The sequence below is a fragment of the Rahnella sp. 1L-D-7-B-C2 genome (assembly GCF_057290995.1).
In genome coordinates, this window is the sequence record NZ_JBXAVQ010000005.1 from 1 (window position 1) to 57,542 (window position 57,542).

At 52.5% G+C, this 57,542-nt stretch carries 54 protein-coding genes and 1 tRNA gene (1 of these 55 running past the window's edge); 45 read left to right on the top strand and 10 right to left on the bottom strand.

Features of this window, described 5'->3' with window-relative positions; all coding sequences use genetic code 11:
- Positions 1–64: 64 nt before the first annotated feature.
- Together AC0Z7K_RS10240 and AC0Z7K_RS10245 are read right to left on the bottom strand one after the other, a co-directional pair.
- Complete coding sequence (locus tag AC0Z7K_RS10240) at positions 65–1,282, bottom strand: hypothetical protein (RefSeq protein ID WP_485614264.1); 1,218 nt, start codon at positions 1,280–1,282, stop codon at positions 65–67.
- A gap of 501 nt (positions 1,283–1,783) precedes the next feature.
- The gene (locus tag AC0Z7K_RS10245; protein WP_485614266.1) at positions 1,784–2,227 is read right to left on the bottom strand and encodes a hypothetical protein; all 444 of its coding nucleotides are present in this window, start codon (positions 2,225–2,227) and stop codon (positions 1,784–1,786) included.
- Between the two features lie 714 nt (positions 2,228–2,941).
- Between AC0Z7K_RS10245 and AC0Z7K_RS10250 the strand changes: the two genes are divergently transcribed.
- The 10 genes from AC0Z7K_RS10250 to AC0Z7K_RS10295 all read left to right on the top strand — a co-directional run bounded on the left by AC0Z7K_RS10250 (position 2,942) and on the right by AC0Z7K_RS10295 (position 12,600).
- Complete coding sequence (locus tag AC0Z7K_RS10250; RefSeq protein WP_485614268.1) at positions 2,942–3,160, top strand: AlpA family phage regulatory protein; 219 nt, start codon at positions 2,942–2,944, stop codon at positions 3,158–3,160.
- 5 nt (positions 3,161–3,165) lie between these two features.
- A complete protein-coding gene (locus AC0Z7K_RS10255; RefSeq protein WP_485614269.1) occupies positions 3,166–4,020 on the top strand; it encodes a hypothetical protein in 855 nt (284 codons plus the stop codon).
- A 17-nt stretch (positions 4,021–4,037) separates the two neighbouring features.
- Positions 4,038–5,039: a P2 family phage major capsid protein gene (locus AC0Z7K_RS10260; protein ID WP_485614272.1), complete on the top strand. Its 1,002-nt coding sequence runs from the start codon at positions 4,038–4,040 to the stop codon at positions 5,037–5,039.
- 9 nt (positions 5,040–5,048) lie between these two features.
- The gene (locus tag AC0Z7K_RS10265) at positions 5,049–5,570 is read left to right on the top strand and encodes a GPO family capsid scaffolding protein (protein ID WP_485614274.1); all 522 of its coding nucleotides are present in this window, start codon (positions 5,049–5,051) and stop codon (positions 5,568–5,570) included.
- A gap of 69 nt (positions 5,571–5,639) precedes the next feature.
- Positions 5,640–6,488 (top strand): ash family protein, encoded by an 849-nt coding sequence (locus tag AC0Z7K_RS10270; protein WP_485614276.1) that lies wholly within the window; start codon positions 5,640–5,642, stop codon positions 6,486–6,488.
- Positions 6,475–6,888 (top strand): hypothetical protein, encoded by a 414-nt coding sequence (locus AC0Z7K_RS10275; RefSeq protein WP_485614277.1) that lies wholly within the window; start codon positions 6,475–6,477, stop codon positions 6,886–6,888. The genes AC0Z7K_RS10270 and AC0Z7K_RS10275 overlap by 14 nt, the downstream gene beginning before the upstream one ends.
- Complete coding sequence (locus tag AC0Z7K_RS10280; protein WP_485614278.1) at positions 6,885–9,569, top strand: DUF927 domain-containing protein; 2,685 nt, start codon at positions 6,885–6,887, stop codon at positions 9,567–9,569. Before AC0Z7K_RS10275 ends, AC0Z7K_RS10280 begins: the two co-directional genes overlap by 4 nt.
- 299 nt (positions 9,570–9,868) lie before the next feature.
- Positions 9,869–10,207, top strand: coding sequence for an ogr/Delta-like zinc finger family protein (locus AC0Z7K_RS10285; protein ID WP_379671736.1), 339 nt, complete (start codon positions 9,869–9,871; stop codon positions 10,205–10,207).
- 532 nt (positions 10,208–10,739) lie between these two features.
- A complete protein-coding gene (locus tag AC0Z7K_RS10290; protein ID WP_485614281.1) occupies positions 10,740–11,783 on the top strand; it encodes a DGQHR domain-containing protein in 1,044 nt (347 codons plus the stop codon).
- Entirely contained in the window at positions 11,773–12,600 is an 828-nt protein-coding gene (locus tag AC0Z7K_RS10295) for a hypothetical protein (RefSeq protein WP_485614283.1), read from the top strand. The genes AC0Z7K_RS10290 and AC0Z7K_RS10295 overlap by 11 nt, the downstream gene beginning before the upstream one ends.
- Here the strand turns inward: AC0Z7K_RS10295 and AC0Z7K_RS10300 are convergent.
- From AC0Z7K_RS10300 to AC0Z7K_RS10310, 3 genes are all read right to left on the bottom strand, one after another.
- On the bottom strand, positions 12,595–13,770 hold the full coding sequence (locus AC0Z7K_RS10300; protein ID WP_485614284.1) for a tyrosine-type recombinase/integrase: 1,176 nt from the start codon (positions 13,768–13,770) through the stop codon (positions 12,595–12,597). The two genes, AC0Z7K_RS10295 and AC0Z7K_RS10300, sit on opposite strands and share 6 nt — an antisense overlap.
- 160 nt (positions 13,771–13,930) lie before the next feature.
- Positions 13,931–14,005: transfer RNA gene (locus AC0Z7K_RS10305), tRNA-Arg, on the bottom strand.
- A 110-nt stretch (positions 14,006–14,115) separates the two neighbouring features.
- The gene (locus AC0Z7K_RS10310; RefSeq protein WP_413529246.1) at positions 14,116–15,033 is read right to left on the bottom strand and encodes a formate/nitrite transporter family protein; all 918 of its coding nucleotides are present in this window, start codon (positions 15,031–15,033) and stop codon (positions 14,116–14,118) included.
- A gap of 248 nt (positions 15,034–15,281) precedes the next feature.
- Between AC0Z7K_RS10310 and ccmA the strand changes: the two genes are divergently transcribed.
- The 10 genes from ccmA to mlaA all read left to right on the top strand — a co-directional run bounded on the left by ccmA (position 15,282) and on the right by mlaA (position 23,332).
- Positions 15,282–15,938: a cytochrome c biogenesis heme-transporting ATPase CcmA gene (ccmA, locus tag AC0Z7K_RS10315; RefSeq protein WP_485614286.1), complete on the top strand. Its 657-nt coding sequence runs from the start codon at positions 15,282–15,284 to the stop codon at positions 15,936–15,938.
- 21 nt (positions 15,939–15,959) lie between these two features.
- The gene (ccmB, locus tag AC0Z7K_RS10320) at positions 15,960–16,619 is read left to right on the top strand and encodes a heme exporter protein CcmB (RefSeq protein ID WP_159281978.1); all 660 of its coding nucleotides are present in this window, start codon (positions 15,960–15,962) and stop codon (positions 16,617–16,619) included.
- Between the two features lie 216 nt (positions 16,620–16,835).
- Positions 16,836–17,573, top strand: coding sequence for a heme ABC transporter permease (locus AC0Z7K_RS10325; RefSeq protein WP_413529248.1), 738 nt, complete (start codon positions 16,836–16,838; stop codon positions 17,571–17,573).
- Positions 17,570–17,830 carry a heme exporter protein CcmD gene (ccmD, locus tag AC0Z7K_RS10330; RefSeq protein WP_485614289.1) on the top strand — a complete coding sequence of 87 codons (261 nt, stop codon included), beginning with the start codon at positions 17,570–17,572 and terminating at the stop codon, positions 17,828–17,830. Before AC0Z7K_RS10325 ends, ccmD begins: the two co-directional genes overlap by 4 nt.
- Positions 17,827–18,321, top strand: a complete 495-nt coding sequence (gene ccmE / locus AC0Z7K_RS10335; protein WP_112166794.1) for a cytochrome c maturation protein CcmE — start codon at positions 17,827–17,829, stop codon at positions 18,319–18,321. Before ccmD ends, ccmE begins: the two co-directional genes overlap by 4 nt.
- On the top strand, positions 18,318–20,288 hold the full coding sequence (locus tag AC0Z7K_RS10340) for a heme lyase CcmF/NrfE family subunit (RefSeq protein WP_485614291.1): 1,971 nt from the start codon (positions 18,318–18,320) through the stop codon (positions 20,286–20,288). The genes ccmE and AC0Z7K_RS10340 overlap by 4 nt, the downstream gene beginning before the upstream one ends.
- Complete coding sequence (locus AC0Z7K_RS10345) at positions 20,285–20,836, top strand: DsbE family thiol:disulfide interchange protein (protein WP_112166799.1); 552 nt, start codon at positions 20,285–20,287, stop codon at positions 20,834–20,836. Before AC0Z7K_RS10340 ends, AC0Z7K_RS10345 begins: the two co-directional genes overlap by 4 nt.
- Positions 20,833–21,318 (top strand): cytochrome c-type biogenesis protein, encoded by a 486-nt coding sequence (locus AC0Z7K_RS10350; RefSeq protein WP_413529252.1) that lies wholly within the window; start codon positions 20,833–20,835, stop codon positions 21,316–21,318. Before AC0Z7K_RS10345 ends, AC0Z7K_RS10350 begins: the two co-directional genes overlap by 4 nt.
- Positions 21,315–22,529 (top strand): c-type cytochrome biogenesis protein CcmI, encoded by a 1,215-nt coding sequence (gene ccmI, locus AC0Z7K_RS10355; RefSeq protein ID WP_485614294.1) that lies wholly within the window; start codon positions 21,315–21,317, stop codon positions 22,527–22,529. Before AC0Z7K_RS10350 ends, ccmI begins: the two co-directional genes overlap by 4 nt.
- Positions 22,530–22,564: 35 nt before the next feature.
- Positions 22,565–23,332, top strand: a complete 768-nt coding sequence (mlaA, locus tag AC0Z7K_RS10360) for a phospholipid-binding lipoprotein MlaA (protein ID WP_413529254.1) — start codon at positions 22,565–22,567, stop codon at positions 23,330–23,332.
- An 88-nt stretch (positions 23,333–23,420) separates the two neighbouring features.
- On the opposite strand, the gene fadL is transcribed toward mlaA, so the two are convergent.
- Entirely contained in the window at positions 23,421–24,698 is a 1,278-nt protein-coding gene (gene fadL, locus AC0Z7K_RS10365; RefSeq protein ID WP_413529255.1) for a long-chain fatty acid transporter FadL, read from the bottom strand.
- Positions 24,699–25,115: 417 nt separating this feature from the next.
- Here fadL and AC0Z7K_RS10370 point away from each other — a divergent pair, with 417 nt between their 5' ends.
- From AC0Z7K_RS10370 to sixA, 4 genes are all read left to right on the top strand, one after another.
- Complete coding sequence (locus AC0Z7K_RS10370) at positions 25,116–25,448, top strand: YfcZ/YiiS family protein (protein WP_485614297.1); 333 nt, start codon at positions 25,116–25,118, stop codon at positions 25,446–25,448.
- A gap of 212 nt (positions 25,449–25,660) precedes the next feature.
- The gene (fadI, locus tag AC0Z7K_RS10375; RefSeq protein WP_485614298.1) at positions 25,661–26,974 is read left to right on the top strand and encodes an acetyl-CoA C-acyltransferase FadI; all 1,314 of its coding nucleotides are present in this window, start codon (positions 25,661–25,663) and stop codon (positions 26,972–26,974) included.
- Positions 26,971–29,154, top strand: a complete 2,184-nt coding sequence (fadJ, locus tag AC0Z7K_RS10380; RefSeq protein ID WP_485614300.1) for a fatty acid oxidation complex subunit alpha FadJ — start codon at positions 26,971–26,973, stop codon at positions 29,152–29,154. Before fadI ends, fadJ begins: the two co-directional genes overlap by 4 nt.
- Positions 29,155–29,558: 404 nt before the next feature.
- Positions 29,559–30,047: a phosphohistidine phosphatase SixA gene (gene sixA, locus AC0Z7K_RS10385; protein ID WP_112166814.1), complete on the top strand. Its 489-nt coding sequence runs from the start codon at positions 29,559–29,561 to the stop codon at positions 30,045–30,047.
- Positions 30,048–30,137: 90 nt separating this feature from the next.
- On the opposite strand, the gene smrB is transcribed toward sixA, so the two are convergent.
- Positions 30,138–30,677: an endonuclease SmrB gene (smrB, locus tag AC0Z7K_RS10390; RefSeq protein ID WP_485614301.1), complete on the bottom strand. Its 540-nt coding sequence runs from the start codon at positions 30,675–30,677 to the stop codon at positions 30,138–30,140.
- A 203-nt stretch (positions 30,678–30,880) separates the two neighbouring features.
- Between smrB and prmB the strand changes: the two genes are divergently transcribed.
- From prmB to AC0Z7K_RS10420, 6 genes are all read left to right on the top strand, one after another.
- Entirely contained in the window at positions 30,881–31,813 is a 933-nt protein-coding gene (gene prmB, locus AC0Z7K_RS10395; protein ID WP_112166818.1) for a 50S ribosomal protein L3 N(5)-glutamine methyltransferase, read from the top strand.
- A gap of 71 nt (positions 31,814–31,884) precedes the next feature.
- Entirely contained in the window at positions 31,885–32,970 is a 1,086-nt protein-coding gene (gene aroC, locus AC0Z7K_RS10400) for a chorismate synthase (RefSeq protein WP_112166820.1), read from the top strand.
- Positions 32,971–33,055: 85 nt separating this feature from the next.
- A complete protein-coding gene (mepA, locus tag AC0Z7K_RS10405) occupies positions 33,056–33,826 on the top strand; it encodes a penicillin-insensitive murein endopeptidase (RefSeq protein ID WP_413529529.1) in 771 nt (256 codons plus the stop codon).
- A 55-nt stretch (positions 33,827–33,881) separates the two neighbouring features.
- Entirely contained in the window at positions 33,882–34,682 is an 801-nt protein-coding gene (locus AC0Z7K_RS10410) for a sulfite exporter TauE/SafE family protein (protein ID WP_413529260.1), read from the top strand.
- A 112-nt stretch (positions 34,683–34,794) separates the two neighbouring features.
- On the top strand, positions 34,795–35,352 hold the full coding sequence (locus AC0Z7K_RS10415) for an elongation factor P hydroxylase (RefSeq protein ID WP_413529261.1): 558 nt from the start codon (positions 34,795–34,797) through the stop codon (positions 35,350–35,352).
- A gap of 25 nt (positions 35,353–35,377) precedes the next feature.
- On the top strand, positions 35,378–35,656 hold the full coding sequence (locus AC0Z7K_RS10420; protein ID WP_213052162.1) for a YfcL family protein: 279 nt from the start codon (positions 35,378–35,380) through the stop codon (positions 35,654–35,656).
- Positions 35,657–35,727: 71 nt separating this feature from the next.
- Here AC0Z7K_RS10420 and mnmC read toward each other — a convergent pair whose 3' ends face one another.
- The gene (gene mnmC, locus AC0Z7K_RS10425) at positions 35,728–37,758 is read right to left on the bottom strand and encodes a bifunctional tRNA (5-methylaminomethyl-2-thiouridine)(34)-methyltransferase MnmC2/FAD-dependent 5-carboxymethylaminomethyl-2-thiouridine(34) oxidoreductase MnmC1 (RefSeq protein WP_485614305.1); all 2,031 of its coding nucleotides are present in this window, start codon (positions 37,756–37,758) and stop codon (positions 35,728–35,730) included.
- A 172-nt stretch (positions 37,759–37,930) separates the two neighbouring features.
- On the opposite strand from mnmC, the gene fabB reads away from it, so the two are divergent.
- The 7 genes from fabB (at position 37,931) to AC0Z7K_RS10460 (ending at position 47,136) form a co-directional block, all read left to right on the top strand.
- On the top strand, positions 37,931–39,151 hold the full coding sequence (gene fabB, locus AC0Z7K_RS10430; protein ID WP_413529263.1) for a beta-ketoacyl-ACP synthase I: 1,221 nt from the start codon (positions 37,931–37,933) through the stop codon (positions 39,149–39,151).
- Positions 39,152–39,282: 131 nt separating this feature from the next.
- Complete coding sequence (locus AC0Z7K_RS10435) at positions 39,283–39,759, top strand: DUF2946 domain-containing protein (RefSeq protein ID WP_485614307.1); 477 nt, start codon at positions 39,283–39,285, stop codon at positions 39,757–39,759.
- A gap of 96 nt (positions 39,760–39,855) precedes the next feature.
- The gene (locus tag AC0Z7K_RS10440; protein ID WP_485614309.1) at positions 39,856–41,313 is read left to right on the top strand and encodes a PepSY-associated TM helix domain-containing protein; all 1,458 of its coding nucleotides are present in this window, start codon (positions 39,856–39,858) and stop codon (positions 41,311–41,313) included.
- Between the two features lie 283 nt (positions 41,314–41,596).
- Positions 41,597–42,934 carry an arginine/agmatine antiporter gene (adiC, locus tag AC0Z7K_RS10445; RefSeq protein WP_485614310.1) on the top strand — a complete coding sequence of 446 codons (1,338 nt, stop codon included), beginning with the start codon at positions 41,597–41,599 and terminating at the stop codon, positions 42,932–42,934.
- A 48-nt stretch (positions 42,935–42,982) separates the two neighbouring features.
- Positions 42,983–45,289 (top strand): Orn/Lys/Arg family decarboxylase, encoded by a 2,307-nt coding sequence (locus AC0Z7K_RS10450; protein ID WP_485614312.1) that lies wholly within the window; start codon positions 42,983–42,985, stop codon positions 45,287–45,289.
- 213 nt (positions 45,290–45,502) lie between these two features.
- A complete protein-coding gene (locus tag AC0Z7K_RS10455) occupies positions 45,503–46,630 on the top strand; it encodes an SLC13 family permease (RefSeq protein WP_485614313.1) in 1,128 nt (375 codons plus the stop codon).
- A gap of 50 nt (positions 46,631–46,680) precedes the next feature.
- A complete protein-coding gene (locus tag AC0Z7K_RS10460) occupies positions 46,681–47,136 on the top strand; it encodes a rhodanese-like domain-containing protein (protein ID WP_485614314.1) in 456 nt (151 codons plus the stop codon).
- 8 nt (positions 47,137–47,144) lie between these two features.
- On the opposite strand, the gene flk is transcribed toward AC0Z7K_RS10460, so the two are convergent.
- Complete coding sequence (gene flk / locus AC0Z7K_RS10465; RefSeq protein WP_413529269.1) at positions 47,145–48,194, bottom strand: flagella biosynthesis regulator Flk; 1,050 nt, start codon at positions 48,192–48,194, stop codon at positions 47,145–47,147.
- Between the two features lie 251 nt (positions 48,195–48,445).
- A complete protein-coding gene (locus tag AC0Z7K_RS10470) occupies positions 48,446–49,342 on the bottom strand; it encodes a DMT family transporter (RefSeq protein WP_485614316.1) in 897 nt (298 codons plus the stop codon).
- Between the two features lie 125 nt (positions 49,343–49,467).
- On the opposite strand from AC0Z7K_RS10470, the gene AC0Z7K_RS10475 reads away from it, so the two are divergent.
- The 8 genes from AC0Z7K_RS10475 to dedD form a co-directional block, all read left to right on the top strand.
- A complete protein-coding gene (locus tag AC0Z7K_RS10475; protein ID WP_413529271.1) occupies positions 49,468–50,262 on the top strand; it encodes a helix-turn-helix domain-containing protein in 795 nt (264 codons plus the stop codon).
- Positions 50,263–50,361: 99 nt separating this feature from the next.
- Positions 50,362–51,489: a 4-phosphoerythronate dehydrogenase PdxB gene (gene pdxB / locus AC0Z7K_RS10480; RefSeq protein ID WP_485614318.1), complete on the top strand. Its 1,128-nt coding sequence runs from the start codon at positions 50,362–50,364 to the stop codon at positions 51,487–51,489.
- Between the two features lie 119 nt (positions 51,490–51,608).
- Positions 51,609–52,622, top strand: a complete 1,014-nt coding sequence (locus AC0Z7K_RS10485; protein WP_413529273.1) for an aspartate-semialdehyde dehydrogenase — start codon at positions 51,609–51,611, stop codon at positions 52,620–52,622.
- A 2-nt stretch (positions 52,623–52,624) separates the two neighbouring features.
- The gene (gene truA, locus AC0Z7K_RS10490) at positions 52,625–53,455 is read left to right on the top strand and encodes a tRNA pseudouridine(38-40) synthase TruA (RefSeq protein WP_485614319.1); all 831 of its coding nucleotides are present in this window, start codon (positions 52,625–52,627) and stop codon (positions 53,453–53,455) included.
- A 36-nt stretch (positions 53,456–53,491) separates the two neighbouring features.
- Positions 53,492–54,160 carry a DedA family protein gene (locus AC0Z7K_RS10495; protein WP_112166855.1) on the top strand — a complete coding sequence of 223 codons (669 nt, stop codon included), beginning with the start codon at positions 53,492–53,494 and terminating at the stop codon, positions 54,158–54,160.
- Between the two features lie 262 nt (positions 54,161–54,422).
- Positions 54,423–55,340 carry an acetyl-CoA carboxylase, carboxyltransferase subunit beta gene (gene accD, locus AC0Z7K_RS10500; protein ID WP_485614321.1) on the top strand — a complete coding sequence of 306 codons (918 nt, stop codon included), beginning with the start codon at positions 54,423–54,425 and terminating at the stop codon, positions 55,338–55,340.
- Positions 55,341–55,542: 202 nt separating this feature from the next.
- Positions 55,543–56,829, top strand: coding sequence for a bifunctional tetrahydrofolate synthase/dihydrofolate synthase (gene folC / locus AC0Z7K_RS10505; RefSeq protein WP_485614323.1), 1,287 nt, complete (start codon positions 55,543–55,545; stop codon positions 56,827–56,829).
- Positions 56,819–57,542: the 5' portion of a cell division protein DedD gene (dedD, locus tag AC0Z7K_RS10510; RefSeq protein ID WP_485614324.1), read on the top strand. Its footprint extends 107 nt past the window's final position; the window shows 724 of its 831 coding nt (coding positions 1–724); it begins with the start codon at positions 56,819–56,821; its stop codon lies off the right edge, out of view. Before folC ends, dedD begins: the two co-directional genes overlap by 11 nt.

A 57,542-nucleotide genomic window follows, 5' to 3' on the forward strand; every position in this document is an offset into this window, starting at 1 on the left:
GGCGAAGGTAAGTTGATGACTCATGATGAACCCTGTTCCATGGCTCCAGATGACAAACATGATCTCATATCAGGGACTTGTTCGCACCTTCCCTAGTTAAAAGATCTCCTTCTTCGCTGAACCATTCTTTTTTTTCGTGATCATGTCGTTCAATCGCTATATTATTATTTTCGCCATTCCAGGTTAATCTGTAATTAGTGTTATCCTTAATGTAAGAAATGCATATTAAGCTATTATCTTGCAAAACCCCTTCATCACTTTTACTTTTTGGTTTCTTGGCAAATTTATCAAAAGTGCTTTTTATCTCGCTATTAAGAGAGTAAGCGCTAAATTCCTCACCTCGACCTAAACCAATTCTCAAAAATTCCAATATAGATGACTTACCACTTCCGCGACCTCCAATTATGCAATTTAGCCATGGATGTAGTGGTGCTACAAATGGATGTGCTTGCCCGCAATATTTAGTTTTGCTAATTGATATTTCAGTTATTCTATTCGAAGCATAAATGTTAGGGTCTTCTTTATATAAATCAGAGCGTTTTATAGAAACGTCACCATCAAGTAAAGCAAGACGCAATCCTTCAATATTAGGAGAGCACATTTTCACCCATGTAAAACCGCGGCCTACGTGAACGGGTTTATGTGCATCTGAACTAAGAACTTCTGATAAGCCTGAATTTAAGCTACGGTAACTTCTTAATGGACTGCTTTTTTCTTCTCTTTCTTCATATTGTTCATGCCTAAAAATTATTTCTACAGCGGTGGCATGTTCTAAAATTTGTTTTAGAGTATTACTAGAGTATGTTTTACATAGTCCCGCGCTAAGATCAATATGTGCAGGAATAGCTACACCCCCTCGTTTTACAATCTTTTCCAATACTTGCTGCGGGCTATCTTCGGTTACAGCATTGCTGTCCCCGTCAGTACCATGAAATTCTACGGCACCTATTAGACGAGTTATATCGTCACCTGTTTTACTTGGGTCGAATATTCCTAATATATGTATATTCCCATGTGCTGAGATCTCCACACCAGGAAAGACATGTATTTCATGACCTTCATCTCTTAATTTTTTTGCCTCAGATTTCAAATCATCAACCCAGCCAGAGCTATTGTGATCTGTTATAGCAACACATTCTATTCCTTCGTTAATAAAATCCATGAGCCACGAGCGAGGAGTCACTGTTGTCTTCAGAGTCGGTTCATCTTTCCCATAGTCTAATGACGCAGGAGAATGTGTGTGAAAGTCAAAACGCCACCATCTAGAACCTGTGATTTTCAAGAAATATCCTTAATTACTAATAGTAATTTTTTGTTATTAGTTGCCTGCTTATCTTCACCACGGGTGATATATTTTTAGATATTCTACGCATAGTCAAATAAAATTTTAATGCTAAATAGGAGTAGTAAAATTAATTTTTTGGCATTTGCGCGCAATGCTATCCCCGCCACACCTGCCCGCTTTTGATATCGCTTTTAATGCATATGCATGGACGCGCTCAGAGCACGCCAGAGCAGGTCTTAAGGCTATTGAAAAATACTCGTTTTAAAATGTAAAAGCATGCAGTCAGAATGCACCACTCATTTAGAGAAAATCAATGATTTGGTCGAGGTTTTAACGTAAATTTTTGAATGGGAGCAGATTAGTTCTCGAGCAGGAAAAGTGGCGGGATTTTTGATAATAATGGGCATCTCATAAGCATGATCATGCTGAGATACCCATTTTGGGGATGAGCAATTTTGGCAGTTATGGTGCCGTTGTGCCGAGCTGCTCTTCCTTACGCTACAGGGCTGCAAATGCCATAGACCGGCCACCGCTGGTGGCAAGTTTCGCGCTGAAAAACTTCGTCTCAGGCCGGTGAACGCCAAGTTGTGCTAAAACGGGTTCCTGAGCCATGTCGAATTTGTAGCGCGTCATTTCATCTTTCAGATACTGATTGATTTCTTCAAAAATGACGGCGTCCGGACTGACTTCGTAGTCGCTCAGCCTGCCGCCCAACGTTACGGTAGCCTGCTGGTATCTTAAGGCAGTGCGTTTCAATGATACTGCCCGGATTAGCATCTCAAGGCCTGCTGACAGCGCCTTTTTCAGTTCCTGTTCTGCATAGGCCATTAACGCACTTTCATGGCTGTTTAAAAGCGCTTTGCCAGAGCCTGAACAGGTAATTTCCTGACGGTCTTTTTCAATGTCCAGACAGAGAAGCAGATGTCCCAGCTCGCGTGACATTTCCTGATTTGCCAGACGTTGCAGTTACTGCGCTTTCATTTCGTCGCTGACCTGACTGCGCATTTTCAAAAAGGCCTCGCGGCATTGGCTGTAAGTATCCCGTCAAAGCCAATCAATAGTGCCTATTTTAATATCTGAGAAAAAATGAACAGTCGCAGGTTTTATAAGATTGAAGGCAATAATATTTGTTTTAATTTATGATTTTAATGGATTTTTGTTCTTGGCGGGATGTTGTGGAAAGTAAAAATGGTGTCCCCTACAGGAATGTGTTTAGTGTTATATCCATCTGTTTAATAAGTGATTGTTTGTCATTTAATTTTTTTTCTATACATTTCCCTATGCACTTTTAAGTTTGCATATGAGTCTTATGATCTTTTACCCATTATCACTTAAACTAGGCTTTCTTAGATAGACGAGTCTTTTTTTTACAATTTGTTACTTATTATTTTTACTACTCCCCACCACTTATCAGTATTCCTCACAAGCATATAAATACAAAGAGATACTAACGAATACTAGGAGATACTAATGAATATTACTGAGCACCCTTAATAAGGACTCCTCACCCTTCAAAATATTTAATTGTCAATATTAAATCGCTAAAGCTCTCTAATCATCCCATATTTACAAGTCTAACTTATGATGGCAGTCTTAGCGCATCCGACAACATCTGAAAATGTCCATTATTAATTTATCTTCTAACTAGGGAGAGTCATGTCTATAAATAGTAGAAACGAACTTCAATCTAACTCATTAAGATTAATAAGGCTCGCTTCTGTAATTAGTGCTACAGGCTTGCCAAGGTCAACACTCTACAAAATGATGAAGTGTGAAAAATTTCCAAAAAACGTAATGATTGGAGAACGCTCTGTTGCGTGGGTTGAAAGTGAAATTGAAGATTGGATCAAAGAGAATATTAAAAGAAGGAGTTAGAAATAATGAATTGTGAAGATTTAACCTTTTGTAAAGATAGCAATATTGATCAAGTGCTTAACTATAACTCTATCACCTTCGGTGAAGGACAATCTGATGGTGGTTACGCTATTCGAGCTATAGAGATTAAACGCTTTAATAAAATAAAATCACTATGTCAGAAATTTAAAGAATTGACCGGTTATGAGGTTCCTTACACTGAATGTGAATCATCAGAAATGAACCTATTAGTAGAGCGCGGTTTGAGTGTTGTTGATGCGGCTTATAAAGCTTATGAAGAAGCTTTGGCTGATGCGAAACGTGTTGAGAATGACATTGCCCAGGCTCATAAAGGTAAACGTAGCGGATTTGGTGGCTATGAAAGCTTACGCGCTTGTTTGCAGGATCTCGAATACAGAAAAGACCGTGTCGAGAGACATATTGAATCAGCCCACAAACTGTTAACTGAACGTCGAGAGCTGTTAGGCATGTTACGCCAGCAGGCTGAAATATTATCTGCCAGCAATGCGCCTGGTTTGATGCCGGTTATTCTAACGCGAATACCTACTGAGTATCTTACAGGATGCCCTATTAAAGAGACTTTTTTCAATAAGTCAGCTAGCCCAATTTTCTTTGCATGGAAAGAACTTGATGATCTTGAAGCAGCAATTCAAAGGATTGTTTTCTTATGTACGATACCTACAAATAAATACGAACTAAATCACGGAGGTGAAAAGAAAGCTCACTATTATCGCGAGTATTACAGTGTTCAAGGGGCTGAGTTACGTCAAAGAATGACAGCTATTGATTATGTATCCAGTAAGTATCAGCATGATCAAAGTATTAGCAATAAAATCAGAATGATGAATTCATCAATTTAATTTAAAAGGACTTAAATATGAAAGTACACGCTATTCCAGAAATGGCAAGGCAGTTTCATCAGCTTTTTACACGTGGTGCTGACTATTTTAATAGCAACAAAAAGGGCGATTTCACCATCTCTGATCCCGCTGAAAACTCATTACAAATAGCCATGTTAGAATCAGGCTGGATGATGGGGAATATTACCCTGCGTGAGATTGATAGACCTTCCGGTCAGGCAATTGAAATTGGCGATAATACATTGCACTCTGGACGGGCATTATCGGGACGTTTCAAAAAGAAATTGTCTGTTAATGGTACGTCTTTTGAATTAGTTGAAACAGATTCGTGTGCCTCTTTATCTTACGAACAACTGGGACAACTCGCTAATATTAATAGCTTTGATAAATTTGTCGCTCTGATCTCTGACTTTTTCGGCCGCGCTGTTTCTCTAGATATGCTGCGGGTTGGGTTTAACGGTGAATATGCCGGACTGCCTACTAATCCCATTGAGAACCCGAAAGGGGAGGATATTAATACCGGCTGGCATGCTATAGCACGAGAGTTTAATAAAGGTTCTCAAGTCATCATTGAAGAGTTCAGCCTGGGCGAAGGCGGCGACTATCCGCATTTGGATGCTCTGGCCAATCAGCTTATCAAAGATAAAATTCCTGAGGCCTTCCGGGAAGATCCGCGCCTGGTGGTTTTGGTCGGCGCTGAACTGGCAGCACACGAACGCCTGCGTTTATTTAACGCCGCAGACCGTTCACTTTCTGATACTGCTGCGGCGCAGCTGTTGACCAGCTCTGTTGCAGGCCGATTTGCATTTGTTCCGCCATTTATGCCGGGTAAACGTCTGGTCATTACCACGCTGGAAAATCTTCATATCTACACGCAGAAAGGATCACGTCGGTTCCGCGGTGAGTTTGTGGATGATGCGGGTGAGTATCAGCACGCCTATTTGCGCAATGAAGGCTATGCGCTGGGAAATGGATTCTTGTATGCGGCGGCGGACGAAAACGCCGTCACGCTACTGTAGGAGCGAATCATGGAATATTCGCCAATTGCTACGGGCTGGGTATGTGTGGCAACAGAGGGAACCACCATTGATGGGCGTAAAATTGAGCGCTGTTGGATCGTCGATTTAGCCGAAACCTATAACCCTAAATTGTATACCGCGCTTATTTGGGAAGAGCACAATCGTGATTTAGATAACCTGGGCGAAGTTCTCGAAGCGCGTTGTGAAAACTCCGAGGGGTTGATGAAGCTTTATGTTCGTCTTCGTCCTACATCTAAGCTTATGAGCTACAACGAGCGCGGGCAAAAGCTGTTTTGCTCTATCGAAGTGGAAGATGATTTTCGAGACAGCGGACGCTTTTATCTTGGTGGGCTTGCCGTCACTGACAGCCCTGCAAGTATTGGGACAGACCGCCTTAAGTTTAGCGTGAACAAACGCTATTTCGCCCGAAAAGGTTCAAAGACGCGCATTAGTAATCCTATCGCTTTTTCTTTGGCAGATAGCCTTTCTATGGCCGGTAAAGGCTGGGTTTCCGCCATCTCAGGCAATTAATTCATTTTTAAATATCCTGTCACCCGGTTGAATAAAACCGGGTTGGATAATTATTTCCCGGAGGTGAAAATGGATATATTTATGCGTAAAAATTCGTTTATTAATAATAATGGCCGCGCTTGCGATAAGCCCATTCTCAAAAAAAAGAGATTGCTCACTGAGAACATCTCAAGTTATAGTTTTCCGGCTGTCGCAAAATCGACAGCCGGGCGTAGGAACCCGAGTCACTTATTGGCGACACGACACGCGCCTAGCGTGTTTTTTTATGTCGTTGCCTTTGCGCACCTGTCTTTAGCACAGTGGTTTTTGAGCCTTTGTGCATATCGAGTAATGGTAGCTCAGGCGGGGCAGCCTTCGGGCTGGCCGGTTTCCAATAAGGCCGGTATTCCTACCCCCGTTTGGGCTACCACCAGTAAGTGTAGGAACTTAGGTGGTAGCAACAACCAATACTTATTGGAGGTTGCCTTATGGCTTCTGCCCCTCAGTTTGTCTGTCCGCAATTCACCTATCTATTCCTGGCCGTTCGCCGCGCTGACCTTTGCGCCGTACCTTGCCGCCTCAAAATCACAGCATCTTCTGAACGGTATGCCCGGCGTACTCTGGCCAAAGACTTTGTGCTGGCCTTTGCTGGCCGTCTGCCTTGCACAACACAGGAGGCGCGTCATGACCAATAAAACCCAAAACGTTTTTCCCTATGCCTTCTCAAATAAAGGTCATGACAAAATTCTTAGAGCACATCAGGCATCCGCCTGTCTGGCCGAGCTGTTGGCACTGGCTGCCAGTAACACGCAGTCGAGCATTTCCCTGCAAGGCATGTCCGCTCTTTTTGAGAGCTTGGCGGATCAGTTGGACGGGGCGATCGGATGCAGTGAAATGTTTCAGGGTGAAGCCAACGTGGGGAAAAATGATGCTGAATAAAACGCGGTTAACCTCGGCTGAATTTCGTGCGGCCTTATTACGGCATTATATTTCTCAGGCGTTTATTTCCCTGATGGTCTCTAAACATGGCAAGCCGGTATTTATTGCTGATGATGAAATTATCCCTCTCAGCCTGGATAAGGTCGCGGCCAATATTATTTATCACATTGAGCATCCGTTTATTCAAAAACTGGGCGCAACTGAGGGCGGGCGTTTAGCCGCGCATGAATTAAATAAGATGCTCAAGCCGGGATTTATGAGCGAAGCCATGCAGCTTTCTTGTTACGGCACGATGCGCCTGAGCCGGGTTTATCAGGACATTATTTACGGTGCGCCTGATGGCGAATTTCCCGCAGGCAGTTGCATCAAGGATGAACAGGACAGGGAGGCAACGCTATGAGTCACAAGCCGGTATCAGAGGCGATCAGCGCCGCGAAAGGCCGCTGGCCACATATACTTCCCGCGCTGGGTATCACCGTTCCGGCCAACGGCCAGCACGGAGCCTGTCCAAAATGCGGCGGGAAGGATCGCTTTCGCTTTGATGATAAGGGCGGGCGCGGCACCTGGATTTGTTCGCAGTGTGAACACGGTGACGGGCTGGACTTAGTGCGCCTGGTCAGCGGGACAACTGCGGCGGAATCCGCCAAAGAAGTGGCGGCGGCGTTGGTGATGGTCTCAGCGTCATTACCGACAAATACCCCCGCCAGGAAAGAAGCCTCCCCGGAGCAAAAACAAGCGATGTCCCTTAAAGCTTATCGTGCGCTGCTGGATCAGTGTATTCAGGGCGAAAGTGAGTATCTGAAAGCGAAGGGGCTAGACAATACCGAGGGAATGCTTACGCAGGTCATGAAACCGTTCGGGGGCGTGGAGTTTATCCCCGGATCTCTTTTGTTGCCCTTAACTGATGCGCAGGGGCAGCAGACCGGTGCGCAGCTTATTCACCCCAACGGTGAAAAACGACTGTTACCCCATTCCGCGCTGGCCGGCTCATTCATCAGCGTGGTTGAACCGGGCGATATCGCCCCTGATCAGGTGACGATCACCGAAGGGTTTGCGACGGCTCTCACCGTGTCCAGGCTGACGGACGGGGTTTGCGTGGCGGCTGTCTCGGCAAACAACCTGCTTAACGTTGCGCAGGCCGTGCGTGAAAAGTGGCCGGACGCGCGAATCATCATTGCCGGGGACAACGATTTTGACGACGGCAAGGAAAACACCGGCAAGCTGTGCGCACAAAAGGCGGCTAAGGCGGTGAACGGCTGGGTGACGGTGCCACCTACCCGGCATAAGGCCGACTGGGACGATTTCCGCCAGGAGCACGGCATGGATCGCGCTAAAGAGGCTTTCAAAGAGGAACTCGTACTGTTTGGCAAAGGAAAAACCAAGCTACCTCAGGGATTCCGCCTGACGCAGGAATACCTCTGGTACGACAAACAGGTGCAGAAGTCCGATGGTGACACGGAAATCCGCAACATCAAACTTTGCAGCCCGGTGCGCGTCACGGCCATCACCTGCGACGAAGACGGCAGCAACTACGGCCGCCTGCTGGAGTGGGAGGATACAAACGGGATCAGCCGAAAATGGGCAATGCCGATGGAAATGCTGGCCAGTGCCGGGGAGGAGCTGCGCCGAACGCTGCTGGTTAACGGGCTGTCGTACATCAATATTAACGGCCAGGCGCGTGCGCACCTGATGGAATATATCTCCCTGTGCAAGCCGGAGCGCAAAGTCACCTGCGTGACCAAAACCGGGTGGCACGGTTCGGTGTACGTTCTCCAGGATGAAGTGATCGGCGTCGGTTCAGAATCCGTTATTTTGCAGACCTCAAGCGTTCAGGGGCGGGATTTTAGAACGGCGGGCACGCTGGAAGACTGGCGGGAACAAGTTTCACGTTACTGCGTCGGCAACGGGCGGGTGGCTTTTGCCGTAAGCCTAGCGTTTGCCGCCCCCCTGCTGAAACTGGTGGGCGTTGGCGGGGGCGGATATCACCTCAAGGGTGAGTCCACGGACGGTAAAACCACCACGATGAAGGTGGCCGCGTCGGTGTGCGGCGGGGCTGACTTCTGGCATACCTGGCGTGCCACCGGCAACGCGCTGGAAGGTACCGCCAGCCGCCGAAACGACGCCACGCTGATGCTCGATGAAATTCGTGAAGTAGACGGCAGAGAGGCGGGGAACATTGCCTACATGCTGGCAAACGGCCAGGGTAAAGCGCGGGCGAGAACGGACGGCAGCGTGCGGGAAACTAACCGCTGGTGTTTGCTGTTCCTGTCCACCGGCGAGCTTTCCCTGGTCGAACACGCCGCCAACGTGGGGGAAAAGACCTACGCCGGGGTTGAGGTGCGGATGATCCAAATCCCCAGCGACACCGGCAAGCACGGCGTGTTTGAGGAGTTGCACGGTTTTGCAGGCGGTAAGGCGCTGGCCGAACACCTTGAGCAGTCCGTGATGCTGAGCCACGGTGCGCCGTTCAGGGAGTGGCTGCGCTGCCTAACGGCCGATCTTCCGGGCATGACCAGCAAGGCCAAGGCCATGCTGAAAGAGTTTACCCGCAGGCTGACGCCTGACAACGCCGGGAACCAGGTCGGACGCGCGGTGACACGCTTTGCGCTGGTGGCGATGGCGGGGGAGTTGGCCACCGAGGCGGGGATCACCGGCTGGCAACCCGGAGAGGCCTACAACGCGGCCAAAAGCTGTCTGGATGCGTGGATGTATGACCGTGGCCACACGGCGAACCAGGAGGACGCCGCCGCGCTGGAGCAGGTCAGGGACTTCATGACGCGCAACCAGTACAGCCGCTTTGCCGACTGGCACGACTCACACAGCCGCCCGGCCAACATGGTGGGCTTTCGCCGCGTAGAGAAGGGCAGCGGTCATGAGGAAACGGTGACCACCTTTTACGTGCTGCCTACCGGCTGGAAGGAGGTCACCAAAGGCTTTGACGCCAAGAAGGTGGCCAGGCTGTGCGCGACGGCGGGCTATCTCGACGTGCCGGAAGAGGAAGCCAGAACCCAGAAAAGCCTACGCCTGCCAGAGATGGGGGTTAAACGAGTCTATCAGCTCAACAGCACCGTCTTAGGGTAATACTCTCGCACGAGTCTTATTTATAACTGGTAACAGAGGTAACACTGGTTACAGCCACTCATAGCAAGGCCTCGGCCTGTTACCAGTAAAAAAGGGTCACTGGTAACACTGGTAACAAAGTGCAGAGCGTTACCAGTGGTTACCAGTAATAAACAGGACGAGGTAACAGAATATCTATATACAAAACAATGATGTAACCAGTGTTGCCTCTGTTACCAGTCAAAAACGTTAAAGCAAACATGAAACCTCCGGCTTGAGGCTTTTTTCTGGCTGGCTGGGGTTAAGAAGGATAAAACAGGATGCGCATATTAAAAGTAGTTTGCCCAGAGTGTGAGGCGAACGCCACGATCAAAAAAACCAACAGAAAACATAAGCTCCTTTCAGACGTGTATTGTGCATGTGGCGATCTTGAGTGCGGGCATACGTTTGTTCTCACTTTGGCTTACTCCCACACGTTAAGCCCGAGTGCTAAAACTCACTTCGACACGGTTAAAAATTTGGTGGGGAGCATACAAACAGATGAACAAGAAGAAATGGTCAAATATCTCCAGGCATCTGTCATGGCATCCCGTAAAGCTGAGCAGCTCAGTAGGGAGGCAAGAATGCCTGTCGTGCGTAGAAGAAAAACATATGAATGAACTATTAGGTCAATTTGCTGAACATTTTTAGGTGTACATTTTTTTCAGTTTTGATTTTCATCCCTTGTGCTGCCAAGGCACGTGGCGCAAGGGTTCTCACGTTTTATCCAAGCCACATATCACTCCCTTTTCGCTGACTCATTTTCACGTAAAATAGAAAACTCCTTTTTAAACATGATGTTAGCAAGTATTCAGCAAGATTGACAGAACTCTAAAACTGAAAAATACTGAAATTCATTTCAATCTTTTCAGTTTGGGATTTACGAGATAACCCCAGGCACGGCGCGGGCTGGCGTATCGGTTTGTAGAAAATGAAAACTGAAAAAATTATGCATTACAAAAACCGCAGGCGGGTGCGGTGTAGTGCAATTTTCGTTGGTTTTCTTAAGTTTTAAGATGGAGTGATGTGGCTTTAGATGGAGGATGGGAAATGTATGGTTGTTAATAATGAGTGCACAAATTAGTAAAAAAGTGGAAAAGATCCTACGAAGTTATTACTATCATTTTCAATTACCCTCAATGAGAATCCCCCATGAAATTTTTAGAATACAAATGCCTTAGGACTGAGTTCGGTGGAATTCCAGCGGCAACCTTTTCTATGAAGGTTAAAGACCTGATGCCTATGTATTATGTAGCTATAAGAGGTAGGGATAAGGAAGAGGGTTCTGTTCAGCGCGTACTAAATAGCCGCAGAATTTCAGCTATTAGGGATTACATACTGGATGACAACACTTTCTTTAGCTCTTTTATCTTAAATTGGACTGATGTAAATGAAGAGCTTAAGTATAAAAAAGATACTATCATTGTCCCAATAGTTTTTGATTCTATACAAGTAATTGACGGCCAGCATCGATTAGCCGGCTTTGAAGCAGCAATTGAAGAGAATGAATCGGTTGGTGAACGAGAAATCCTAGTGACAATGTGCTCTCGCCTAACAACGAAAGAAGCTGCAAAAATATTCCTCAATATAAATACTGAACAAAAGCCAGTCCCTAAAAGTTTAATGTATGATCTTTTTGGAGAAGTTGAAGATGATGAAACGCACGCAATAAATAGGATTACAGATATTGCTCGGGATTTAAATGAAGATCCTAAATCTCCATTTTATAAGCTTATTAAGTTCCCTGGTAATCCGCGAGGTGTCGGGAGTGTCGAGTTATCAACATTTACTCAAGCTTTAAAAGAACATATAAAGCCGGGTGGCACATTTACAAAATTCAAGTTAAAAACTTATGATAATCAAAAGAATTTATTAGAAAATTATTTTAACAGCATTAAGTTTTACTATGACGAACAAAATCTTTGGACTAGTAAAACCAAAAACCCTTTTGTAAAAGCAGCTGGCTTTGGCGGTGCTATTGATTTCCTTACTGAACATTTAATTAGTAAGTGTGTCGAGAAGAAATCATTTAAACCTGAAACTATTAAGAGCATTATTTCATTGAAGAACACAAGTCTTATTACTTGGGATGAATTGAAAAATCTTGATGGTAAGACAGCCAGGAAAAGAGTTAAACAGCTCTTGGAAGAAAACGTTATGTCATCTTTACCTTCTCAGGATGAATATGAATTTTAAAAGATTTCAGTGCCAAGAGTTTATTGAGGCTGAGCTTGGTTGTACGGATTACAACAAGCTTGGAAGCTATAAACATATCTTTAAAGATTATACCCTTAGAGAGAGTAAACTAGATGAGCTACGAGGGAAAGCCAAAGCTGACGCCAAGGATCTCTATTTCAAAGCACTAATTACTTTTTTGGAAGCCACAAATGGCATTAAAAGAGGTCAATCCTCTTGGCCAATTGTCAAACTCTACTATTCTTTATTTTATTCTTTGAGAGTTTTTTTATTATTATCAGGGAATGTAATACTGAAGAATGGAACAAGAGATATTTACGGCTTGAAGATATTTGCTGGCGAAAAGCCTGAGAAATTGAATTGTACGGGCATAAGTGGTGACCACAAAGTAACAATAAAATATTTTAAGGATTTGTTCTCCCATTCAGAAAAAATAAATACTAACAATATTGATGGTCATCATGTTTTTGATTGGATTATGAGTTATCGAGAACTAGTAAATTACAGAATAAATTCTTTTATTGAACCGCAATTTGGATACGAAGTTGTGCCGAATATTTTCACGGCTACAAGTAGTTATGATGATTTAGTTAGTCGGTATCTGACTCACCCTGATATAATTTATTGTTTTTTAGAAGAACATTCTATTTATGCAACACCTCTTCTTTTTTTAAAAAAATCCCATGACTGTTTAAAAGAAAATTACGGTGAAGAAGAAATATTATCAGAAGAAAGATGTGCTGCAAGTAAATCACTAATAGAACAAATGGACTTGAAAGATTCCAAAGTTTTAAAAAATCTAATATTTGAATTATGACACATGTCTCATTAGTGTGTCGCTATATGATTGGACCATTTTTTTTCGTTGCTCTAAATATTGCGCATGATTATAAGTTCCTCGAATTGAGTTCTTATCAACATGCGCAAGCTGCATTTCAATCCAGGCACTATCAAAACCTTGCTCATGTAAAATAGTGCTCATGGTATGTCTGAATCCATGTCCTGTGGCTTTTCCATGATATCCAATCAGTTTGAGCACTTTATTAATGCTCCCTTCACTCATCGGCTTACTGGCATCATTGCGCCCAGGGAAAACGAGCTGATAACGGCCTGTTAGCGTCTCTAAATGACGTAGGATTTCCACTGCGTGCGTTGATAACGGAACCAGATGAGGGCGTTTCATTTTCATGCGCTCGGCTGGAATCTCCCAAAGAGCATTTTCTAAATCAAACTCCTCCCATTTAGCTGCCCTTAGCTCAATTGTACGGGTGCCAGTGAGCATCAGCAGCTGCGTGGCCAATTTAGTTACGGTGCTGCCTGAATAGGAGCACAGAGCATTTATAAAAGCAGGGAGTTCATCCGCCATCAGGAAGGGATAGTGGTTTCTTTTTGGTGTCTGTAAGGCGCTGGCCAGATCTGGAGCTGGGTTATACGCGGCGCGACCAGTAATAACAGCGTAGCGGAATACCTCTCCACAGCGCTGGCGTACTTTACTGGCTAATTCTACCGCTCCCCGACCTTCAATTTTCTGAAGTACAAGCAGCAATTCTAAAGGCTGGATCCCATCAATTGCCCTTTCACCCAGGAAAGGAAATACATTCAACTCAAGAAGACGGATCACTGACTGAGCGTAATTCTCTGTCCAGGATGCTTTCTTAGCGGCATGCCATTCCAGAGTAATAGCTTTGAAGGTATTGCCAGCAGCGGACAGCTGAGCAAGTTTACCGGCTTTACGGGCTTCACTCGGATTTATACCTTTGGCCAGTTGAGATTTGGCTTCTTCACGTCTGGCACGCGCATCTGCCAAAGAAACTGCGGGATACACACCAAAAGAAATCATTTTTGGCTTACCTGCAAAGCGATATCTGAACCGCCAGCCCTTCGCACCCGAGGTTTCGACGAGCAAAGAAAGCCCATTACCATCATTGAGGGTGTAGGGTTTTTCGGTTGGTTTGGCACGTTTTATTTGGATATCACTGAGTGGCATGTGTATAGCTCTCTACATCGAACCTGAGTTATACGCAATTATATACACAATTGTGCGAGATTTTACTGCATTTTCTTAGATGTGTTGAGACGTTGTTTTAGATTATTTGTTTGAAATATGTGTATTTTTAGACTTTAAAAGATGTAATGAGAAGTGAAAATGGTGTCCCCTACAGGAATCGAACCTGTAACTAGCCCTTAGGAGGGGCTTGTTATATCCGTTTAACTAAGGAGACACGGGCGCCTGTGGAAAGCGCCCGCGTAGTATACTCGTTTTTCTCTCAATAATAAGGCGTTAGCCTGCCGTTTGGTCGTTTCCTCGCCAGTCTTGCCGTTTTACCGGTTTCTAAGGCTTGGCGGCCTCTTTCTTTGCGGCTTCCTGTTCCGCTTTTTTGGCCTTGGCTTTCTTCTGGTTGCTCATATCGTTGCGGATCTGCGCATGGCTTATCAGCGCGAAGATAAAGGTACCGCCGGCAATGTTGCCTGCCAGCGTCGGCAGGGCGAACGGCCAGATGAATTCATACCAGGGGATCGCGCCGGAGAAGACCAGATAAAGGACTTCCACCGAGCCGACCACGATGTGTGTCAGGTCACCGATCGCCACCATATACGTCATCAGCATGATCACCCACAGTTTGGCCGTACCGGCTGACGGGATCATCCAGACCATCGTGGCGATTAGCCATCCTGAGACCATGCCGCCGACGAACATCGCTCCCGGCCCTTTCTCCATGATCTCCATGCTGATGGTGCGAAATGCTTCGTCAGTGTCTGTATCAAAGAACGGCACCAGATGGAATGCCAGCGCTGCAATCCCGCAACCAATGATATTTCCCCCGAGCACCAGCCCCCACAGACGCAGGAGAAGCAGGATGTTCTTACCGGTCAATTTTTGCATCACCGGTAATACGGCGGTGACGGTGTTCTCGGTAAACAGTTGCTGGCGCGCCATAATCACAATTATGAACCCGACGGTATAACCGATGTTTTCGATGAAAAACCGTTCCGGGGTATCGGGCAGACGGGCGTGCAGGATGCCTTTCGCCATTAATGACGCGCTGATCGAAAGCCCGGCGGCAATGGCTGACCACAGTAAAGCCTGTCCGTCGCGATCCAGCTCTTTTTCGCCTTCCATGCGGATAACTTCATGCACCGCCGCGGCTTTGGAGGGTAAATTCTCCTCACCGGTCTCGATCTCCTTGCCTTGTGAGTGCTCGTCGCTGTCGACGTCGCTGGTGTCCTGTTTTTTATTTTCTACGTTCATGGGTAATCCTTCGGTGTGCCGCAAGGCGGCTTTTAAAGTGTTCACGGATAATCATAGGCGAGGCGTGGGATTTATGAAGAGGTATACCGAAAAGTTACAAATCATTAACCCATGAACCTTATGGGTCAATTTGCACAATAGCTGCTGGATTTCAGGGATTTCAGCCATGTAAACTGTGGCACCTTGCACTGCGTCGTGCCTGACGCCTGTGATATGATGCGCACTTGTGAAAAATAAGAGACATCCTCATGTTTGAAGCCCTAAATCTGAGTTGCGTTCGCGATGAGCGGACCCTGTTCAGTGGCTTAAGTTTCACTGTCGAACCGGCTGAAATGGTGCAGATTGAGGGCCGCAACGGCGCCGGTAAAACCAGCTTATTACGCATTCTCGCCGGGCTTTCCTCTCCGGACGCCGGTGAAGTTCGCTGGCAGGGTGTGAACACCCGCCGCCAGCGTGACGTTTTTCATCAGCAGCTTCTGTATCTCGGCCATCAGCCCGGCGTTAAGTCAGTGCTTACTGCGTTTGAAAACCTTGCCTTCTATCAGTCTGTGAACTGCCAGTCTGTGAACCGTCAGTCCGTAAACCGCAAAAGTGACGCCGATGCCCTCTATCAGGCACTGGAAAATGTCGGATTACTGGGTTACGAGGATGTCACGGTCGCGCAGATGTCCGCCGGGCAGCAGCGGCGTGTGGCGCTGGCGCGTTTATGGCTGAGCGATGCGCCGTTGTGGATCCTCGACGAACCGCTGACCGCGATAGATAAAGAAGGCGTGGCGACACTGATTGCGCTGTTTGAACAGCACACGCAGCAGGGCGGTATGGTGCTGCTGACCACGCATCAGGATTTGCAGGGCGTGAGCCGCGACGTGCGAAAACTCCGTTTGACCAGCGAAGCGCTGGCGTGAAGCACGAAGGAATGAGACGGAATGTTTACTAAAGTCCTGCGCCGCGAGCTGAAAATTGCCTTTCGCAAAAGCGCCGAAATTATTAACCCGCTGTGGTTTTTCCTGATTGTTATTACTTTGTTTCCGTTAGGCATTGGCCCGGAACCTAAACTGCTGGCACGCATTGCGCCGGGGATTGTCTGGGTCGCCGCACTGCTGTCTTCGCTGCTGGCGCTGGAAAGGTTGTTCCGCGATGACTATCTCGACGGCACGCTCGAGCAACTGCTGTTATTGCCTTCGCCGCTGGCACTCACGGTTCTGGGGAAAGTGTGTGCTCACTGGGTGGTGACCGGTTTGCCATTGCTTATCCTCTCGCCGCTCATCGCGTTACTGCTTTCGCTGGATTTTGAAACGTGGAAAGCTGTGGCGCTGACTATTTTATTGGGTACGCCGACGCTGAGTTTTATCGGTGCGATTGGCGTGGCGCTCACCGTCGGGCTGCGCAAAGGTGGCGTGCTGCTGAGCCTGCTGGTGCTGCCGCTGTATATTCCGGTGCTGATTTTTGCCACTGGCGCGATTGATGCGGCGTCGATGTCGATGCCCATTGGTGGCTATCTGGCTATTCTGGGCGCGATGCTGGCAGGCAGTGCGACGTTAGCGCCTTTTGCCACGGCGGCGGCATTAAGAGTGAGCGTCCACTGACAAATGTGTCAGTTTGCCGCGCACAGCGGAATTATTTTACCTGTCGTTACAATACGGAAGAAAAATCGCAACCTTTGACTAACATCACATTTCTCTATGCGTAAAAATAGAGAGATTGCTAAGTAAGTGCGGAAGATTCGTGTCTGACCGCGCAAGAGCCCGATGAGGCTCCACGGCAACCCACACAGTGACTTTTTAGAGTGAGCAACGATAACAATGTGGAAATGGTTACATCAACTCGCAAGGCCGGAACGGCTTTACCACGTCTGCGGGCGGTTTATTCCGTGGCTCGGGCTGCTCGGTCTCGCCTGCCTGCTGACTGGCTGGGTCTGGGGATTTGGCTATGCACCGCCGGATTACCAGCAGGGTAACAGTTACCGGATTATGTATATCCACGTCCCGGCGGCCATCTGGTCGATGGGCATTTACAGCGCGATGGCGGTCGCGGCATTTATCGGCCTGATATGGCAGATGAAAATGTCCGATCTGGCGGTGGCAGCGATGGCGCCGGTCGGGGCGGTCTTCACCTTTATCGCGCTGGTTACCGGCTCCGCCTGGGGTAAACCGATGTGGGGAACCTGGTGGGTGTGGGACGCACGTCTGACATCCGAACTGGTGTTGCTGTTTCTCTATCTTGGCGTGATCGCCCTGTATAACGCGTTTGACGACCGCCGTCTGGCAGGTCGCGCGGCCGGAATTCTGGTGCTGGTCGGCGTGGTGAATATTCCTATCATTCATTACTCCGTACAGTGGTGGAACACGCTGCATCAGGGTTCCACCAATATGCAGCAAACCATCGACCCGAGTATGCGCTACCCGCTGCGCTGGGCGATTTTCGGTTATCTGTTCTTCTTTATTACCCTGACGCTGATGCGTTTACGTAACCTGATCCTCATTCAGGAACGTCTGCGTCCGTGGGTGGCTGGCCTGCTGAATAAGGAGCGCCGCGGATGAGCCCTGCATTCTCAAGCTGGCACGATTTCTTTGCGATGGGTGGCTACGCGTTTTACGTCTGGATATCTGTGGCCGCGACGCTGATTTCCCTGCTCGCGCTGGTGGCGCACACATTTGTGCAGCATCGCCAGATCCTCGGTGAAGTCCGCCGTCGTCAGGCACGCGAAAAACGCATTATTCAGTCTCAGTCTAAAAAACAGCAAGGCGCACAGACGTCAGCGCTGGAACCGGACACCTCCCCGGAGAAGTTATTGTGAATCCACGTCGTAAAAAGCGCCTGACACTGGCGCTGCTGGTGCTGGCCGGTCTCGGCCTGAGCATCACGCTGGTGATGTACGCGCTGCGCTCCAATATTGATTTGTTCTATACCCCGAGTGAAATTCTGCAAGGCAAAGGCGAGAACCACGAAATGCCGGAAGTTGGCCAGCGGCTGCGTATCGGCGGCATGGTAATGCCCGGCTCAGTGAAACGTGACCCGAAAAGTTTGCAGGTGAGTTTTAAAATTTATGATGCACGCGGTGCGATTGCGGTGACCTACAACGGCATTCTGCCTGACCTGTTTCGTGAAGGTCAGGGCGTGGTGGCGCAGGGCGTGATGGAGCCGGGCAACGTGGTCAACGCCATTCAGGTGCTGGCGAAACACGATGAAAAATATGTGCCGCCGGAAGTTGCCGACGCCATGAAAGAAAACCACAAAGGACCGGCGTCGGCCTACGTGGGCAATGATAAAGGAAACGATCGCTCATGATGCCGGAACTGGGAACATTTGCACTTTGTCTGGCGTTAGGTCTGGCGGTGTTACTGAGTATTTATCCGCAGTGGGGTGCCGCGCGGCAGGACAGCCGGATGATGGCGATGGCGCGCCCGCTGGCTTACGGCATGTTCGCCTGCATCGTGCTGGCGTTTATTATTCTGGTCCACGCATTTGTGGTGAATGATTTTACCGTCGCCTATGTGGCTAACAATTCCAATACCCATTTGCCGGTGTATTACCGCGTGGCGGCAACGTGGGGCGCACATGAAGGTTCTCTGCTGCTGTGGGTCTTGCTGCTGAGCTGCTGGACGCTTGCGGTGGCGCTATTCAGCCGTCAGATGCCGCAGGACGCCATCGCCCGCGTGCTGGCGGTGATGGGGATGATAACCGGCGGCTTCCTGCTGTTTATCCTGCTGACGTCCAATCCGTTTATCCGCTCTTTGCCAAATTTCCCGGTCGACGGCAGTGATCTGAACCCGGTCTTGCAGGACATTGGCCTGATTTTCCATCCGCCATTGCTGTACATGGGATATGTCGGTTTTTCGGTTGCCTTCGCATTTGCGATAGCCTCGCTGATGGCCGGACGGCTCGATACTGCGTGGGCGCGCTGGTCGCGTCCGTGGACGCAGGCCGCGTGGGTGTTTCTCACCATCGGCATCGTGCTGGGTTCTGCCTGGGCATATTACGAATTAGGCTGGGGCGGCTGGTGGTTCTGGGATCCGGTTGAAAACGCCTCCTTTATGCCGTGGCTGGCGGGAACGGCGCTGATCCACTCCCTTGCCGTGACCGAAAAACGCGGCACGTTCAAAGCCTGGACGGTGCTGCTGGCGATCACCGCCTTCTCGCTGTGCCTGCTCGGGACGTTCCTTGTGCGCTCCGGCGTTCTGGTGTCGGTTCACTCGTTTGCCTCCGATCCGGCGCGCGGCATGTTTATTCTGGCATATCTGGTGATCGTCATCGGCGGCTCGCTGCTGCTGTATGCCATTAAAGGGAATTCGGTGCGTGCGCCAAGCCGCCACGAATTACACTCGCGTGAAAGCTATTTGCTCAGCAACAACGTGCTGCTGGTTGCTGCCATGTTAGTCGTGTTGCTCGGCACGCTACTGCCGCTCATCCATAAGCAACTGGGCATGGGCAGTATTTCCATCGGCGAGCCTTTCTTCAATACGATGTTTACCTGGCTGATGGCACCGCTGGCGCTGCTGCTGGGGATTGGGCCGCTGGTGCGCTGGCGTCGCGATGAGCCCAGCAAACTGTGGCGTCGTCTTGGCGTGGCGCTGGTGGTTACGCTCATCCTGTCGATCGCTTTGCCGTGGCTGTTGCAGGACAAAATCGTTGGCATGACCGTCGTCGGCCTGCTGATGTCAGTGTGGGTGATTGTGCTGACGCTGATGGAATTGCACGAGCGCGCCACGCATCGCCATACCTTCTGGCGCGGCCTGACCAAACTGTCGCGCAGCCACTGGGGCATGGTGCTCGGGCATCTCGGCGTGGCGGTGACGGTGATCGGTATCGCATTCAGCCAGAACTACAGCGTTGAGCGTGATGTGCGCATGAAAGCCGGCGATACGGTGGATATCCATGATTATCACTTTATCTTCCGCGACGTTCGCGACATTACCGGCCCCAATTATACCGGCGGCGAAGCTAATATCGACGTCGAGCAGAACGGCAAAAAAATCACCACGCTGCATGCCGAAAAACGTTTCTACAGCGTGGCGCGCAGCATGATGACCGAAGCGGCGATCGACGGGAATCTGGCGCGGGACCTGTATGCGGCGCTGGGTGAAGAGATGGACGATGGTTCGTGGGCGGTACGTTTGTACTACAAACCGTTCGTGCGCTGGATCTGGCTGGGCGGCATCTTCATGGCGGTCGGCGGCGTGCTCTGTATTCTCGATCCACGTTATCGGATGAGTAAAAAACTCAGGAAACAAGGTAAAGCGGAGGCTGAAGCATGAACCGTAAACTCCTCTTTATTCCGCTGTTCCTGTTTCTGGCGCTGGCGGCGGCTTTTTTAGTTCAGCTGACGCGCAACGCCAACGGTGACGATCCGACGCTGCTCGAATCGGCGCTGATCGGTAAACCGGTGCCGGTGTTTAAGCTCGAATCGCTGGCGGAAGCCGGGAAAACTTACGATCAGTCGGTTCTGCGCGACGGTAAACCGCTGCTGCTCAACGTCTGGGCGACGTGGTGCCCGACCTGCCGCGCCGAGCATGATTATCTGAACCGGCTTGCCGCCACCGGTGTGCGCGTGGTCGGGCTCAATTATAAGGACGATCGCCAGAAAGCAGTGAACTGGCTGAACACGCTGGGCAATCCGTACATGTTGAGCTTGTACGACGGCGACGGCATGCTCGGGTTAGATCTCGGCGTTTACGGCGCACCGGAAACTTTCCTTATCGACGGGCAGGGCATCATTCGCTATCGCCATGCCGGTGACTTAAATGAGAAAGTCTGGCAGACCGAAGTCTTGCCGCTGTACAAGAAATACGGAGGTGGCGCATGAGACTGTTTTCGTCACTGCCCGGTTTACTGCTCGGCATGCTGTTGAGCGTCAGCGCGTTTGCGGCCATTGATACTTATCAGTTCAAATCGCCGGAGCAGGAACAGGCCTACCGCGACATCACCGCGCAGCTGCGTTGCCCGAAATGCCAGAACACGAATATTGCGGCGTCGGATTCGATCATCGCCGCAGACATGCGTACCAAGGTATTTCAGCTGCTCAATGAAGGGCAAAACCGCCAGCAAATCGTCGCCTATATGGTGGCGCGCTACGGCAATTTCGTGACCTACGAACCGCCGGTTACGCCATCCACCCTGATCCTCTGGCTGGGGCCGGTGCTGGTGGTGATTATTGGCGGCGGCATGATTTTCATGCGTTCGCGCCGCGGGTCTGTAAACACCAAAACCGCCGCAGAAGAAATGTCAGAACAAGAAAAACAGCGCCTGGCGCAGTTACTTAAAGACAGCGACAGGAAAGGAACATGAGTATTTTTTGGCTGTGTATTGGGGTGATGCTGGTTATCGCGCTGGCGCTGTTTATCGTGCCGGTGATACGCGGTGACCGCAGCGAACACGCGTCGCGTGATGCGCTGAATAAGGCGTTTTATCATCACCGGTTGAGTGAGCTGGAAGAAGACGAAGCGCAGGGCGTGGTGGATGAACGTCCGGCGCATATTCAGGAATTACAGGAAAATTTGCTGACCGATATTCCCGCTGGGCAGACGCCAGCACCCGCGCAGCCGATTGGCCGCTGGACGCTGGTGCCGGGCGCGATTTTGCTGGTGGTTATCACGCTCGGTGTTTATCTGTATGCCGGTGGTCTGGGGCAGGTGAGCGCGTGGAATCAGGTAATGGAGCGTATGCCGGATCTGCGCCAGCGCATTGCCAGCGACAAAGGTGCGCCGCTGACCGCGATGGATGTGCAGGATTTAGGTCTGGGGCTGCGCACCGATTTGCAGGCCGATCCGAAAAATGTGCAGGACTGGGTGATGCTCGGCCGTGTCGGTATGGCGCTCAATAATGGCGCGACGGCGACGCAGGCTTACGCTCATGCCTATGCGCTTTCGCCGGACGACGTGGCGGTCAAACTCGGTTATGCCGAAGTGTTAACCCGCTCAGCGGATCCGCAGGATAACCTTACCGGCGGAAATCTCCTGCGCGGTATGCTGGAAAAATCTCAGGGCGACCTGCGTGTATTAAGCCTGCTGGCCTATAATGAATATGAACAGGGTCACTACCCGCAAGCGATTGGTGCGTGGGAAGTTATGCTGAAAATTCTGCCTCCCGGTGACAAGCGTGTTGAAATGGTGCAGGCCAGTATCCAACAGGCGAAACAGAAGTCCGGTGCCGATCAGGCCAGACTGGCGGTGAATGTTTCGCTGTCAGAGGACGCGGCGAAGCAAATTCCGCAGGATGGCACGGTCTTTATTTCCGTGACCGACGGCAGCAGTCCGGTGCCGGTAGCCGTGAAAAAACTGCCACTGAGCCGCTTTCCGCTGGCGGTCACCGTGGACGACAGTAATGCAATGATGCCGGAACGCTTGCTTTCTTCGCTGCAAAAATTAAAAGTACGCGTTCGTATTTCACGAAATGGTCTGGCAACGCCAGCCTCAGGTGACTGGTACGGCGACAGTCCGCTGACAGATTTTGCCGGTAACGGTCAGGTCAGCATTGAGATTAATCAGCAGGTTCCGTAATCAGAGAGCCGAAGATCAATAACAGGGAGATATCCATGAACTTACGCCTGACTGGGCTGGCGTTTGCATCAGTTATGCTGGTCGGTTGTGCCGGCACGTCCGGATCATCGGACAGCGAATCGCAGGGACGGTCTGATCCGCTGGAAGGTTTTAACCGGACAATGTTCAACTTCAACTACAACTACGTTGATCCGTACGTTCTGCGTCCGGTCGCTGTGGCATGGCGTGATTACGTACCGCAACCGGCGCGTAACGGCACCAGCAACTTCCTCAGCAACTTAGACGAACCGGCCAGCATGGTGAACTCCTTGCTAAAAGGCGATCCGTACCGCGCGGCGATCCACTTTAACCGCTTCTTCCTCAACACCTTGCTGGGGATGGGCGGCCTGATTGATGTGGCTTCGATGGCGAACCCGAAACTGGCACGCGAAGAAGCGCAGGGCTTCGGCAGTACGCTCGGACACTACGGCGTCGGTTACGGCCCGTACGTTCAGTTACCGGCCTATGGCAGCTTCACCGTGCGTGACGAGGGTGGCGATTTCGTTGATACACTCTATCCGATGCTGAGCTATCTGACTTTCTGGATGTCAGCCGGTAAATGGGCGCTTCAGGGCATCGAAACCCGTGCCGAACTACTCGATTCCGACGGCATTCTGCGCAACTCTTCTGACCCTTACCTGATGATCCGGGAAGCGTACTTCCAGCGTCATGATTTCCTGGCGAAGGGCGGTCAGCTGACACCTCAGGTGAACCCGAATGCGGCACTGATTCAGGGCGATCTGAAAGATATCGATTCCGAATAATATCGGGAATGCTCTCTCTGTATAAAAACTGAAAGCCAAAAAAAAGCGCCTCGCGGCGCTTTTTTCATTTCTGAATCTGAAAGAGTTATCAGAAGCTGTAGTTAAAGTTGGCGCCGTACAGCATGGCGGTGCCTTTAGCCTGGAACTCATATTTAGGCGCTCCGGCAGCAACCTGTTCGCTGATGTTCACCGTCTGGCCGTGCATATAGGAAACACCGACATCCACTGACGCATCTTTATTGAACGCGTAAGTTGTACCGGCTGAAACCCAGAAACGGTCCTGATCCGGAATAGAAATGGTGCGGTTATCCGCCGGAACCGGGCTGTCATCGAAGGCCACACCGGTACGGAAGGTCCAGTTTTCGTCGTAGTAATAGGTCGTACCAAGCGCGATGCGGTAAGCGTCGTGATAGCCTTCGTCTTTCTGGAACAGCGTCTGACCGTTAGATCCGGTCGCTTTCAGCTCCTGGAACTGGCTCCAGCTGGTGTACGCCAGGCTGTAGTGAACCGCCCATTTTGGCGCAACGCGGTTATAACCAGACAATTCCCACATTTCCGGCAGGTTCAGCGTCAGTGAACCCGGAACGGTGTGACCGCCCGTGCCGCCCAGTGCCTGAGGAATGCCGTTGCGGTATTCGCCGTCGAAATCAATTTTCACTTCTGAACGGTAAGTGAAGCCATAACGGTTGTTGTCATCGACTTCATACAGGATACCGGCGTTCCAGCCGTAGCCCCATTCGTTGCCTTTCAGCTTCGCCGCTTCGGTATCTTCGGCGATCAATCCGCCGGTTTTCAGCGGTGCAAGTTCCCCTGCGGTACGGCGAATTTTAGCCTTGGCGTAAACGGCATCAAAGCCCACGCCGAAGCTGAAGTGTTCGTTAAAACGATAAGCCGCGCTAATGTTGTTATTGATGGTCATCAGATCGGTTTCGCCACCGATAGGACCCGCAGGATAATTATCGTTAAATTCTGTCGCCAGACCGTAGTTGGAGGTGGCTGACGCGCCGAGTGCCCACTGATCGTTTAGCGGCATAATAAAGTGGATATTCGGGACCCACTGGTTTGGCGCAATGTTACCGGCATCCGTGCTGGCACCGGTGACCGGAGAATTACCGGTCACGCTTACGTCCGGGTCAACGTAAACTGCACCGATAGAAAATGAAGGACGACTGAACATCGTCATGGTAGCCGGGTTACGGCTGCCGGAAGCCGCGGTGTCCGCAATCGCACCTTCACCAGAGAAGGAACGACCTAAACCCGCAGCGGTATATTCGTTGAGCTGAAAACCTGCCGCGTATACGTTGGAAGAAACAATTGTCACTGCAGCTGCCAGAGCTGATCTTTTTAACAGGTTTTTCTGGTTCATGACCAAAACCTCAATTTTATGTTTTTTATCAAACAATGTTACATCAAGTAACAATGAGCGCGGGATTGTAGGGTCCGTTATCAGTCTGACAAATCAGACCAGTGAGCGAAGTATAGGTCTGACCTGTGGTGTAGTTGCAATGATGTTTCATGGATATTTCTTATTTGATGCGAGAAATTGGATCCACTTAACAAAAAACCAACAATAAAAGTTCAATTTAGAAACGCTAAAGTGAGAAGAGTGACTTAATTTTAATCTGATGTTCACAGTATTGTGATTCAGATCACTTTAAACACCCATAAAAAGTAAGTGCTAGTCGAAGCTGATGGGGTGGCGTAAAATACCCGCGGAAAATAAATCTTAAATTCGCAAAAAGGCCAGACGGTGGACGTTGCCGTTGGTGCCGGGGAGAAAATTATGTCTGACGTAACCATGTCCTCCAAATCCACCCAACCTCTGCATTCCATCAACAAATGCGGCGCAGAAGAAACCGCCGCCTGCTGCTGTGTTGATGTGGGTACCATCATGGATAACACCGACTGCACCGCGACTTACAGCCACGTTTTCGAAACCGAAGCGCAGGCCAAAGAGACGTTGCAGGCACTGACTGACCGCGCGCGCGGCGTTGAATCCGAACCGTGCGAGATAACCAGCCGCATTGAGAAAGTCGAAGGCGGCGTAGAGCTGAATATCGACTTCACATTCTCTTGTCAGGCCGAGACCATGATCTTCCAGCTGGCGCTCAGATAATCTCTCTTATCCATTTCAAATACCGCTGCCCAAATGCAGCGGTATTTTTTTGTTTGTTATCTTTCCCTGCCCGCATTCCTTCTCATTCTATTTTCAGAAAAATTTGCTGTTGCTCGCACTTCGGCGGGTTTCGCTTTGCCAAATGTAAATACATAGTTAAAACTGAGTTATCAGGTCAGACCTCTTAAGGCCCACTTTACTCAGGAGCTTGTATGAACAACGTCATTCCACTGGTCACGCGTGAAGGCGATCGCATTGCGATTGTCGATGGTTTACGCACGCCATTCGCGAAACAGGCTACCGCCTACCACGGAATTCCCGCCGTGGACCTGGGCAAAATGGTGGTCAGCGAGTTGCTGGCGAAAAGTGGGATCGACCCGAAAGTCATCGATCAGCTGGTGTTCGGTCAGGTGGTACAGATGCCGGAGGCGCCCAATATCGCGCGTGAAATCGTGCTCGGCACCGGCATGAATGTGTCTACCGATGCTTACAGCGTCTCGCGCGCCTGCGCCACCAGCTTTCAGGCGGTGGCGAACGTCGCTGAAAGTATTCTCAGTGGCACCGTGAGCGTCGGGATTGCCGGTGGTGCAGATTCTTCTTCGGTGCTGCCGATTGGCGTCAGTAAACGCCTCGCCCGTACGCTGGTGGATGTCAGTAAAGCCCGCACACTCTCACAGCGTCTCTCTCTGTTCAGCAAACTCAAACTGCGCGATCTGATGCCGGTTCCTCCGGCGGTGGCGGAATACTCGACCGGCCTGCGCATGGGTGATACCGCCGAGCAGATGGCGAAAAGTCACGGCATTACGCGTGAACAGCAGGATGAACTGGCGCATCGTTCGCACCAGCTTGCTGCACAGGCGTGGGAGCAGGGATATCTGAACAGTCAGGTAATGACCGCGCAGATCCCGCCATACCGCGAGGCGCTGCAAAAAGATAACAACATCCGCCTCAATTCGGAGATAGGACAGTATGCGAAACTGCGTCCGGCTTTTGATCGCAAACATGGCACCGTGACGGCGGCGACCAGTACGCCGCTGACCGACGGTGCCGCGGCAGTGCTGATGATGAGCGAATCCCGCGCCCGGGAACTCGGTTTACAGCCGCTCGGTTACCTGAAAAGTTTTGCCTTCGCCGCTATCGATGTCTGGGAAGATATGTTGCTTGGGCCTGCTTACGCCACACCTATCGCTCTCGATCGCGCCGGTCTGACCTTTGCCGATCTTGATCTGATCGACATGCACGAAGCCTTTGCGGCGCAGACGCTTGCCAACATCAAAATGCTGGGCAGCGAACAATTTGCCCGTGAAAAGCTGGGGCGCAGTGAGGCTGTCGGCCAAATCGACTGGGATAAATTTAACGTACTGGGCGGATCGCTGGCATACGGGCACCCGTTTGCAGCCACCGGTGCACGAATGATCACCCAGACATTGCACGAATTGCGCCGCCGTGGCGGGAAATACGGGCTGACGACGGCTTGTGCCGCCGGTGGTCTGGGCGCGGCAATGATTCTGGAGGTGGCACAATGAGTGACAATATGGACAATCCAAATACAACGTCGGATTCCGCGTTTTCACTGATGTTTACGACCGAACACGTCGGTATTATCACCATTGACGTACCCGGTGAAAAAGTGAATACCTTAAAGGCTGAATTTGCTGAACAAATTTCCTCTATTTTGCATAAAGCGCAGCAGTATCCAAATCTGAAAGGTCTGGTGCTTATTTCTGGCAAACCTGAGTCCTTTATCGCTGGCGCCGATATTACAATGATTGCTGGTTGTAAAACCGCCGCAGAGGCCAGCCAGCTGGCGCTGAAAGGCCAGACGGTAATGTCGCAGATTGCCTCGTTCCCGGTGCCAGTTGTGGCGGCTATTCACGGTGCCTGTCTCGGCGGTGGTCTTGAGCTGGCGCTGGCGTGTCATGCCCGTATCTGTTCACTGGATGATAAAACCCAGCTCGGTCTGCCGGAAGTGCAGCTCGGCCTGTTGCCGGGATCCGGTGGTACGCAGCGTCTTCCGCGCCTGATTGGCGCACCGAAAGCGCTTGAGCTGATGCTGACCGGTCGCAGTCTGCGGGCGAAGCAGGCGCTGAAGCTGAGGCTGGTGGATGACGCTGTGCCGTATTCTATTCTGTTGCAAACCGCGCTGGAACGCGTCGCCCAAGGCCGCAAAGCCCGTCCGCCGTTACCCTGGCAGGCGCGGCTGGCGGGCGGTCCGCTCGGCAAAAGTCTGTTATTCCATTTCGTGCGCAAGCAGACGCGCGCAAAAACCCACGGCAATTATCCGGCCACTGAAAAAATTATCGACGTGGTGAAAACCGGGCTGGATCAGGGCAGTGGCAATGGTTATCAGGCGGAAGCTAATGCGTTTGGCGAACTGGTGATGACGCCGGAATCCGCCGCGCTGCGCGGGCTCTTCTTCGCTTCCATCGCACTGAAAAAAGAAAAGGGTGCGGATGCCGAACCGCTGCCGGTTCGACGCGTCGGCATTCTCGGTGGCGGGCTGATGGGCGGGGGGATCGCCAGTGTCACCGCGACCCGTGCCGGGCTGCCGGTGCGTATTAAAGATGTCAATCACGAAGGCATCCGCCATGCATTGAAATACAGCTGGGATTTGCTGGAGAAGAAAGTTCGCAGCCGCAGGCTGACCCGTAACGAACAGCAGCGGCAGATGATGCTTATCTCCGGTACCACCGATTACAGTGGTTTTGCGCAGGTGGATCTGGTCGTCGAAGCGGTATTCGAGGACTTAGCCCTGAAACAAAGCATGGTGGCGGAGATCGAGGAAAACGCCGCGCCGCGCACTATTTTCGCCTCAAACACCTCTTCTTTACCGATCCATCAGATCGCCGCGCAGGCTACCCGCCCGGAGCAGGTCATTGGTCTGCACTATTTCAGCCCGGTGGATAAAATGCCGCTGGTGGAAGTGATCCCGCACGCGGGCACCAGTCCGCAGACCATTTCCACTACCGTGGCGCTGGCGAAGAAACAGGGTAAAACTGCGATTGTAGTCGGTGACAGTGCCGGGTTCTTCGTAAACCGCGTTCTTGCGCCCTACATCAACGAAGCGGCGCGCTGTTTACTGGCCGGCGAACCCATCGACCACATTGATAAAGCGCTGGTGAATTTTGGCTTCCCGGTCGGGCCGATCCAGTTGCTGGATGAAGTGGGAATCGATGTCGGTACCAAAATCAGCCCGATTCTGGTGGATGCTTTTGGACAACGATTTGCAGCGCCCGCCGGTTTTGACGCGGTACTGAAAGACGATCGCAAAGGTCGGAAAAACGGCAAAGGTTTCTATCTCTACGGCCAGAAAGGGCGGTCTGCGAAGACAAAACAGGTTGATCCGACCATTTATCGCTTACTCAACGTCACGCCAAAAGCGCAGCAATCAGAAACAGAGCTGGCGCAGCGTTGCGTCATGCTGATGCTCAATGAGGCGGTGCGATGTCTGGATGAAAAAGTCATCCGCAGCGCACGCGATGGCGATCTGGGCGCGGTGTTTGGCATCGGTTTCCCACCGTTTCGCGGTGGACCGTTCCGCTATATCGATACGCTGGGCGCAGCCAACGTGGTGAAAACGCTGCAGCAGCTGGCGCAGCGTTACGGTGAACATTTCACTCCCTGCGAGGGTTTGTTACGCCGCGCAGAGGGCCATGAGCGGTTCTATCCGCAAGGGGAAACGAAGGAAATTGCCGACGTAGTGTGACCTCTATCACTGCGTGACAATGAATTTCGCGAGAATCTGGAACAGATCCTGCTTACAGCCATACTTAGGCCTGCGGGATCTTTTTTTAGGCGAGGCCCGTTTTGTACAAGAACAAACCCAAACGATTGATCTACAACCCGAGTGGTTAAAATTTCGCCGCAATGATTTACATGCGGTACGGGTTGGTGTAAAAAACAGCGTTTTCTTTACGCGAACTTTCAGGCAAAATGCCCGACCGCTGATGCTGACCATGCAAAGCATGTGGGCTCGGTGGGTTAAGTGGATGTACTGCCTTTCAGCTTTTTTACCGTTAATACGACGATGAAAAAATGCTGGGCAATGGGTGATACAGCACGCAAAGCGTTTCTGTATAGCGCTATTTTTGTTAACAAAAGCGGTGCAATATGCAAGTTGTAATTATGCGTCACGGTGATGCGGTTCTTGAAGCTGCAAGCGACTCGGTTCGCCCATTAAGCGAATGCGGATGTGACGAATCAGTACATATGGCAGCCTGGCTAAATGGCCGTGGCGTTAAAATTGACCATGTTCTGGTCAGTCCGTACCTGCGTGCGCAGCAGACGCTTGAAAAAGTGCGGCAGAACCTGTCACTGCCTGAGAACGTTGAAATTGATACTCTGAAAGAACTGACACCGGGCGGCGATCCTGCTTTGGTGGCCAGCGAGCTGCAACATCTGGCACTGACCGGCGCGAAAGCCGTGCTGGTGGTGTCTCATCTGCCGCTGGTGGGTTATCTGATTGCCGAGCTGTGTCCGGGCATGTGCCCGCCGATGTTTGCCACTTCCGCGATGGCCAGTGTGGAACTGAACGGTGAAACAGGGCAGGGCAGCTTTGACTGGCAGTTTAGTCCGTGTCAGGTCATGGCAAAGGTTTAATTTTTCCGGGACGGGAAGATTAAACAAAAGAAAGGCACAGCGCGTACGTACTCGCTGTGCCTTTCTGCTTTGTGTTATTCGCAACGGCGGTTAACTGATTTTATCGTCAAGCTCGATGAGCACCAGCAATGAGGCGGTGCCACCAAACTCCTTCGGGGCCTGATGAAAGGCTTCGACGTCGGGATGCTGCGCCAGCCACAGCGGAGTTTGCTGCTTGAGAATATGCTTGCCGTGGCCATGCATCACGCAGGCGCAGTGCACATGTTCGCGGCGGCAGGCGGCGATCAGCGCGCCTAACTCCTGCTTCGCTTCCATCTGCGTTAAACCATGTAAATCGAGAAACAGCTCGGGAGAGTAATCTCCACGTCGCAGTTTTTTCAATTCAAAATGGCTGACGTCAGGCCGTACATGGCGTACCGGACCCTCTTCCTGCAACATCGGCTGGAATTCGTCAGAAAAATAATAACTCGCATCCACCTGCTCCTGAATCAGCTTTTGGGGAGACATTTGCATGGCTTTTTTACGCGGCGGGCGGTGAGTAATAGTGTCATTTTTCAGTCGCTTGACGCCCGGTACCGCCTCGCGGAATATCGCTGCTTCTTCCGGGCTGAGCAGGTGCTTTTTCTTCATCTTCTGGTCGTCTTTTTCGCACAATACGGACAGTGTACCTGCGGGGACCCTGTGGTTTAAAGAAAACTCAGGGTTAAATTCTTCGAGACATCGCGCAAGTGCGTTGAGTAGCTGCTGATTTGTGGCGGGCTTCGTGGCAAACTATGCGGCAAATTATGGGTTAAACCTATGTTAAAAACCCGTGCACTGCCTGGAGAATAAAATTGGACAAAATTTTCGTCGACGAAGCTGTCAGTGAACTGCATACCATTCAGGATATGCTGCGCTGGACCGTCAGCCGCCTGAACGCGGCCAATGTCTATTACGGTCACGGCACCGATAATCCGTGGGACGAAGCAGTGCAACTGGTGTTACCAAGCGTGTTTTTGCCGCTCGATATTCCCGAAGATATGCACACGGCGCGCCTGACCTCCAGCGAGCGTCACCGTATCGTTGAGCGCGTGATCCGCCGCGTCAATGAGCGCGTACCAGTGGCCTATCTGACCAATAAAGCCTGGTTCTGCGACATGGAGTTTTATGTCGATGAACGTGTGCTGGTGCCGCGTTCACCGATCGGTGAACTGATCACCAACCGCTTCTCTGGCATTTTGCACAACCAGCCTGAGCATATTCTCGACATGTGTACCGGCAGCGGCTGTATTGCGATTGCCTGTGCCTACGCATTCCCGGAAACCGAAGTCGACGCCGTCGACATCTCTGCGGACGCACTGGCCGTGGCTGAGCGCAATATCGACACGCACGGGATCGAGAACTGGGTTACGCCTATCCGCTCTGACTTGTTCCGCGAACTGCCGCCGCTGCAATACGACCTGATCGTCACCAATCCACCGTATGTGGATGAAGAAGACATGTCTGATTTGCCGCAGGAATATCGCCACGAACCGGTGCTCGGCCTGGCTTCCGGCACCGACGGCCTGAAATTGACCCGCCGCATTTTGGCCTGTGCGCCGGATTACCTGACCGACGACGGCGTACTGATTTGTGAAGTGGGCAACAGCATGGTACATCTGATGGAACAATATCCTGAGATCCCGTTCACCTGGCTGGAATTTGAAAACGGCGGTGACGGTGTCTTCATGTTGACCAAACAGCAGCTTGTAGAATGTGCCGAGTACTTCACCGGCTATCGCGATTGAACACTATTTATGGCCGGTATATCACCGGCCATTCAAGAATAAAACATCAACATAATGGTTAAGGAGCCGTGATGGCAGGGAACAGTATTGGGCAGTTTTTCCGCGTCACCACGTTTGGCGAATCCCACGGCGTGGCACTGGGCTGTATTATTGACGGCGTGCCGCCGGGTATTGCGCTGACCGAAGCAGACCTGCAACACGATCTCGACCGTCGTCGTCCGGGCACCTCGCGCTACACCACGCAGCGCCGTGAAGCCGACGAAGTGAAGATCTTGTCCGGCGTGTTCGAAGGTGTGACCACCGGCACCAGCATTGGTCTGATCATCCAGAATACCGATCAGCGCTCGCAGGATTACAGTGCTATCAAAGACGTGTTCCGTCCGGGACATGCGGATTACACCTACGAACAGAAATACGGCGTGCGCGATTATCGCGGCGGTGGTCGTTCCTCAGCCCGCGAAACAGCGATGCGCGTTGCCGCAGGCGCGGTGGCCAAGAAATATCTGCTGGAAAAATTCGGCGTAAAAGTACGCGGTTATATGTCTCAGATGGGCGATATCACCTGCGAGCTGAAAGACTGGGATCTGGTCGAAACCAACCCGTTCTTCTGCCCGGATGAAAGTAAGCTGGAAGCGCTGGACGAACTGATGCGAGCGCTGAAAAAAGAAGGCGATTCGATTGGTGCCAAAATCACCGTCGTGGCAGATCACGTGCCGGTCGGCCTTGGTGAGCCAGTCTTTGACCGTCTGGATGCCGATCTGGCGCATGCGCTGATGAGCATCAACGCGGTGAAAGGCGTGGAAATCGGTGACGGTTTTGCGGTTGTCGCCAAACGTGGCAGCGAGAATCGTGATGAAATCACTCCAAACGGTTTCGACAGCAACCACGCAGGCGGCATTCTCGGCGGGATCAGTAGCGGCCAGCCGGTTATCGCGCATCTGGCGCTGAAGCCTACTTCCAGCATCACCGTACCGGGGCGCACCATCAACCGTGAAGGCGAGCAGGTTGAGATGATCACCAAAGGCCGTCATGATCCTTGCGTCGGTATCCGTGCGGTGCCGATTGCCGAAGCGATGATGGCAATTGTGCTGATGGATCATTTACTTCGACAGCGCGCTCAGAACGGCGACGTCCATTCTACCGTGCCACGCTGGTAAGCCTTAGATGAAATTCTTACGCGAAATCCCTGCTTTCAACGTTGCCTGCGCCAGTCTTCTGGCGCTCGCTCTCTGCGCACCCGCTATGGCGGCAACGCCTTGGCAGAAAATTACTCAACCGATCTCAGGTACACCGCAGGCTGTGGGCGGCTATGCCAACGGCTGTCAGATTGGCGCGCAGCCGCTGCCGCTTAATTCACCGGATTATCAGGTGATGCGTACCGATCAGCGCCGTTATTTCGGTCAGCCTGATTTGCTGGCCTTTATCACCCGTCTTGGTACCCAGGCGCGTGAAAAAGGGCTGGGCACCATGCTGGTCGGTGATATGGCGATGCCGGCCGGCGGGCGCTTTAGCAGTGGTCACGCCAGCCATCAGTCCGGGCTGGATGTGGATATCTGGCTGCAATTGCCGCGTCAGCGCTGGAGCGAACAAATGTTGCTCAAACCGCAGCCTATTGATCTGGTCAGTGCTAATGGTAAAAACGTCGTGCCGAGCCAGTGGCAGCCGCGTATTGAAACGCTCATCAAAATGGCCGCGCAGGACAAAGATGTGGTCAGGATTTTCGTTAATCCGGCTATCAAACAGCAGCTTTGTCTCGATGCCGGAACTGACCGCGAATGGTTGCATAAAGTGCGTCCATGGTTTGGTCATCGCGCGCATATGCATGTGCGTCTGAGCTGTCCGGCCGGAAGTCTTGAATGCGAAAATCAGGCACCGCCTCCGCCGGGTGATGGCTGTGGTGCTGAGCTGCAAAGCTGGTTCCTGCCGCCGAAACCGGGTAGCGGATCGGTCAAAAGCGAGCCACCTCCGTTGCCGCCGACCTGTCAGGCACTGCTGGATAAGCACGTTCTTTAATCACGCATGAATACTTCAATAATTCTTCGCCACGTAGAGCGGGACTGATAGAAAAATGGACTGGTTGATTGTTGCCCCCTGGGTAGTAGGCGTTCTGTTTTTAGTGGCTGTGGTGGCGGGATTTATTGATTCAATCGCAGGCGGCGGTGGCCTTATCAGCCTGCCTGCGCTGCTGGCCGCCGGGGTTTCCCCGGCACAAGCCATCGCCACCAATAAGCTGTCAGCCGTCGGCGGTTCGTTCTCTGCCAGCCTTTACTTTGTGCGGCGCGGCGTGGTCAATCTTAACGATCAGAAGCTCAATATCGCCTGTACCTTTGTGGGGGCGGTGCTGGGCGCGATTTTAATTCAGCGGTTGCAGGCCGATATGCTGCGACAGGTCTTGCCGCTTTTGATTATCTGCATCGGGCTGTATTTCCTGCTGACGCCAAAACTGGGCGAAAGCGATCGCCAGCGTCGCCTGTCAGCCTTGCCGTATGCGCTGGTCGGCGGCGGTTGCGTCGGATTTTATGACGGCTTTTTTGGCCCCGGCGCGGGTTCCTTCTATGCTTTAGGCTTTGTGACGTTGTGCGGGTTTAACCTCGCCAAAGCCACGGCACACGCTAAAGTCCTAAACTTTACCTCGAACTTCGGCGGCCTGCTGTTCTTTATCCTCGGCGGAAAAGTGGTATGGGGATTGGGTTTTGTGATGATGACCGGGCAGTTTATCGGAGCGCGACTCGGCGCGCGGATGGTTCTGAGTAAAGGCCAAAAGATGATCCGCCCGATGGTGGTGGCCGTGTCCGTTGTGATGAGCTGCAAGCTGATTTATGACAATCACGGCGCAGATATTCACCACTGGCTGAGCCTGCATTTGTAATCTTTCAGGCAAACCGGATATCGTTCTCCGGCTTGCCCAGGGTCATAAAATCGCGCGATTAAACAGGGTTATATTGTCGCCCTGATCTTACTTACAGAGTTTCACAGCAAATATGTCTGATTCGACCGCAACACATAACTACCATCAATTGATCGACATTTTTGATTCCTGTTTCTTTGAGGAATTCAACGTGCGCCTGATCAAAGGCGACGACGAGCCGATCTACCTGCCCGCCGACGAAGTTGAGCCGTTTAACCGTATCGTGTTTGCCCACGGTTATTACGCCAGCGGAATGCATGAAATCTCCCACTGGTGCGTCGCCGGTGCTGAACGCCATAAACTGGTGGATTTCGGTTACTGGTATTGTCCGGACGGCCGCGATGCGCAAACGCAAAGCGAATTCGAGAAAGTGGAAATCAAACCGCAATCCTATGAGTGGCTTTTCTGCGCGGCGGCGGGCTTTGCTTTCAACGTCAGCTGTGACAACCTGAGCGGCGATTGTGAGCCAGACCGCGTCGGATTCCAGAATAAAGTGCGCGAAGAAGTGCTGCGCATGCTGGATCAGGGCATTCCTCCAAGACCTTTGCGCTTTATTAAAGCATTACAATCGTTTTACAATACCGCCCCTTTGACGCCTGCAGACTTCCCTGCGTTGCAGCCGCTTGAATAAGACACTGAATACGAGAGGAAGAGTAATGATCGCAGAATTTGAAACGCGGATTTTAACGCTGATTGACGACATGGTCGAAAGCGCCAGCGATGATGAACTGTTTGCCAGCGGCTATCTGCGCGGGCATCTGACAGTTGCGGTGGCAGAAGCGGAAGAGAACGGTGAACACACTCCCGAAGCGTTGAAAATTCTCGTTCAGGAAGGTCTGGACAAAGCCATCCGTGCCGGTGAATTATCGCCACGCGATCAGGCGCTGGTTCAGGGCATGTGGGAAAATTTATACCAGGCCTCTCTCCCTCAGTAATCTCCCCAGTCAAAAAAAAACGCAGTCACGGTATTTCCGGCTGCGCTTTTTTGTTGCCTGAAGGTGCTGAATCAGTGCGATCCGACCGGGCGGCCTTTCAGTAATTTTCTCACCCACATGCGGTTCGGGTTCAGCGCGGCCAGTGTTTCGCTATCGAGCGGCAACGGCTCACCGGCAATCTGGGCGGCCAGCACTTCGGCCCCCAGCGGCGCGGAGCTCAGGCCACGTGAGCCGAGCGCACCAAACAGGAACAAATTCTCATGCACCGGCGCAGGTGCAACGGGGTGATGGCGTTTGACGTCGAGATCCAACGCCTTATAGCTTTCCAACAACGCATCATAGTCAGAAACTGAGCCGATCATCGGCAGGTGATCGCGGGTCGCGCAGCGTACGCCGTTACGCGCTTCGCCCGCGCTGACGTCAACGTCGTGCGGCCACTGTTTTTCCGGCAGGCAATCGAGCAGACGCTGACGGTTTTGCTGCTGATCCTCCTCGCGGTAATCGGTACATTTATCCGCACGGTGATAGCTGGCGCCGATACAGTGATGCTGATTGAGCGGGCTGACCGGCGTCAGATAGCCGTCATAGCACAACACCTGTTTGAGTTTGCTCAGCTCAGGCGTGGTCGGAATATGCGAAACCTGACCGCTGACCGCGTAAACCGGCAACTTTTCACTTTGGCTGAAATCCGTAATATCCGCACCGTTTGCCAGCACTACGGCCTGATGATTTACTTCGTGCCCGTCGGCAAAGGTCAGGGTCCAGTGCGAACCGGCGTCCTGACGTAAATTTGTTACCCGCTGGCGATAATGCACGGTCAGGCTTTGTGTCTCAGCCAGATTAATCAGCGACGCCGTCAGCTCTGCCGGACACAGCCATGCGCCGAGCGGATAAGTCACACCGCCGCTGCCGCAGGGCACACCGCATAATAATTCAACTTCCGCTTCAGTCAGTCCTTTTGCCAGACCTTCAGGCCAGCCGCCGTTCACGATCCCGTCGATCTTCCCCTGACTTTTTTCGTCGTAGCCCAACTGTGTAACGCCAGACCACTGATGATCAAAAGGTACACCCAGTTTTTCCAGTTGCGCATACTGACGGCGTGCGAAGGTAAAGACATGAGCGAAAAAACGCTCCAGCGTATCACCGCGCCCGTTGAGCAGCGGATACACCGCGCCCTGACGGTTACCCGACGCGCCGAGCGCCGGTTTTTCATCGGCGCAGTACAGCGTCACCCTATAGCCACGGCGCAATAACGCCAGCGCCAGCACCGCGCTCGCCACGCCGCCGCCCAAAATCGCAAACTCTGTTGCATTTTGTGCCGCCGGGCGAAAATACCAGGGTGCAGGGTGAGGAACATCAATTTTTGAAGGTAAAACGCCGGCTAACATATGGCGCTTTTCACCGAATCCAGGCACTTTTTCTATCTCAAAACCGGCATCCTGCAAGCCGCGGCGAACGACTCCGGCCACGGTAAAGGTGGCAAATGTGCCCTGCGGGCGGGTCATTTTCGCCATGGCATCGAAAAGACCAGGCGTCCACATGTCCGGATTTTTCGACGGCGCGAAGCCGTCGAGGAACCAGGCATCTACCTGCTGATTCATACTGGTGTCACATGCCGGAAGCAGGGTAGTCACGTCGCCAAACCACAGGTCAAGCGTTATGCGCCCGCCCCCCAATAGCAGGCGATGGCAACCGGCGAAGGGCATCGGCCATTGTTCGCAAAGTTCGGCGGACCAGGAGGCCAGCTCCGGCCACTGCGCATGGGCAGCGGCGAGATTTTGTGCAGACAGCGGGAATTTTTCATAGCTGATGAAATGCAGCCGTTGCAGGATAGCGTCGGGGTTCTCATTGTGGAACGTCTCGAAGGTCTGCCACAACGTCAGGAAATTCAGTCCGGTACCGAAACCGGTTTCCGCGATGATGCAAAGCGGGCGAGGGTGGTCGGCAAAACGGGCCGGGAAATGGTTGCCATTCAGGAAGACATGGCGCGTTTCCAGTAAGCCGTCCTGGTTGGAAAAGTAGACGTCATCAAAATGTCGGGAAACAGGTGTACCCTGTTCGTTCCAGCTTAATTCAGCGGGTGTGATCGGGTTATGGCTCACGTGAAACTCTCTCAGTTCAAGGCGATGCCGGAGTTTACGCCTGCGTTTGACCCCGCGCAAATTTACCACGATTTACACAACGAATTGCTGATCGGACTTGTTCGGCGTACAACTGTACGCTAGAGTGCGTGACGAAATCCCGAATAGTTATTAATAGTACAAGAGGTATTAAATGAAACGTGCAGTGATTACTGGCCTGGGTATCATCTCGAGCATCGGTAACAACAAGCAGGAAGTTCTTGCATCTCTGCAAGAGGGTCGCTCTGGGATCACCTTCTCGCAAGAGCTGAAAGATGCCGGCATGCGTAGTCACGTCTGGGGTGATGTCAAATTAGACACCGCGGGCCTTATCGATCGTAAGATTGTGCGTTTCATGAGTGATGCCTCGATCTACGCTTATCTTTCCATGCAACAGGCGATTGAAGATTCCGGTCTGACCCCTGAAATGGTTTCCAACGACCGTACTGGCCTGATCGCCGGTTCCGGCGGCGGTTCACCACGCAACCAGGTTGCGGGTTCCGACGGTATGCGTGCTAAAGGCCTGAAAGGCGTTGGCCCATACATGGTGACCAAAGCGATGGCGTCCGGTGTTTCTGCCTGTCTGGCAACCCCGTTCAAAATTCGCGGCGTGAACTATTCCATCAGCTCTGCCTGCGCAACCTCTGCTCACTGCATCGGTAACGCGTTAGAGATGATCCAACTGGGCAAACAGGACGTGGTCTTTGCCGGTGGCGGCGAAGAGCTGTGCTGGGAAATGGCTTGTGAATTCGATGCCATGGGCGCGTTGTCTACCAAGTACAACGAAACCCCTGAGAAAGCCTCCCGTACTTACGATCAGCAACGTGACGGTTTCGTCATTGCTGGCGGCGGCGGTATGGTTGTGGTCGAAGAGCTGGAACACGCTCTGGCACGCGGCGCGCACATCTACGCAGAAATCGTTGGCTACGGCGCAACGTCTGATGGCGCAGACATGGTAGCGCCATCCGGTGAAGGCGCAGTGCGTTGCATGAAAATGGCAATGAACGGCGTAGATACTCCAATCGACTACGTTAACGTGCACGGAACCTCTACTCCGGTCGGCGACGTGAAAGAACTGGGTGCCATCCGTGAAGTGTTCGGTGATAAAACACCGGCGCTGTCTTCTACCAAAGCCATGACCGGTCACTCTTTGGGTGCCGCAGGCGTTCAGGAAGCGATCTACACTCTGCTGATGGCTGAGCACGGCTTCATCGCGCCAAGCATCAACATCGAAGACCTCGATGAGAAAGCAGAAGGCATGGATATCATCACTAAACCGACTCAGCGCGAGCTGACCACCGTGATGTCCAACAGCTTCGGCTTCGGCGGTACCAACGCCACGCTGGTGATGCGTAAGCTGAAAAACGACAAATAATTTCTGTCGTTATGCTCTGAACAGAAGCCCGTTTAACACGGGCTTTTTTACGTCTGTCGTTTATCCCTCCTGTTATCCCTCAACAATTCAGGTACAATTTCGCCGCTTCTTGTTTTCACTTTGTTGACATAATGCTCTCACTAAAACAAATCAATCATCGACATCTGCGCTTCCCGGCATGGCTTGGGATCCTGGCGATACTGATGTTGTTTATTGCACCGGTGGTTTCTAAATCACTGGTGGCTGAGGGTGCGCAGCATGTGATGATGTCCGGCATGGTGATGTCCAATATGGACATGCCTGAGAGTGAAATGGCTGGCATGGACATGTCAGACCATGAAGCCTCTGCGACACATTGCCAGAAGCCAACCTGCCATTCGGCACCGCAGGACATCGCTAAAATGATGATGTTCGGTGACATGAGCGATGCCGCGTGCGGTTATTGTGTGTTGCTGGTGCATTTGCCGATGCTGGATTTGCAGGCCATGCCGATGCTGTGGTCACTGGATTTCGCCAGTCGCGCGCCTCCGTGTAAAGATATTCAACGTCTTATCCCATCGCGATTCTTCACTGATTCCCAGCCGCGCGCGCCCCCTGTCTTTTCCTGAATATTATTTTCTCCCATTAAAAAAACATCGTCATAACGGCGCTTAATCCGCGTAGCCGTTGTGCATTTGCTATGGAAAATTCAGGAAATTTTATTGATGAGCCAACCTGCTGTTTCTCACAAAATGACGGTCAAAGCCGCATCCCTTGCGCTGCTTAAGCGCATCCACTTTTATATTGGCCTGTTTGTCGGTCCGTTTATTTTTATCGCCGCGCTGACTGGCACGCTGTACGTCCTCACGCCACAGTTTGAAAATTATCTCTACGCCGATGCGTTGTTCACATCATCGAAAGGCGAGGCGCAGCCGTTGTCGCGCCAGATTGATGCTGCCGTCAACGTGGCGGGTGCGAACCCGAAAATTTACGCCGTCCGCCCCGCGCCGCAGCCCGGTGACACGACGCGGGTGATGTTTTCCGATCCGCAATTAGGTGCTTCTAAAAGCCGTGCGATCTTCATCGACCCGGCCACGCTGGCGGTAAAAGGGGATATGACGGTGTACGGCACCAGCGGGATTTTGCCGTTTCGAACGTGGCTGGATGATTTGCATCGTGGCCTGCTGCTGGGAGATGCAGGGCGGATTTACAGCGAACTGGCGGCATCCTGGCTTTGGGTTGCCGCGCTGGGTGGCGTTGTTCTGTGGCTGACCGGGCGCCGAAAAAACCGCATGCCGCGTAAGCTCAGCGAAAAAGTCGAAAAACAGCAACGCAGTCGCCGCTGGCACAGCACCATCGGACTGGCGCTGATGGCCGGGCTATTGTTCTTCTCCGCCACCGGTCTGACGTGGTCACAGTGGGCGGGGGACAACATTGGCGTGCTGCGCGCCTACATGGGCTGGCTGACCCCTGCGGTGAATACCAATCTGGATGCGCAAGTGGCGGCGGCACCTGCGGACGAACACGCAGAGCATCACGCTGCGACGGCAGACATGCCTGATATGCCGGGCATGGATATGTCCGCGCATACAATGCACGAGCAACCGAAAGCCATGCCGGTCATGATGCACAATTTTGACTCGGTCGTTGCGGCCGCGCGGGCATCCGGGATTGAGGCGAATAAAATCGAAATACGCCCGGCATATACGGCTGATAAAGCCTGGACGGTAACCGAGGTGGATCGCAGCTGGCCGACGCAGGTCGATGCAGTGTCAGTCGATCCGGCAACAATGCGGATTGTCGATCACGTCTATTTTGCTGATTTTCCGCTGCTGGCTAAACTCACTCGTTGGGGTGTCGATGCTCACATGGGCATTCTGTTTGGCCTGTGGAATCAGGTGATTCTGGCGGTGTTTGGCATCGGTCTTTGCGTGATGATTGTCTGGGGATATCGTCTGTGGTGGTTACGCAGAAGCGTCAGCAGCGACGGGATTAATCCGGCGGTCACGTTGATGCAGACGTGGAAATCCGTGCCTTTACGCCTGCAATGTCCGATATTTGTGGTCACACTGGCGCTGGCGATTTCCCTGCCGGTGATGGGCGTCAGTCTGGTGATTTTTCTGCTGATTGATATTGCTCGCTGGCTACGTTCTCAGCGTGCGTTGCAGACGGCTCGCACCTAAAATTCACCTTACCTGCCTGACCGGTGGCTCACTCTGCCTGCGCCGCCGGTTTTACTGTCCTTCCTCTGAATCTGACTGTCTCACTTTTACTTATCATCCTGATAAACAAACTTTTTTATAATTATTATAATTATCCATTTATTTAAATTATCTCGCTATTATTAACGCCCCTCACAAATCTCTACTAGTCTTATTTCTGCATCAGAAAAGTCCTAAGTCTGTCTTTGTTTTATTCAATATTTCCTTTGAAAATTAATGTATTACTTTTTGTAGGGGTTAGTTCATGGCTATTGAATCAGATGATCACAAAGTAGGGTTAATCCCGGTCACCCTGATGGTGTCCGGCAATATCATGGGGTCAGGGGTTTTCCTCCTGCCCGCAAACCTGGCCTCTACCGGCGGGGTCGCCATTTACGGCTGGCTGGTCACCATTATCGGCGCGCTGGCGTTGTCGATGGTGTACGCCAAAATGTCCTCACTCGATGACAGCGCGGGCGGTTCGTACGCCTATGCGCGAAGAGCATTTGGCCCGTATCTGGGCTATCAGACAAACCTGCTTTACTGGCTGGCCTGCTGGGTCGGCAATATCGCAATGGTAGTGATCGGCGTCGGTTATCTCAGTTACTTCTTCCCTATTTTAAAAGAACCGCTGGTACTGACCTTCACCTGCGTCGCGGTGTTGTGGCTGTTCGTCATCCTGAACATTGTCGGGGCGAAGATGATCACCCGCGTCCAGGCCGTCGCAACGGTGCTGGCGCTGATCCCAATTCTGGCGATCGCCATCTTTGGCTGGTTCTGGTTCAAAAGTGATACCTACATGGAGGCCTGGAACGTCAGTGGGAAAGGCACCTTCGGCGCGATCCAAAGTACGCTGAGCGTAACGCTGTGGTCATTCATCGGCGTAGAGAGCGCCTCGGTCGCCGCTGCGGTGGTGAAGAATCCGAAGCGCAACGTACCGATCGCCACTATCGGCGGCGTGCTGATCGCCGCCGTGTGTTATGTGCTTTCTACCACCGCCATCATGGGGATGATCCCGAATGCCGCGCTGCGCCTTTCTACCTCTCCGTTTGGTGATGCCGCAAGGATGGCGATGGGCGATACGGCGGGGGCGATAGTGACTTTCTGCGCCGCAGCCGGTTGTCTTGGTTCGCTCGGCGGCTGGACGTTACTGGCCAGCCAGACGGCGAAAGCGGCGGCCGATGATGGTTTGTTCCCGCCAATATTTGCCAAGGTCAACAAAGAAGGCGTGCCGGTTAAAGGGCTTATCGTGCTCGGCATTCTGATGACCATCTTCCAGATTTCCACCATATCTCCCGACGCCACCGCGCAGTTCGCGCTGGTTTCCTCGGTCTCGGTGATTTTCACCTTAGTACCATACCTTTACACCTGCGCCGCGCTGATGCTGGTCGGTCACGGGCATCTGGGGAACCGCACCGGGATGTACAGCTTTGTCACGTTGATCGCCTTTGTCTACTGCATCTGGGCCGTTGTCGGTTCCGGCGCTGAAGAGGTGATGTGGTCATTCATCGCGCTGATGGTGATTACCGCCATGTACAGCTTCAACTATAACCGTCGTCATAAAAACCCGTACCCGTTGGGTAAACCGCTTGAACTGGACTGACCGTTTTAACTCCCAGATATTTTGAATTCAAGACGAAAAGGAAAGGTTATGATCGATTTAAGTCGCCATAAAAAACGTAAAGTGCTGGTTGTCGACAGCAATATTACGGATGTGAATACCGCCAACGGGCGTGCCGTACGGGAGCTGATTGAAGCGCTCGAAGATACCAATCTGACGGTGATCCCGGCGGTCACCTTCGAAGACGGCATTGCGACCATCACGTCTGATGCCTCCATCTGCTGCGTCTTTGTCGACTGGACCTCCGGTGGCAACGACAGCGCTTCGCACAGTCAGGCATTTACGCTGTTGCAGGAGATCCGCCGCCGCAATAAAGGCGTGCCGGTCCTGCTGATGGCTGAACACTCCTGTATCGACACGCTCACGCTCGACACCATGAAAATGGTCAACGAATTCGTCTGGATGCATGAAGATACCGCCGAATTTATCGCAGCGCGCTCTGTCGCACTGATCGACAAATATTACGATCAGCTGCTGCCGCCGTTCACCAAGGCACTGTTCAATTACACCAAATATTCACCGGAATATTCATGGGCAGCACCCGGTCATCAGGGGGGTGTTGCATTCACCAAAACGGCGGTAGGGCGTGAGTTTCTCGATTTCTTCGGTGAAAATCTCTTTCGCACCGACACCGGCATCGAGCGCGGTGCGCTGGGCTCGTTGCTCGATCACAGCGGGCCGATTAAAGAGTCCGAAACTTACGCTGCACGGGTCTTTGGCTCACATCAGAGTTACTCAGTGCTCAACGGCACCTCCGGCTCTAACCGCGCAATCATGACGGCCGTCGTCGGCGACGGTCAGTTCGCTCTGTGCGACCGTAACTGCCATAAATCGATCGAGCAGGGGTTAGTGATGACCGGCGGCATACCGGTCTTCTTCATCCCGACGCGCAACCGTTTTGGCATCATCGGACCGATCCCGAAATCGCAGTTTATGGCCGAGTCTATTCAGCAGAAAATCGACGAACATCCGCTTAAAAAACTCGCCTCTGACCCTAAACCCATTTACGCCGTAGTCACCAACTGTACCTACGATGGCATGTGCTATAACGCCAAACAGGCGCAGGATCTGCTGGCGAAGAGCGTCGATAATATTCACTTCGATGAAGCCTGGTACGCCTATGCGCGCTTCAATCCGTTCTACCGCGACCGTTATGCCATGCGTGGTAATCCGGCAGATCATGACCCGGAAGGCCCGACTGTTTTCGCCACGCATTCCACGCACAAGCTGCTGGCCGCGTTGTCGCAGGCGTCTTACATTCACATCCGCAACGGTAAAAAACCGGTGGAGCATTCCCGCTTCAATGAGTCCTACATGTTGCAGGCCACGACCTCGCCGCTGTATGCCATTATTGCCGCCAATGAAGTGGGCGCGGCGATGATGGACGGCAAGCAGGGCGAATCACTGACGCAGGAAGTGATCAACGAGGCCGTTGATTTCCGCATGGCGCTTGCCAAAGTGCATGCGGCGTTTTCCGCTCAGGGCGAATGGTTCTTCTCACCGTGGAATGCGCCGGATGTGGTAGATGTGAAAACCGGTAAAAAAATTCCGTTCATTAATGCCTCCAAAGAACAACTCACTACTGACCCGAGCTGCTGGGTGCTGAGGCCGGGGGAAAGTTGGCACGGTTTCGACCAGCTCGACGATGACTGGTGCATGCTCGACCCGATCAAGGCCGGTATTCTGGCTCCGGGTATGGGAGATGACGGTAACATGCTGGAAAACGGTATTCCTGCGGCGATGGTCACCGCGTTCCTTTCTCAGCATGGGATCGTGCCTTCTCGTACTACCGATTTCATGGTGCTGTGCCTGTTCTCAGTCGGCGTCACCAAAGGTAAGTGGGGGACGCTCATTAACGTGCTGCTGGAGTTCAAACAGCATTACGACGATAACAGCCCGCTGACGCTGTGCCTGCCGGATCTGGCTTCCTCAAACGCGGCTCGCTATGCCGGCATGGGGCTCAAGGATCTCTGTGACGAAATGTTCGCCTACATGAAAACCAGCCAGATGGATAAACTCCAGTCCGAGGCTTTTGGCAAAATCCCGACGCCGGTCAAACTCCCACGCGCTGCCTTCCAGGATCACATGGCCGGACGTTGTGAACACCTGACGCTGGACAAGCTGGCCGGGCGTGTCTCAGCCGTGGGGGTGATCCCTTATCCGCCGGGCATTCCTATCGTCATGCCGGGTGAAAGCTTTGGTGCCAAAAACGATCCGTGGCTCAGCTATATCCGCAGCATTGCGCAGTGGGGAGAGAAATTCCCCGGCTTCGAAAAAGAGCTCGAAGGCGCAGAGTTCAAGGACGGGCAATATCACATCTGGGTTCTGAAAAACTAGCGGCGAGTCTACCCCTCGTTTTGCGGTTTGCAAGATGACAGAGAGGACAAATGAAAGGGTTGCGGCACATCTCGCAATCTGCTGACGGGGCTCTGTATGAGCCTCGTTTTTTTTGCGTGATATCGCGGGAAGTGAGTAATTGCGCTGGCAGAGGGAAATTTCTTCGGGTAACGTCAGCGCATCAGATAACCGGCTTATTAATGCAGAAAAATTATGTTCAAAACAGTCACTGGCACATTACTTAAACCTTTCTTACGCGATCGATTTCTGCATCTTTTAGTGCTGCTTGGCATTGTGCTGACCTGCTTTCAGCCTGCCAAAATTGTGCAGTTTCCGCAGTTTGTTGACTGGGACACCATCGTTACGCTGTTAGGTCTGCTGATGCTGACCAAAGGTGTGGAAGTCAGCGGCTATTTCGATTTTGTTGGACGTAAGATGATTAACGCCATCGATAACGAACGCTGGCTGGCGTTGTTTCTGGTGATGGCGGCGGCGGTGCTTTCTACCTTTATGACCAACGATGTGGCGTTATTTATCGTGATCCCGCTGACCATTACGCTGAAAAAACTGACGTCGCTGCCGGTCACCCGGCTCATCATTTTCGAAGCGCTGGCGGTAAATGCCGGATCTCTGTTGACGCCGATAGGGAATCCGCAAAATATCCTGTTATGGAATAAGTCAGGTCTGTCGTTCCTGCATTTTATTGCTCAGATGGCACCGCTTGCCATAATTACGCTGGCCGCACTCCTGCTGGTCACCTGGTTCTGCTTTCCATCTCACAGCCTGAAAAAGCTGGAGAGTAACGAAGGTTATCCGTTCCAGAAACGTCTGCTGTTCAGCTCCGTGGCGTTGTACGTAGCGTTTATTGCCTGTGTGGATCTGGGGCTGGCAATCTACGGCTTACTGGCGGTCATTCTGTGCTTTATCTGGCTGGCGCGGCAGGTGCTGCTGCGAATCGACTGGCCGCTGATTTTGGTCTTCATCGTGATGTTTATCGATGTGCGACTGATTGTCGGACTGGATATATTGCAACCTGCCTTTGCGCATATTGCTGGTCTGCCGGATTACGGGCATTACCTGCTCAGCATCGGGCTTTCTCAGGTGATCAGTAACGTGCCCGCGACCATCCTGATGATCAACTATTTGCCTTCGGGCGCGCTGCTGGCCTACGCCGTGAATGCCGGTGGCTTTGGGCTGGCGATTGGTTCGCTTGCTAACCTGATTGCTTTGCGCATGGCAAATGACAAAAAGATCTGGCTCAAATTCCACGCCTATTCATTCCCATTCCTGCTGTTTAGCGGGCTGGCAGGCTGGTTTCTGTTACCTCTGGTGGCGGGTTAATACCCATGGCAGCACTGTTTCCCCCTCATATAGATTTCACAGGAGAAGTTATGTCGCACTCATCTTATGTTCTGGCTTTCGCGCCGCCGTCCCCTGATGTCAGCGCCGCGTATTTACACTCGAAACTGAGCTTTTATACCGATGCGGCCGACGTGGCGGCAGATTTGCTGAACGGCGTTACCAGCATTGTGATTATTGATACCCGTTCTGCTGAATATTATGTGCGCGGGCATGTGCCGGGCGCGGTAAGTTTTCCGCACAAACTGATGACGGCAGAAAGTACGCGGGAGCTGAGCAAAGATGTCGTTTACGTGACGTACTGTGATGGGATTGGCTGTAACGGCTCGACGCAGGGTGCATACAAGCTGGCAAAGCTGGGATTTCATGTGAAGGAAATGATTGGCGGGCTGGATTTTTGGATCCGCGATCAACATCCGCTGGCAACGGGCGAAGAACGGGGGAACTATTCCCTGAGCCTCGCCCCTGAGAATTGCGGCTGTGCCTGAATCTGGCCTTAAAACAGCGCCCAAAGCAGTAACACGACCACCACAAAGGCGATAAACAGCAGCGGTTTTCCGCCGAGCGCCTGCATAGACGGTGGCAGCATCGCGACAAACGGATTCATGATTGGCTGCGGATCCGTACGCGTCGTGGTGGAGAAGTGGTCATCAATTTCTTCGCTGCGTGGTGTGCGGTCTACACGTTGGCTGAACAATACGCCAATCAGGTCATTCACCTGCACCGGCGTCAGCGGCGTGGATAAAGTGGCACTGAAACGGTTTTCCACATACTCGGTCAGCTGACGGATTTCCTGCGTACTGGCAGGCTGTTTAAGCACGCTCAGCAGGGTGGTCAGCGTCGGTGGGGTGGTCTGCTGGCTGAGTGAGGCTTTTACCTGCATAAACTGGCTGAGTAACTGGAAGTGTTTCGCCGGAATAGAATCACCGACCTTAACGCCCACCAGAGTAAACAACTCCTGCCACACTTTGACCGGTGCTTCGCCAGTGGCTGCGCTGAGACGCGTAACCAGCTGTTGCAGGTTGTTGTGCTCGGCAGGCAGCAAAGGGCGATCGGTTACCGGTGTCTGCTGCGGCAGCGGGATATTCATCTGGCGCGTCTGGATCAAGTCCAGTACCTGTTGCAGCTGCGGGTGAGTCAGCTGGCTCAGGACGGTATGACCAAAATTCTGGCGGATAAAGTCGCTCACGGCCTGGCGGTTATTGCCCTGTGGCAACAGCTCGGTTAGCTGCAACATCAGCTGGCGCGAGGCATGGCTATCCTGCGCCTGCGTCAGTTTCCCCTGTAGCAGGGTCTGCGCCTGAGGAAATTGCGATGACGTGATTTCTGCACCGTGGGGCAAAGAAAGATCGTGGCGCAGGTTGGCCCAGATCTCCGCAGATTTTATCGGGGTCAGCGCCATCAGTTTGACGATCAGCTTCTCCAGCGTGGTTCGCTGCGCCGGGGTTAACGGCAGCTCGCCACCCGGTTGAGCAGGAACGGTCTGACCCTGGGGCTGTGTTCTGTTGTCGCCAACCGGCATGCCCGGGCCGCTCAAAGGTTGCATATCACCGTCCTTCGCTGGAAATTAAATCGTCGCCTGAACTTCATGAAAAGTAAAAAGCGCGGCGCAAGAGCGCAGAAGCGCCTCATCATACCTGCAAAGTTTATTAATCGACACCGTGATTGGCAGGCGGATCCACTTTCTTAGGAATATTATTGAGTAAAACGGGCGTTAAAAACGTCAGACAGGGCGTAAAAGCGAAAAAAGAGGCACTGTCCTCTCCATTATCGAAGAGGACAGTGGTTTATTTGCTCTTATTTTTGTGGGGCTGAAGAGACGCTGCCAAATAGCGGTTTACGCAAACGTTGGGCGATGACTACCCCTGCCAGCGTAATTCCACCGCCAATGATGTGGTAGCTGTGCAGCTGTTCGTGCAGGAAAAGCACCGCAATAATAGCGGTGAAAATCGGCGACAGGTTCATAAAAATAGACGCTTTGTTAGCACCGAGGCGGATAACACCCTGGATCCATAAAAACGGCGCAATGATCGACGCCGGGATCCCCGCGAACAGCACCAGCGGAATATTGTGCACGGTCAGGCTAACGTCGCTCGCCAGCAGGAAGTTTGGCAGCAGCAGCAGCACACCAAAAATGATCTGCACGTACAGCGACTGCCAGTTAGGCAGCGGAATCGCCCAGCGCTTGGTCAGTACGCCATATAACGCATAGGACGCCGACGCCGCAAACATCATCAGCTCGCCTTTGCCAATCCCGTGTTGCAGCAGTTGCGCAGGATCGCCAGCGCTGACCAGCCACACCAGCCCGGCGAATGAAATCACACAGCCCAGCGCGATACCAACGGTCGGTACCACGCTTAGCAGGAACAGGCTTATCACCACTGTGAGCAGCGGGATCAGTGAGTTCAGGATCCCCATAAACAGCGCGCTGACGCTGTGCGCGGCGTAATAGGCCAGACTCTGATACAAGACCATGCCCAGCAGGCCGAGGATCAGCAGTTTCCACCAGTATTGCCTCACAGCCTGCAGATTGCGCAGTACGCCCGGCAAAATAAACGGGGTCAGCGTCAGTAAGGCCAGCAGCCAGCGGTAGAAAGAGATCGCTGCGGGATCAATGGCGGTCGCGGACACCTTGCTGACAACAGCATTGAGCGACCAAATCAAAACGGCCAGCAGCGGAAAAAGTACATTCATTGCAAATCATCCCTAAGTAAATCGTTCCGCAAGTGTACGATTGTCTTATTTGTTATATATAACGATAATCAGACAATCCTTCCTGTAATTCAGACAACCTGTGCAGTCACAGACAAAAGGTTTTTATGCCGACTCGCCGGACATCATCTCTCCCGCGCTATTATCCGCCGTTACCGGAAAAACCCCCGACGACGCTGTTATTTCGTGGTGAAATTATTGAAGGGAATTCCGAATATGTTCGGCATTCTCATCCGTGGAGCCAGATTATCTGCGTGAAGTCCGGCGTTCTTGCCATGCTGGTCGCCGGGCAGCGTTATCTGGCGCCGCGTGAGTTTGCCGTCTGGTTGCCGGCGGGCACCGAGCATTCAAGTTATAACCGTAAAACCACGCGGTTTTGCGCAATTGATATCGCGCCACAAATGGATCAAAACCTGCCTGCTGCGCCGTGCCTGCTTACGCCGACGGGGATTTTCAATGCCATCGCCGACGATTGTTTTTCGCGCAAGCTGACTGAGCCGGAAACCGAGGCTGATCTGCGCATGTGTCGCGTATTGCTCGATCAAATCAGTCTGGCACCGCGTCAGAATACTTACCTCCCGACCTCGGAAGATAAGCTGTTGTCGCAGGTGCTGACCGGCCTGGAAAAGAATCCGGCGGACAGCACCCCGCTGGCCCAGTGGGCAGCGAAAATTTACACCACCGAGCGTACGCTATCGCGACGATGCCAGCAGGAACTGGGCATGGGCTTTGCCGAGTGGCGTCAGCGGCTGCGTTTTTTACACGCCATCTCGCTGCTCGAGCAGGGCAAAAATGTGCAGGACGTTGCGCACGAAGTGGGGTACAGCTCGTCGTCGGCGTTTATCACCATGTTCCAGCAGATTTCCGGCACCACGCCGCAGCGTTTTCGTAACGACAGGTAAAGTTGTGCCCTGAAAGTTGGGATCGGCGCGGCGAACGTGGCAAAATCCCACTCTTCTTTATTTTCTATTCTTTCTTAGGCCATGCTGCCGGAGACAAACGTGAAAATCCTGGTTGATGAAAATATGCCTTACGCCGTCGAACTGTTCAGCCGGCTGGGCACGGTACTATCCGTTCCCGGCCGTCCGATCCCGCAAGACGCCCTGAATGACGCCGATGCGCTGATGGTGCGTTCTGTGACCAAGGTGAACGAAAGTTTACTGACGGGAAAACCGGTGAAATTTGTCGGTACAGCCACGGCGGGCACTGACCATGTGGATGACGCGTGGCTGGCGACGCAGGGTATCGGCTTTTCCGCCGCGCCGGGCTGCAATGCCATTGCCGTGGTTGAGTACGTTTTCTCCTCCCTGCTGATTATTGCCCAGCGCGATGGCTTCCGGTTGCGTGACAAAACCGTGGGCATTATCGGCGTCGGTAACGTCGGTTCGCGACTCAATGCCCGCCTTGAAGCACTGGGTATCCGTACGCTGTTATGCGATCCACCGCGAGCCGATCGCGGCGATGAAGGTGAATTCTGGCCGCTGGAAAAACTGGTCGCCGAGGCCGATATTCTGACGTTCCACACGCCGCTGAATATGTCAGGCCCTTATGCCACCCATCATCTGGTGGATGCTGATTTGCTGGCGCGACTGCCTGCTGACCGTATTTTGATCAATGCCTGTCGTGGCGAAGTGGTGGATAACGCCGCGTTGCTCGACGCGCTGAATGGCAGCAAAAAACTCACCGCTGTGCTGGATGTCTGGGAGCCGGAGCCTGATTTGTCACTGGCGCTGCTCGATAAAGTAGCCATTGGCACCGCGCATATCGCGGGCTACAGCCTGGAAGGCAAAGCGCGCGGCACCACGCAGGTGTTTGAGGCATTCAGCCAGTTTATTGGTCAGCCGCAAACCGTGCCGCTGGAATCGCTGTTGCCTGCGCCTGAATTTGCCGAAGTGACGCTGCGCGGTGCGCTGAGTGAAGCCAAACTGCTGCGACTTATTCACTTAGTGTATGATGTGCGCCGCGATGACCGGCCTTTACGCCGTGTCGCCGGAAAACCCGGTGAATTTGATAAGCTGCGTAAGTTCTATGAAGAGCGTCGCGAATGGTCATCATTGCGGGTGGTCTGTGACGAACCGGCAACCGCGGATGTGCTGAAAAAGCTGGGCTTTAACAGCGTGACGTTCTGAGCCTTAACGCGCCCTTAAGCTTTTACGCATACAGTGATGTCATAACGATTTCGAAAACAGGGCGGTGATCATTCATCGCCCCTTTGTATTTTGCACTTTTATTTCTGGAGAAAACCAACATGTCTGATGGCTGGAATATTGCGCTGCTTGGCGCAACGGGCGCAGTCGGTGATGCGTTACTGGATTTACTGGCCGAGCGTCAGTTCCCGGTTGGTGAGCTCTTCCCGCTGGCGAGTGAGCGCAGCGCCGGCCAGACCGTGCGTTTTAATGGCAAAAGCCTGCGCGTACAGCTGGCGTCCGAATTTGACTGGTCGCAGGTTCAGCTGGCGTTCTTTGTGGCGGGTAGCGAAGCCTCTGCACTGTATGCCGAAGAAGCCGCTAATCAGGGCTGCCTGGTGATCGACAGCAGCGGTCTGTTCTCGCTGGAGCACGATATTCCTCTGGTGGTACCGGGCGTGAATCCTGATGCGTTGTCTCATTATCGCAACCGCAATATCGTCGCCGTCGCTGACAGCCTGACCAGTCAGCTGCTGACCGCCATCAAACCGCTGACCGAACAGGCCGGTTTGTCGCGTCTGCATGTCACCTCACTGCTGTCCGTTTCCGCGCTGGGTAAAGTGGCGGTGGATGATTTAGCCGGGCAAAGTGCGCGCCTGCTGAACGGCATTCCGGCGGAAGAGGGCGGAATGTTTAGCAAGCAGCTGGCGTTCAACCTCTTGCCGCTGGTGAGCGACGAAGAGGGCAGCGTGTTACAGGAACGTCGTCTGGTGGATCAGGTGCGTAAAGTGTTGCAGGACGATGGCCTGCCGATTTCGGTCAGCTGCGTGCAGTCGCCGGTGTTCTACGGCCACGCGCAGGTTGTGCATCTGGAAGGTTTGCGCCCGCTGTCTGCGGAAGAAGCGCGTACTGAACTCGAACGTATCGACGATATTTCCCTGAGCGACGAAGACGATTTCCCGACGCAGGTAAGCGATGCTTCCGGCAACGCCAATCTGAGCATCGGCTGTCTGCGTAACGATTACGGCGTGCCTGAGTTATTGCAGTTCTGGTCAGTGGCGGATAACGTGCGTTTTGGCGGTGCCCTGATGGCGGTGGAAACCGCAGAAAAACTGATTAATGAGTACTGGTACTGATTATGTCCGACGAGGTTATTGCTGACGTCAGTGCTGCTCCCGCCGTGGGGCGCATTGCGTTAGGTATTGAATACAACGGCAGCGCCTATTACGGCTGGCAACGTCAGCAGGGGGCGGCCAGCGTTCAGGAGTGTCTGGAGAAATCGCTGAGCCGTGTGGCAGATACACCCATCGTGGTGTTTTGCGCCGGGCGTACCGATGCAGGCGTCAGCGCTACCGGTCAGGTGGTGCATTTCGATACGCCGGTGATGCGTAATGACGCGGCCTGGACGATGGGGGTGAATACCCATCTGCCGAAAGATATTGCCGTGCGCTGGTGTGCGAACGTCGGGGAAGATTTCCACGCGCGTTTCAGTGCCACTGCCCGCCGTTATCGCTACGTCATTTACAATCATCGCTACCGTTCGGCGATTTTGCATACCGGCGTGACGCACGTTCATATGCCGCTGGATGTGGAAAAAATGCAGCTGGCCGGTCAGGCATTGCTGGGCGAGAACGATTTCACCTCGTTTCGCGCGTCGCAGTGCCAGTCGCGCACGCCGTGGCGCTACATGATGCATCTGAATGTCACCCGTCACGGCAATTATGTTGTGGTGGATATCAAGGCCAATGCGTTTGTGCATCATATGGTGCGTAACATCGTTGGTAGTCTGGTGGAAATTGGTGCGGGGAATCAGCCGGTGAACTGGATGGCCGAACTGCTGGCGGCGAAAGATCGCAATCTGGCGGCGGCGACCGGTAAAGCCGAAGGTCTGTATCTGGTCTCTGTGGATTACCCCGATAAATTTGCATTACCTCAGGTCAATATGGGGCCGCTGTTCTTAGAAGATTAAGAACCTCTGAAGATGTAAGAAAGGACGGAAAATCAAATGGGTTTCATCCAGTTTGTGATCGATTTTATTCTACATATTGACGTGCATTTGGCGGAACTGGTTGCGCAGTATGGCGCATGGGTTTACGGAATTTTGTTCCTGATCCTGTTCTGTGAAACCGGGCTGGTAGTGACACCATTCCTGCCAGGGGATTCGTTACTGTTCGTCGCAGGGGCGCTGGCCGCGCTGCCGACTAACGATCTTAATGTGCATCTGATGGTGTTTCTGATGGCAATTGCTGCCATTGTGGGAGACGCCGTGAACTACACCATCGGGCGGGTCTTCGGAGAGCGCTTGTTCAGCAACCCGAATTCGAAGATTTTCCGTCGCAGTTATTTAGACAAGACGCATAAGTTTTACGAGAAACATGGCGGCAAAACGATTATTCTTGCGCGCTTCGTGCCGATCGTCCGGACATTTGCGCCGTTCGTTGCGGGCATGGGGCATATGTCTTATCGCCATTTCGCCGCCTATAACGTGATTGGTGCATTAATTTGGGTGCTACTGTTTACTTACGCAGGCTACCTGTTCGGCGATCTCCCGATTGTTCAGGAAAATCTGAAATTACTGATCGTCGGCATCATCGTGGTTTCGGTCCTGCCGGGTGTGATTGAAATCTGGCGGCACAAACGTGCGGCGGCGAAAGAGAAACGTCATCAGGGTTAATCCCGTGACGATTTTTATGAATTAACAGGATATTGACGGTCATTAAACCCGCAGACTCACCAGTTTTTTATCCACAGTCTCTGGCTGTTATGGTTTAATGAGCGACAATTTATGGTCTGTTCCTGCGAACAACCCTTCTGTGATGCGGCGTGTGAGATTTTTTATCACCCTGCACGCAGACGTTTTTGGGTAGGTTTCAGGGGACTTGTTACAGCATGAACAGCGGACTGGCTTCGGCCGGGTTCAAACAGAAAGGTTATCGATGAGCTGGATTGAACGAATTCTTAGTAAGAGCACTGACTCGCAAACCCGTAAGGCAAGCATTCCTGAGGGCGTCTGGACTAAATGTGACAGCTGCGGGCAGGTACTTTACCGCGCCGAGCTCGAGCGCAACCTCATGGTTTGCCCTAAGTGTGACCACCATATGCGACTGTCTGCGCGTATGCGTCTGTCCTCTTTCATGGACGAGGGCAGTGAGGTTGAATTAGGTAGCGAGCTTGAGCCTAAAGATGTTCTGAAGTTTAAAGATTCCAAAAAATATAAAGATCGTCTGGTGACTGCGCAGAAAGAAACCAACGAAAAAGACGCCATGGTGGTCATGAAAGGCACGCTGTTTGGTATGCCGATCGTGGTCGCGTCGTTTGAGTTTGCTTTCATGGGCGGTTCTATGGCCTCTGTGGTGGGCGCACGTTTCGTGCGTGCCGTTGAACAGGCAATGGAAGATAACTGCCCGCTGGTGTGTTTCTCAGCCAGTGGCGGCGCACGTATGCAGGAAGCGCTGATGTCGCTGATGCAGATGGCGAAAACCAGTGCGGCGTTGGCGAAGTTACAGGAGCGCGGCTTGCCGTACATTTCTGTACTGACTGACCCGACCATGGGCGGTGTTTCTGCCAGCCTCGCGATGCTGGGTGATATCAACGTGGCTGAGCCAAAAGCCCTGATTGGTTTTGCCGGCCCGCGTGTTATCGAGCAAACCGTGCGTGAAAAACTGCCTGCTGGTTTCCAGCGCAGTGAGTTCCTGATCGAAAAAGGCGCGATTGATATGATCGTCCGTCGTCCGGACCTGCGTGCTAAATTAGGCAGCGTTCTGGCGAAACTGACCGGGCAACCGGAGCCAAAAGTGGCCGAGGTTCCGGCTGCTGTCGACGGTTCTGCCGCTGACAATCATCAGGATGCCTGATCGATCAGAGTAAAAGCCGGTCAGTTGTTCAGGGCGGCCACTTATCGTTGTGCCGCCCAAACTGTCGCCTCAAGCTGTTATCGCTCAGGACTGGCAGGCCGTGCTTTTACTCTGTTAGTGGTATCTGACAAAGAGGGCATTGCCTGCTGTCTCAGTCTGGTGATGCCGTGTCGAAGCAAACCTGAACAGGTTGAACGGGCTCATGCAAAATCAACATATCCCTCAAGCCACGTCGCCTTTAGCCACGTGGCTTTATTATCTCGAACACCTCCATTCTCAGGCGATTGAGCTGGGCCTTACACGGGTCAGCGCGGTTGCTGCCAAACTCGATTTGCTGACGCCTGCGCCTCTGGTCTTTACCGTTGCAGGCACCAATGGCAAAGGCACCACCTGCGCCACGCTTGAATCCATTCTGATGGCCGCCGGTTATCGCGTCGGCGTCTACAGTTCTCCCCATCTGGTGCGCTACACCGAGCGCGTGCGCATTCAGGGCGAAGAGTTGCCGGAAGTGGCGCACTGTGAGTCTTTCGCGCTGCTGGAAGCCGGACGCGGTGATATTTCACTGACCTATTTCGAATACAGCACCTTGTCCGCGTTGCATCTGTTTAAGCAGGCGAAGCTGGACGTGGTTATTCTTGAAGTGGGGCTGGGCGGGCGCCTGGATGCCACGAATATCGTGGATGCCGCCGTATCGGTTGTTACCAGCATTGCGTTGGATCACACCGACTGGCTGGGCTCCGACCGCGAAAGTATTGGTCGCGAAAAGGCCGGTATTTTCCGTGCGGGCAAACCTGCAGTCGTCGGTGAGCCGGATATGCCGCAGTCGATTGCCGACGTCGCGCAGGAAAAACAGTCTGATTTGTACCGTCGTGATACGAACTGGCATTTCACCGCCAGTGATGAAAGCTGGCGCTGGACGGCGCTGGACCACGGCGCAGAAACCGGTGCGCTGGAGAATCTGCCGCTGCCGAACGTTCCACTGGCGAATGCCGCCACGGCGCTGGCTGCATTGCATTATTCGCCGCTGGCTATTCCTGCTGACGCCATCCGTACCGGCCTTCAGCGTGCCGCACTGCCGGGGCGTTTCCAGACGGTGAGCGAATCGCCACGCCTGATCCTCGACGTTGCGCACAATCCTCATGCGGCCGCTTATCTGGCCGGACGTCTGGCGCAGTTGCCGCGTCAGGATGGGAAAGTGCGTGCGGTGGTTGGCATGTTGTCAGATAAAGATATTGCCGGTACGCTGGCATGTCTGTCGCCTCAGGTCGATGTCTGGTATTGCGCACCACTCGAAGGCCCGCGCGGTGCCAGCGCAAAAGAGCTGACGGCGCACCTGCCTTCGGCGCGTGAGTTTGCGGATGTCGGATCAGCCTGGAAACAGGCTATGCAGGAGGCGGCTCCTCAGGATATTGTGATCGTCTGCGGTTCGTTTCATACCGTCGCTCACGTAATGGATGCTTTAGATACGGGGAAAACCAGTGGCAAGTAAGTTTCAAAATCGTCTGGTCGGGACGGTCATTTTGGTGGCGCTGGGCGTTATCATTTTGCCCGGTTTACTCGACGGCAAGAAAAAACATTACGAAGACGAATTTGCGTCTATCCCATTGGTGCCAAAAGCGGGTGATGTTGAAGAACAGGACTCGGTGCCACCGGTGACGCAGTCACTGCCAGCGCAGGCGCCGGAAGGTGCCAATCAGGCAATGAGTGGCGCGCCTGAAGAGGACCATTCCGCGAACAATACTACGGCTGCCAATCGCGGTGCGGTCGCACCAGGCAATACGACGGTGGAAACGCCGCCGTCCACAACGTTGCCAGAGCAGAAGAAGGCAGTGTCCCCAACGCGCACCGAAACAGCGAAGCAGAAACCGGTTGAACAGAAACCGGTTGAACAAAAACCGGTGGTGCAAAAACCGAAGACCATCGAACCCAAACCAATGGTCGAAGCGCCGCCGGTGGTTAAACAGAAACCGGTTGAACAGCCGAAGCCAGTCGAACAGCCTAAACCTGTTGAGCAGCCAAAAGCGGTCGAACAGCCGAAGCCCGCGCCGGAAGAAAAAGCGCCAGCGGGGCAGTCTTACGTCGTGCAACTGGGAGCATTGAAAAATGCTGCCAAAGCCAACGAGATCGTCGCGAATCTGCGGTTGTCAGGGTTCCGTGCTTTCACGGTACCTTCCACACCGGTACAGGGGCAAATCACGCGGC

Bases quoted from the DNA above. Each gene is read 5' to 3' on its own strand.
- AC0Z7K_RS10245 (WP_485614266.1), bottom strand. From the start codon at position 2,227: ATGTCACGCGAGCTGGGACATCTGCTTCTCTGTCTGGACATTGAAAAA.
- AC0Z7K_RS10250 (WP_485614268.1), top strand. From the start codon at position 2,942: ATGTCTATAAATAGTAGAAACGAACTTCAATCTAACTCATTAAGATTA.
- AC0Z7K_RS10255 (WP_485614269.1), top strand. From the start codon at position 3,166: ATGAATTGTGAAGATTTAACCTTTTGTAAAGATAGCAATATTGATCAA.
- AC0Z7K_RS10260 (WP_485614272.1), top strand. From the start codon at position 4,038: ATGAAAGTACACGCTATTCCAGAAATGGCAAGGCAGTTTCATCAGCTT.
- AC0Z7K_RS10265 (WP_485614274.1), top strand. From the start codon at position 5,049: ATGGAATATTCGCCAATTGCTACGGGCTGGGTATGTGTGGCAACAGAG.
- AC0Z7K_RS10270 (WP_485614276.1), top strand. From the start codon at position 5,640: ATGGATATATTTATGCGTAAAAATTCGTTTATTAATAATAATGGCCGC.
- AC0Z7K_RS10275 (WP_485614277.1), top strand. From the start codon at position 6,475: ATGATGCTGAATAAAACGCGGTTAACCTCGGCTGAATTTCGTGCGGCC.
- AC0Z7K_RS10280 (WP_485614278.1), top strand. From the start codon at position 6,885: ATGAGTCACAAGCCGGTATCAGAGGCGATCAGCGCCGCGAAAGGCCGC.
- AC0Z7K_RS10285 (WP_379671736.1), top strand. From the start codon at position 9,869: ATGCGCATATTAAAAGTAGTTTGCCCAGAGTGTGAGGCGAACGCCACG.
- AC0Z7K_RS10290 (WP_485614281.1), top strand. From the start codon at position 10,740: ATGAAATTTTTAGAATACAAATGCCTTAGGACTGAGTTCGGTGGAATT.
- AC0Z7K_RS10295 (WP_485614283.1), top strand. From the start codon at position 11,773: ATGAATTTTAAAAGATTTCAGTGCCAAGAGTTTATTGAGGCTGAGCTT.
- AC0Z7K_RS10300 (WP_485614284.1), bottom strand. From the start codon at position 13,770: ATGCCACTCAGTGATATCCAAATAAAACGTGCCAAACCAACCGAAAAA.
- AC0Z7K_RS10310 (WP_413529246.1), bottom strand. From the start codon at position 15,033: ATGAACGTAGAAAATAAAAAACAGGACACCAGCGACGTCGACAGCGAC.
- ccmA (WP_485614286.1), top strand. From the start codon at position 15,282: ATGTTTGAAGCCCTAAATCTGAGTTGCGTTCGCGATGAGCGGACCCTG.
- ccmB (WP_159281978.1), top strand. From the start codon at position 15,960: ATGTTTACTAAAGTCCTGCGCCGCGAGCTGAAAATTGCCTTTCGCAAA.
- AC0Z7K_RS10325 (WP_413529248.1), top strand. From the start codon at position 16,836: ATGTGGAAATGGTTACATCAACTCGCAAGGCCGGAACGGCTTTACCAC.
- ccmD (WP_485614289.1), top strand. From the start codon at position 17,570: ATGAGCCCTGCATTCTCAAGCTGGCACGATTTCTTTGCGATGGGTGGC.
- AC0Z7K_RS10340 (WP_485614291.1), top strand. From the start codon at position 18,318: ATGATGCCGGAACTGGGAACATTTGCACTTTGTCTGGCGTTAGGTCTG.
- AC0Z7K_RS10345 (WP_112166799.1), top strand. From the start codon at position 20,285: ATGAACCGTAAACTCCTCTTTATTCCGCTGTTCCTGTTTCTGGCGCTG.
- AC0Z7K_RS10350 (WP_413529252.1), top strand. From the start codon at position 20,833: ATGAGACTGTTTTCGTCACTGCCCGGTTTACTGCTCGGCATGCTGTTG.
- ccmI (WP_485614294.1), top strand. From the start codon at position 21,315: ATGAGTATTTTTTGGCTGTGTATTGGGGTGATGCTGGTTATCGCGCTG.
- mlaA (WP_413529254.1), top strand. From the start codon at position 22,565: ATGAACTTACGCCTGACTGGGCTGGCGTTTGCATCAGTTATGCTGGTC.
- fadL (WP_413529255.1), bottom strand. From the start codon at position 24,698: ATGAACCAGAAAAACCTGTTAAAAAGATCAGCTCTGGCAGCTGCAGTG.
- AC0Z7K_RS10370 (WP_485614297.1), top strand. From the start codon at position 25,116: ATGTCTGACGTAACCATGTCCTCCAAATCCACCCAACCTCTGCATTCC.
- fadI (WP_485614298.1), top strand. From the start codon at position 25,661: ATGAACAACGTCATTCCACTGGTCACGCGTGAAGGCGATCGCATTGCG.
- fadJ (WP_485614300.1), top strand. From the start codon at position 26,971: ATGAGTGACAATATGGACAATCCAAATACAACGTCGGATTCCGCGTTT.
- sixA (WP_112166814.1), top strand. From the start codon at position 29,559: ATGCAAGTTGTAATTATGCGTCACGGTGATGCGGTTCTTGAAGCTGCA.
- smrB (WP_485614301.1), bottom strand. From the start codon at position 30,677: ATGAAGAAAAAGCACCTGCTCAGCCCGGAAGAAGCAGCGATATTCCGC.
- aroC (WP_112166820.1), top strand. From the start codon at position 31,885: ATGGCAGGGAACAGTATTGGGCAGTTTTTCCGCGTCACCACGTTTGGC.
- mepA (WP_413529529.1), top strand. From the start codon at position 33,056: ATGGCGGCAACGCCTTGGCAGAAAATTACTCAACCGATCTCAGGTACA.
- AC0Z7K_RS10410 (WP_413529260.1), top strand. From the start codon at position 33,882: ATGGACTGGTTGATTGTTGCCCCCTGGGTAGTAGGCGTTCTGTTTTTA.
- AC0Z7K_RS10415 (WP_413529261.1), top strand. From the start codon at position 34,795: ATGTCTGATTCGACCGCAACACATAACTACCATCAATTGATCGACATT.
- AC0Z7K_RS10420 (WP_213052162.1), top strand. From the start codon at position 35,378: ATGATCGCAGAATTTGAAACGCGGATTTTAACGCTGATTGACGACATG.
- fabB (WP_413529263.1), top strand. From the start codon at position 37,931: ATGAAACGTGCAGTGATTACTGGCCTGGGTATCATCTCGAGCATCGGT.
- AC0Z7K_RS10435 (WP_485614307.1), top strand. From the start codon at position 39,283: ATGCTCTCACTAAAACAAATCAATCATCGACATCTGCGCTTCCCGGCA.
- AC0Z7K_RS10440 (WP_485614309.1), top strand. From the start codon at position 39,856: ATGAGCCAACCTGCTGTTTCTCACAAAATGACGGTCAAAGCCGCATCC.
- adiC (WP_485614310.1), top strand. From the start codon at position 41,597: ATGGCTATTGAATCAGATGATCACAAAGTAGGGTTAATCCCGGTCACC.
- AC0Z7K_RS10450 (WP_485614312.1), top strand. From the start codon at position 42,983: ATGATCGATTTAAGTCGCCATAAAAAACGTAAAGTGCTGGTTGTCGAC.
- AC0Z7K_RS10455 (WP_485614313.1), top strand. From the start codon at position 45,503: ATGTTCAAAACAGTCACTGGCACATTACTTAAACCTTTCTTACGCGAT.
- AC0Z7K_RS10460 (WP_485614314.1), top strand. From the start codon at position 46,681: ATGTCGCACTCATCTTATGTTCTGGCTTTCGCGCCGCCGTCCCCTGAT.
- flk (WP_413529269.1), bottom strand. From the start codon at position 48,194: ATGCAACCTTTGAGCGGCCCGGGCATGCCGGTTGGCGACAACAGAACA.
- AC0Z7K_RS10470 (WP_485614316.1), bottom strand. From the start codon at position 49,342: ATGAATGTACTTTTTCCGCTGCTGGCCGTTTTGATTTGGTCGCTCAAT.
- AC0Z7K_RS10475 (WP_413529271.1), top strand. From the start codon at position 49,468: ATGCCGACTCGCCGGACATCATCTCTCCCGCGCTATTATCCGCCGTTA.
- AC0Z7K_RS10485 (WP_413529273.1), top strand. From the start codon at position 51,609: ATGTCTGATGGCTGGAATATTGCGCTGCTTGGCGCAACGGGCGCAGTC.
- truA (WP_485614319.1), top strand. From the start codon at position 52,625: ATGTCCGACGAGGTTATTGCTGACGTCAGTGCTGCTCCCGCCGTGGGG.
- AC0Z7K_RS10495 (WP_112166855.1), top strand. From the start codon at position 53,492: ATGGGTTTCATCCAGTTTGTGATCGATTTTATTCTACATATTGACGTG.
- accD (WP_485614321.1), top strand. From the start codon at position 54,423: ATGAGCTGGATTGAACGAATTCTTAGTAAGAGCACTGACTCGCAAACC.
- folC (WP_485614323.1), top strand. From the start codon at position 55,543: ATGCAAAATCAACATATCCCTCAAGCCACGTCGCCTTTAGCCACGTGG.